General features: G+C 53.8%; 49 protein-coding genes (2 of these 49 only partly in view). 21 read left to right on the forward strand and 28 right to left on the reverse strand.

Annotation, left to right across the window (positions count from 1 at the left end):
- Window positions 1-622, forward strand: the end of a protein-coding gene (locus HY913_05430; protein MBI4962701.1) for a hypothetical protein. Its footprint begins 2399 nt before the window's first position; only the last 622 of its 3021 coding nucleotides appear in the window; the start codon falls outside the window, past its left edge; it ends in the stop codon at window positions 620-622.
- A 565-nt stretch (window positions 623-1187) separates the two neighbouring features.
- Here the strand turns inward: HY913_05430 and HY913_05435 are convergent.
- The 5 genes from HY913_05435 to HY913_05455 all read right to left on the reverse strand — a co-directional run bounded on the left by HY913_05435 (window position 1188) and on the right by HY913_05455 (window position 8002).
- Window positions 1188-2264 (reverse strand): SGNH/GDSL hydrolase family protein, encoded by a 1077-nt coding sequence (locus tag HY913_05435; protein MBI4962702.1) that lies wholly within the window; start codon window positions 2262-2264, stop codon window positions 1188-1190.
- Between the two features lie 279 nt (window positions 2265-2543).
- Window positions 2544-3704, reverse strand: a complete 1161-nt coding sequence (locus HY913_05440) for a UxaA family hydrolase (protein ID MBI4962703.1) — start codon at window positions 3702-3704, stop codon at window positions 2544-2546.
- Complete coding sequence (locus HY913_05445) at window positions 3701-3973, reverse strand: UxaA family hydrolase (GenBank protein MBI4962704.1); 273 nt, start codon at window positions 3971-3973, stop codon at window positions 3701-3703. The genes HY913_05440 and HY913_05445 overlap by 4 nt, the downstream gene beginning before the upstream one ends.
- A 341-nt stretch (window positions 3974-4314) precedes the next feature.
- On the reverse strand, window positions 4315-4467 hold the full coding sequence (locus HY913_05450; protein MBI4962705.1) for a hypothetical protein: 153 nt from the start codon (window positions 4465-4467) through the stop codon (window positions 4315-4317).
- A 31-nt stretch (window positions 4468-4498) separates the two neighbouring features.
- Window positions 4499-8002: an AAA family ATPase gene (locus tag HY913_05455; GenBank protein MBI4962706.1), complete on the reverse strand. Its 3504-nt coding sequence runs from the start codon at window positions 8000-8002 to the stop codon at window positions 4499-4501.
- 342 nt (window positions 8003-8344) lie between these two features.
- On the opposite strand from HY913_05455, the gene HY913_05460 reads away from it, so the two are divergent.
- The gene (locus tag HY913_05460; protein ID MBI4962707.1) at window positions 8345-8509 is read left to right on the forward strand and encodes a hypothetical protein; all 165 of its coding nucleotides are present in this window, start codon (window positions 8345-8347) and stop codon (window positions 8507-8509) included.
- A gap of 237 nt (window positions 8510-8746) precedes the next feature.
- Here HY913_05460 and HY913_05465 read toward each other — a convergent pair whose 3' ends face one another.
- On the reverse strand, window positions 8747-9658 hold the full coding sequence (locus HY913_05465) for a hypothetical protein (GenBank protein ID MBI4962708.1): 912 nt from the start codon (window positions 9656-9658) through the stop codon (window positions 8747-8749).
- A 440-nt stretch (window positions 9659-10098) separates the two neighbouring features.
- Here HY913_05465 and hoxE point away from each other — a divergent pair, with 440 nt between their 5' ends.
- From hoxE to HY913_05490, 5 genes are read left to right on the forward strand one after another with little or no spacing between them, the layout of a single operon-like run.
- Window positions 10099-10611, forward strand: a complete 513-nt coding sequence (gene hoxE, locus HY913_05470) for a bidirectional hydrogenase complex protein HoxE (GenBank protein ID MBI4962709.1) — start codon at window positions 10099-10101, stop codon at window positions 10609-10611.
- On the forward strand, window positions 10601-12247 hold the full coding sequence (nuoF, locus tag HY913_05475; GenBank protein MBI4962710.1) for an NADH-quinone oxidoreductase subunit NuoF: 1647 nt from the start codon (window positions 10601-10603) through the stop codon (window positions 12245-12247). The genes hoxE and nuoF overlap by 11 nt, the downstream gene beginning before the upstream one ends.
- A 2-nt stretch (window positions 12248-12249) precedes the next feature.
- Entirely contained in the window at window positions 12250-13008 is a 759-nt protein-coding gene (gene hoxU, locus HY913_05480) for a bidirectional hydrogenase complex protein HoxU (protein ID MBI4962711.1), read from the forward strand.
- A 50-nt stretch (window positions 13009-13058) separates the two neighbouring features.
- Complete coding sequence (locus HY913_05485) at window positions 13059-13616, forward strand: NADP oxidoreductase (GenBank protein MBI4962712.1); 558 nt, start codon at window positions 13059-13061, stop codon at window positions 13614-13616.
- 21 nt (window positions 13617-13637) lie between these two features.
- On the forward strand, window positions 13638-15056 hold the full coding sequence (locus HY913_05490; protein MBI4962713.1) for a Ni/Fe hydrogenase subunit alpha: 1419 nt from the start codon (window positions 13638-13640) through the stop codon (window positions 15054-15056).
- 405 nt (window positions 15057-15461) lie between these two features.
- On the opposite strand, the gene HY913_05495 is transcribed toward HY913_05490, so the two are convergent.
- From HY913_05495 to HY913_05540, 10 genes are all read right to left on the reverse strand, one after another.
- The gene (locus HY913_05495; GenBank protein MBI4962714.1) at window positions 15462-15665 is read right to left on the reverse strand and encodes a hypothetical protein; all 204 of its coding nucleotides are present in this window, start codon (window positions 15663-15665) and stop codon (window positions 15462-15464) included.
- Window positions 15666-15711: 46 nt separating this feature from the next.
- Window positions 15712-15960, reverse strand: a complete 249-nt coding sequence (locus HY913_05500) for a hypothetical protein (protein MBI4962715.1) — start codon at window positions 15958-15960, stop codon at window positions 15712-15714.
- Window positions 15957-16184 carry a hypothetical protein gene (locus HY913_05505; protein MBI4962716.1) on the reverse strand — a complete coding sequence of 76 codons (228 nt, stop codon included), beginning with the start codon at window positions 16182-16184 and terminating at the stop codon, window positions 15957-15959. Before HY913_05505 ends, HY913_05500 begins: the two co-directional genes overlap by 4 nt.
- 100 nt (window positions 16185-16284) lie before the next feature.
- Complete coding sequence (locus tag HY913_05510; protein ID MBI4962717.1) at window positions 16285-16506, reverse strand: addiction module protein; 222 nt, start codon at window positions 16504-16506, stop codon at window positions 16285-16287.
- 9 nt (window positions 16507-16515) lie between these two features.
- Window positions 16516-16839, reverse strand: a complete 324-nt coding sequence (locus HY913_05515; protein ID MBI4962718.1) for a HigA family addiction module antidote protein — start codon at window positions 16837-16839, stop codon at window positions 16516-16518.
- A 16-nt stretch (window positions 16840-16855) separates the two neighbouring features.
- Complete coding sequence (locus HY913_05520; GenBank protein ID MBI4962719.1) at window positions 16856-16969, reverse strand: type II toxin-antitoxin system RelE/ParE family toxin; 114 nt, start codon at window positions 16967-16969, stop codon at window positions 16856-16858.
- A 28-nt stretch (window positions 16970-16997) separates the two neighbouring features.
- Window positions 16998-17663: a hypothetical protein gene (locus HY913_05525; protein ID MBI4962720.1), complete on the reverse strand. Its 666-nt coding sequence runs from the start codon at window positions 17661-17663 to the stop codon at window positions 16998-17000.
- Window positions 17664-17947: 284 nt separating this feature from the next.
- Complete coding sequence (locus tag HY913_05530) at window positions 17948-19651, reverse strand: AIPR family protein (GenBank protein MBI4962721.1); 1704 nt, start codon at window positions 19649-19651, stop codon at window positions 17948-17950.
- A gap of 113 nt (window positions 19652-19764) precedes the next feature.
- Window positions 19765-19992 (reverse strand): DUF2283 domain-containing protein, encoded by a 228-nt coding sequence (locus tag HY913_05535; protein MBI4962722.1) that lies wholly within the window; start codon window positions 19990-19992, stop codon window positions 19765-19767.
- 2 nt (window positions 19993-19994) lie between these two features.
- Window positions 19995-23390: a PAS domain S-box protein gene (locus tag HY913_05540; GenBank protein ID MBI4962723.1), complete on the reverse strand. Its 3396-nt coding sequence runs from the start codon at window positions 23388-23390 to the stop codon at window positions 19995-19997.
- Window positions 23391-23750: 360 nt separating this feature from the next.
- Between HY913_05540 and HY913_05545 the strand changes: the two genes are divergently transcribed.
- The 10 genes from HY913_05545 to HY913_05590 all read left to right on the forward strand — a co-directional run bounded on the left by HY913_05545 (window position 23751) and on the right by HY913_05590 (window position 36303).
- On the forward strand, window positions 23751-24269 hold the full coding sequence (locus HY913_05545; GenBank protein ID MBI4962724.1) for a response regulator: 519 nt from the start codon (window positions 23751-23753) through the stop codon (window positions 24267-24269).
- A 315-nt stretch (window positions 24270-24584) separates the two neighbouring features.
- The gene (locus HY913_05550) at window positions 24585-26183 is read left to right on the forward strand and encodes a PAS domain S-box protein (GenBank protein MBI4962725.1); all 1599 of its coding nucleotides are present in this window, start codon (window positions 24585-24587) and stop codon (window positions 26181-26183) included.
- Complete coding sequence (locus HY913_05555) at window positions 26171-27544, forward strand: sigma-54-dependent Fis family transcriptional regulator (protein MBI4962726.1); 1374 nt, start codon at window positions 26171-26173, stop codon at window positions 27542-27544. Before HY913_05550 ends, HY913_05555 begins: the two co-directional genes overlap by 13 nt.
- Before the next feature lie 378 nt (window positions 27545-27922).
- Window positions 27923-29164, forward strand: a complete 1242-nt coding sequence (locus HY913_05560) for an ABC transporter substrate-binding protein (protein MBI4962727.1) — start codon at window positions 27923-27925, stop codon at window positions 29162-29164.
- A gap of 602 nt (window positions 29165-29766) precedes the next feature.
- Entirely contained in the window at window positions 29767-31044 is a 1278-nt protein-coding gene (locus tag HY913_05565) for an ABC transporter substrate-binding protein (protein MBI4962728.1), read from the forward strand.
- Between the two features lie 95 nt (window positions 31045-31139).
- Window positions 31140-32006 (forward strand): branched-chain amino acid ABC transporter permease, encoded by an 867-nt coding sequence (locus HY913_05570; protein MBI4962729.1) that lies wholly within the window; start codon window positions 31140-31142, stop codon window positions 32004-32006.
- A gap of 2 nt (window positions 32007-32008) precedes the next feature.
- Complete coding sequence (locus tag HY913_05575; protein ID MBI4962730.1) at window positions 32009-33031, forward strand: branched-chain amino acid ABC transporter permease; 1023 nt, start codon at window positions 32009-32011, stop codon at window positions 33029-33031.
- Window positions 33032-33110: 79 nt separating this feature from the next.
- The gene (locus tag HY913_05580; GenBank protein ID MBI4962731.1) at window positions 33111-33890 is read left to right on the forward strand and encodes an ATP-binding cassette domain-containing protein; all 780 of its coding nucleotides are present in this window, start codon (window positions 33111-33113) and stop codon (window positions 33888-33890) included.
- On the forward strand, window positions 33883-34629 hold the full coding sequence (locus HY913_05585) for an ATP-binding cassette domain-containing protein (protein ID MBI4962732.1): 747 nt from the start codon (window positions 33883-33885) through the stop codon (window positions 34627-34629). The genes HY913_05580 and HY913_05585 overlap by 8 nt, the downstream gene beginning before the upstream one ends.
- A 24-nt stretch (window positions 34630-34653) precedes the next feature.
- Window positions 34654-36303: an AMP-binding protein gene (locus tag HY913_05590; GenBank protein MBI4962733.1), complete on the forward strand. Its 1650-nt coding sequence runs from the start codon at window positions 34654-34656 to the stop codon at window positions 36301-36303.
- Window positions 36304-36312: 9 nt separating this feature from the next.
- Here HY913_05590 and HY913_05595 read toward each other — a convergent pair whose 3' ends face one another.
- Window positions 36313-37134, reverse strand: coding sequence for an amidohydrolase (locus HY913_05595; protein ID MBI4962734.1), 822 nt, complete (start codon window positions 37132-37134; stop codon window positions 36313-36315).
- Window positions 37135-37534: 400 nt separating this feature from the next.
- The gene (locus tag HY913_05600) at window positions 37535-38800 is read right to left on the reverse strand and encodes a cupin domain-containing protein (GenBank protein MBI4962735.1); all 1266 of its coding nucleotides are present in this window, start codon (window positions 38798-38800) and stop codon (window positions 37535-37537) included.
- 241 nt (window positions 38801-39041) lie between these two features.
- On the opposite strand from HY913_05600, the gene HY913_05605 reads away from it, so the two are divergent.
- Both HY913_05605 and HY913_05610 read left to right on the forward strand, forming a co-directional pair.
- Window positions 39042-39986: an SH3 domain-containing protein gene (locus HY913_05605; GenBank protein ID MBI4962736.1), complete on the forward strand. Its 945-nt coding sequence runs from the start codon at window positions 39042-39044 to the stop codon at window positions 39984-39986.
- A gap of 198 nt (window positions 39987-40184) precedes the next feature.
- On the forward strand, window positions 40185-40682 hold the full coding sequence (locus HY913_05610; protein MBI4962737.1) for a nitroreductase family protein: 498 nt from the start codon (window positions 40185-40187) through the stop codon (window positions 40680-40682).
- A gap of 29 nt (window positions 40683-40711) precedes the next feature.
- On the opposite strand, the gene HY913_05615 is transcribed toward HY913_05610, so the two are convergent.
- Both HY913_05615 and HY913_05620 read right to left on the reverse strand, forming a co-directional pair.
- Window positions 40712-42082: a hypothetical protein gene (locus tag HY913_05615; protein ID MBI4962738.1), complete on the reverse strand. Its 1371-nt coding sequence runs from the start codon at window positions 42080-42082 to the stop codon at window positions 40712-40714.
- A 114-nt stretch (window positions 42083-42196) separates the two neighbouring features.
- On the reverse strand, window positions 42197-42502 hold the full coding sequence (locus tag HY913_05620; GenBank protein ID MBI4962739.1) for a hypothetical protein: 306 nt from the start codon (window positions 42500-42502) through the stop codon (window positions 42197-42199).
- Between the two features lie 1074 nt (window positions 42503-43576).
- Between HY913_05620 and HY913_05625 the strand changes: the two genes are divergently transcribed.
- Together HY913_05625 and HY913_05630 are read left to right on the forward strand one after the other, a co-directional pair.
- The gene (locus HY913_05625; protein MBI4962740.1) at window positions 43577-45040 is read left to right on the forward strand and encodes a glycosyltransferase; all 1464 of its coding nucleotides are present in this window, start codon (window positions 43577-43579) and stop codon (window positions 45038-45040) included.
- A 103-nt stretch (window positions 45041-45143) separates the two neighbouring features.
- On the forward strand, window positions 45144-47678 hold the full coding sequence (locus HY913_05630; GenBank protein MBI4962741.1) for a tetratricopeptide repeat protein: 2535 nt from the start codon (window positions 45144-45146) through the stop codon (window positions 47676-47678).
- A gap of 168 nt (window positions 47679-47846) precedes the next feature.
- Here HY913_05630 and HY913_05635 read toward each other — a convergent pair whose 3' ends face one another.
- From HY913_05635 to HY913_05670, 8 genes are all read right to left on the reverse strand, one after another.
- Complete coding sequence (locus HY913_05635) at window positions 47847-48086, reverse strand: hypothetical protein (GenBank protein MBI4962742.1); 240 nt, start codon at window positions 48084-48086, stop codon at window positions 47847-47849.
- 786 nt (window positions 48087-48872) lie between these two features.
- Entirely contained in the window at window positions 48873-49151 is a 279-nt protein-coding gene (locus HY913_05640) for a hypothetical protein (GenBank protein MBI4962743.1), read from the reverse strand.
- 254 nt (window positions 49152-49405) lie between these two features.
- Window positions 49406-50236, reverse strand: a complete 831-nt coding sequence (locus HY913_05645; GenBank protein ID MBI4962744.1) for a hypothetical protein — start codon at window positions 50234-50236, stop codon at window positions 49406-49408.
- A gap of 113 nt (window positions 50237-50349) precedes the next feature.
- The gene (locus HY913_05650) at window positions 50350-50559 is read right to left on the reverse strand and encodes a hypothetical protein (GenBank protein MBI4962745.1); all 210 of its coding nucleotides are present in this window, start codon (window positions 50557-50559) and stop codon (window positions 50350-50352) included.
- Window positions 50560-50916: 357 nt separating this feature from the next.
- The gene (locus HY913_05655) at window positions 50917-52581 is read right to left on the reverse strand and encodes a hypothetical protein (GenBank protein MBI4962746.1); all 1665 of its coding nucleotides are present in this window, start codon (window positions 52579-52581) and stop codon (window positions 50917-50919) included.
- 39 nt (window positions 52582-52620) lie between these two features.
- Window positions 52621-53289: an ankyrin repeat domain-containing protein gene (locus tag HY913_05660; protein ID MBI4962747.1), complete on the reverse strand. Its 669-nt coding sequence runs from the start codon at window positions 53287-53289 to the stop codon at window positions 52621-52623.
- 537 nt (window positions 53290-53826) lie between these two features.
- Window positions 53827-56460 carry a sigma 54-interacting transcriptional regulator gene (locus tag HY913_05665; protein MBI4962748.1) on the reverse strand — a complete coding sequence of 878 codons (2634 nt, stop codon included), beginning with the start codon at window positions 56458-56460 and terminating at the stop codon, window positions 53827-53829.
- A gap of 364 nt (window positions 56461-56824) precedes the next feature.
- Window positions 56825-57671 carry the 3' portion of an alpha/beta fold hydrolase gene (locus tag HY913_05670; GenBank protein MBI4962749.1) on the reverse strand. 122 nt of this gene lie beyond the right edge of the window, so the window shows 847 of its 969 coding nt (coding positions 123-969); its start codon lies beyond the right edge, outside the window; its stop codon occupies window positions 56825-56827.

Raw genomic sequence — 57671 nt, forward strand, 5'->3', positions numbered from 1 at the left:
GGGACAGCAAGAGCAGGAACGCCTGAAGCTCCAGCAACAAGACCGTGAAAAACAAATCCAGCAACAACGTCTGAAGCAACAGGATCAGGAGAAGGTGCTTCAACAGCGGCGCTTGGACCAAGAGCAGCAGAAAAAACAAAGTGAAGAGTTGAAACGCCAACAGCAACTTCGGCTACAGCAAGACCGCTCGGGTCAGGAGCAGGAGCGCATCCGCCAGCAGCAGTTGAAGCTTCAAGAGGACAAGTCGCGGCAGCAGCAGTTCAAGCTGCAGCAAGATCAGTCTCGGCAGCAACAGTTGAAACTTCAGCAGGAACAATCTCGCCAACAACAGTTGAAGCTTCAGGAGGACAAGGCGCGCCAGCAGCAGCAGTTAAAGCTTCAGCAAGACCAGTCACGCCAACAGCAGTTGAAACTGCAACAACAGCAACAACAGCAACAGCAGCAGCTGCAACAGCAACAGATGAAGCAACAGCAAGAGCAGGCTCGGCAGCAACAATTGAAACTGCAGCAGGATCAGGCCCGTCAACAACAGTTGAGGCAGCAACAACAACAGCAGCAACTACAGCAGCAGCAGCGCCTCAAGCAACTCCAAGAGGAGGAAGCGAAGAAGCTAAAGAAGTAATATTACGCACTTTAATGTTATGGTAGCTCTCGAAAATGAACGCGGATTAACTTCTGGGTGCCACTGCTGGCTTGTCCAGCAGTGCGACGCCATTCGGGAACAGCTCTTGGGGAAAGCTATAGTAGCCCCTTCTGTCAAGCGATGCCTTCTGTATTGGGTGCCACGGACCTGGGCCTTACCAGGTCCGTGCTTCCCGCCGTTTCTATCGCCACGATAACTCGGAAGATTCCCTGTTTTGCCGTACCATCGGCTCGCTTTTCAATTTGGTGTTCAATTCTGGGGACAACCTCACTGTTTTTCAAAAACGCCGGCACGGACCTGGCGGAGCCCAGGTCCGTGACACCCGGGAGTAAATCCGTGATAACTTTCGAGAACTGCTACAGATAACCTCTGGCCCCCTTGGACCGAGGAACAGTCCCGGATTGAGGTAGGGGCACGGCACGCCGTGCCCTTTACTCATTTCATTTTGCCTGGGTAGGACGTGGTAACCCCGTGTGGAACGCGGTGGAACCGCATCGCTCGCGGCAAAAAAATCGGGCACCTTGATCGACTCTGTTCCCGTTGATCACTGCCTGCTGCGTGCTTGCAGCAGGTCATCGCAATTCAATCCCGTGACACGAGCAAGATGTTTGGCAATCAGGTCAGCTGCTAAAGCATTGCCGGCAATATTCCAATGGGTGTCTTGAGGCTTGTACACACGCTTCTGAAGCGTCGCCTGCTTAAATGCCTCCAATAGGTCCAGGTACTTAACGGATATTTTGTCGAATCCCGAAGCCAACAATCGGTTCGGGATCTCAAAGTCGTAATCTGAAGGATTACCATCCAGGGCTTTGACAACTTCGGCTTGAAGCCCTGCGTTAACTTGAAGCTCATCAGGAATTACCACAATCAAAAGATCGATTTTGCGATCATCGCAGACATCTTTGATTGCACGTACGCATCTCATAGCTTCAACGACCCCTGCGGTTAGTTCTTTGCTGTCTTTCCTGAAAAACACGCTACGTTTCTTCTCAATTTTAGTGAAGGCTTCCGGATTGAAAGAAGGGCAGTCATCGCAATACTGACTGCCGGGAACGTGGCGGGGATCGTTGGCGGAGCCTTTGTGAGCGGCATACAAGCTTCTTACGGCCCGGACTGTATAGGAATGCAGCCAGGGTCTGGTCGATTCCGCTATTTTCAGGTCATTGCCCAGGAATAGATTGATTACTACAAGGTTTGGCGACAGGTCCAGCCCTTCATTTTTGAGCAGAGCCAAATAGTGCTCTGGTTGCATGTCCGCGATTCCCATGTTTATGACTTCATAATCCCCGCACCTCTTAAGGTTTTGTCCCAACAGTGTGAGGTAATTATATCGATAAGGAACTACTCCGTAAGCAAAGGAATCCCCTATGCCGATAATTCTATAGACTCCCGGCGCCTTATTTTGAGCGAATTCAACGTCCTTATATCCTCGTGAGTTGAGCTGAAAATCATAGTCTTTGGAATATGGTTTTCCGCGCCACATATTGTACGCATAGTCCTTGTACGACAGGCCCGGTACAATCGAAGGCAATGTTCTGAGGGCAATTTCCAGGAGCGCAAAAGAAATGCATAAGACCACTATTGTTTGTTTCAGCAGTATTTTTGCTCTGCTCGGAATCATCTGCGCTCCATGCGTGCCTCGTATGCCCGTCCCCAGTCAAGCATACTCACGTGCGTTGACGCTTTAGAACCGTTTGTAGCGCCCCTGCCGCAGAGTCCGCAAGGTTCCAGGTCCCGCTTCATCGGCTGCAGCACTACCGACAAGACATGGCGGTCCATATAATTGACCATGTACAGGAGGGAGCAGACAATCAGAATAAAGTGCGCGTTCCATCCACCTGTTTTATAAATGCCCTCTTTCATTTTTGTTGGCTTTCAGCGGAATCGTCGGATTTTGAAATTAGAATGGCGGATAAACGGTCATGAAGGTGAAGACATCCATGCCATTTGTTTCTGCTTTGGTTTTTTCACCGTTGATCACCCGGATCATCAAATCAACCATCTCCGAGCGTAAGCCGTTGAGCGACTCGCCTTCCAGCATCCTCCCGGCGTTGATATCCATATCGTCCGACATGGCTTCATAGGTCCGGGAATTGCTGGACACCTTGATTACCGGCATAATCGGGAATCCGGCCGGTGTTCCTCTTCCGGTGGAAAAGAGCATGATCTGGGAACCGCTGGCGGCCAATCCAGCCATAGAGTCTCCATCATATCCGGGCCCATCCTGCAAAATAAGACCTCTTTCAGTGGGTGCCTCACCATAATCCACGATCTGATTGATTGCAGTGGATCCGCCTTTGAAAATACAACCCATGGATTTTTCCGCGATCGTGCTCATGCCTCCGTCCATATTTCCCGGAGAAATTACCAAACTGGCCATAGGGCCCATGACATCGTGCGTCAGTTTTTCCGCGTCCTCGACCATCTTCCCGATCCGTTCGGCGACTTGCTCGTTTTTTGCTCGCCGCTTCAGTATATGATCCGTCCCGATCATCTCGGTGTTTTCACCGAAAATGACCGTGGCGCCATTCCCCACCAACAGGTCTGACACAGCTCCTAAGGCCACGTTCGCGGTTACACCCGACATGGCATCGGAACCGCCGCATTCCATGGCGACCATTAGTTTCTCCCATGGCATCGGAACACGTTCTTGATTCCTGATCTCGTCCACGATTCGCCGGGCCGCGGCGGTTCCCTTCTGCGCTGTTTTCAGAGACCCACCGTCCTCCTGAACATTAAAAATCTCCACAGGCTTCCCCGCATCCTTTAAAAGCGGAGCCAGATTTTTCGTGTTGGAAACCTCGCAGCCCAAGCCAATGAGGACCACTCCTCCTACATTGGGATGGAGCACCATTCCGGAGAGGATTTGAAAAAGAATCCGAAGTTCTTTTGGCCCCCCCCGGCCGCATCCATGAGCGTGGGTAATCCCAACCGCATCGGGCACATCCCTGATAATGCGCTGGACCACTCCGTTGACACAGGAGACGGTGGGCATAATCAAGACATGGTTGCGGACTCCGAAGTCTCCGTTCTTTCTTAGATATCCTGTTATTTCACTCATTTCTTCCACCGCTCGCTTTCCAGGTTATGTGTATGTACCCATTGTCCCTTTTTGATTTCCTGAGTGCTGATCGCTATGATCTCGCCGTATTTAATGATCTCTTCGCCGGCAGCGATGTCTTGTAAAGCAACCTTGTGACTCGCCGGGATTTTCTCGAGAACGGTAAATGGCTCCAACCCTTTTGCCGCAGCTGTTTCTCCCTCCGAGAGCGTCATCAGCGCGACGGCCACGTTATCGCGGGAATTAATCACGATGATATTGTCTGTCATACGGCCTCCTTCTATAAATGAACGGTTCATTCAAGACCGACTGAATAAAAAGCAGCGCAAATCTTATGGCTTTGCACCGCGCTGATTCTGTAAATGCTTCGGAATGAAAGCGCTCACTGATGCATCCACGACTGCCTCTTCGGCCCTGTTCTGCGGCTTTTACATTCTTAAACCCGAAACAGCCACTAAGCGCGAACACGACAGCGAGTAGGATGTGGTGAGCGCAGCGAACCGCATCGTTCGCGGGAAAGAGTGGGGCGACGCGACCGATGCGGTTCTCCCGCGAACCGCGGGATCACCGCATCCTACGGGGTCGACATAGTCAGTTTCCTCCAGATCATCTAGTACCCTAGGATGACCGGAGAAGGCCCCGGAGTTACTAATAAGGCTGACAATATCAAGGTCGCAGTCATGATGAGAAACACCACCCCAAGAGCCGAGAGAACCACTTTCCAAGAGGGCCTTCGGCTCTTTTCCGCTTCTTGATTCGCCATGAATGATTTTTCCTCCGAATATCTTGAGCGGCTACTGTCTTGATGAATCCTCACGGAGTTCGTAGGGCGGGCCGTGCCCGCCATCCCGCGGTTTATATGCCTCAGTCTCTAGCGCCTCCAGCCATTTCCTGAGGCTTTTGTCCAAAATCTCCTGCGCTCGCTTCACATCAAGTCGATACTTCTCAGGTATGAAGGACAGGTCAATGACATAAATGCCGTCTCGCTTGCTCAGGAATGGACATACGTCCAACTGTTCGCGGTCGAGCAATGACAGATATTGATACACGTTGTTCAGGACCGCCTTGGAGGCCTTGATCTTCACCCCTTGCACTGTGTAGTTGTTGGCGAAAAGGATTAAACCTTTAAGAGACGCATCTTGATAAAATTTTTCCAGAAACGGTCTCTGTTGCACCAGGAAGAAGAACGGCGCGAGTACCGACAGACGCACCAGCCCCTGTAGGTTCCCCTCCAGCGAGTCATCAATCTTCGCGAGGACAGAGCCGAGATTCTCGCGGCTCGGATCAAACTCCCATAATTGGGCGTGTTCCTCAATGGTGGGGAAGCGGGAAAGGATTACCCGTCGCATCTCTTCCGATGCCAGTAGCACGGAGCCGCAACCCGCGACAGGGAGTTCCCGGACGTTATCCAGTTCAAGCTCATTAACGTCTTTGGCGTATATGATAAGAAAACAGGGGCTTGGCGCCTTGCGTGAGTCAGCCAGCGCTTCTGAAACCTCGCGCGCGTGAGGAACGAGGCAAGTTTCAAGGCGCTTCAGGTCTTCTTCGTAGATGAACGCCACGTCGGCAGCCTGTGCCATATGGTCGACAGCGACTACCTGCAACACGTGCCTGGAATGGTCAAAAACTTCATGAACGCCTTTCCATTCCTCGTAAGTGAGCGCCTGGATCTCGTGCTTCAGGGCATCGGACAAGCGTTCGATGCCTTCTTGCCCATAGAGGTTCTCTCTCGGGATGATCACCGTCTTGCACCCCGCGTCGCATGCGGTTTCCAGCTTGACGTCCAGGCCTCCGACCAAGGTGATTCTTCCCTGGGTGTCGATCTCGCCGGTCATGGCCACGTCTCTCCTGACCCGACGACGTGAAAGAACCGAAGCTAGAGCCAAAGCGATCGCGCCTCCCGCGGACGGGCCGTCCTTTGGCGTTGAACCGCCCATGAAGTGCAGATGAATAGGGCCCCTTTCCTGATCGCCCGAGAGCCCGAGCTTGTCGCCACAGTACTGGATAGCGGTTGCGGCAACTTTGCGGCTTTCGTCCATGATTCTTTGGATGTTTCCTGTAGCGTGAACCACACTGAGGTAAGCCTGACGCGGTTCGCCCGGAACGCCCGGCTGGATCTCCGTGGCCTGGATGGGAATCATCGAGCCGATACCAAGCTCCACATTGATGCCCAGGGCCATGGTTTCACCGACTCGGTCATCAGGGTTGATCAGCCTTGGAGGAAGTGGTTCTTCGAGGTACTGCTTCACTTTCTGCCTGGTGATGACCACGGAGGCGCTTTGCTTTGTCAGCAGTTCCTTTCTGAATATCCTCAGGAATAGGGTCCGTATTATTCGTTCCAGCTCCCGCACGCCGGCCTCACGGGTGTAGGTCTTGACCAGATACCTCAGAAGGTCCTCTTCCTGGTCCGGGTCCAGAGCGATCTGTTCCGCGTCGATCTGATATCTCTGCCGGACCCGTTCAATCAGGTGCTGTTGGGCTATGGCCACTTTCTCGTCCAGACTGTACCGATCCAGGATGACCACTTCGCATCTATTGATAACAGGCGGCGGAACGGTTTCCAGGGTGTTGGCGGTAAGGACGAAATGGCAATTGGACAGGTCTATGTCCACGGTTGTTTGTGTGTATTTATCGTGAAACAGATGATTCTGTTCGGGGTCCAGGATTTCCAGAAGGGTGGAGATGGCGAATTTTTCCGTCTTGTCGGCTTCATCCATTATGAACATGCCGTTCATGGCCGCCATTCTGATGAGTCCCTGAACGATCGCACCCGGTTTTGAGCCCTCATAAGTGAATCCGTGGCCTCGTAAATCAGCCTCGTCCTTCATCCCGCCGAGGGAGAGTTTGTGATATGGGATACGGAGATTCTCGGCGATGGAAATGGCAAAGCTTGTCTTGCCAACTCCCGGCGGACCGACGAACAAAAAGGAGCTTCCGTTTCGTCGCCATCCTGCCGGATTCTTTTCTGAAAAACTCTTGTACCTCCAGATGAGGTTGGTGAAGAAGTCGCAGATGGTCTCCTTGGGTCTACACAGTCCGTAGTGAGTATTGTTCAGGCCGGCCTCGAATTCCTCGGGCAATACGTCAATACTATGTATCCTTCCCCAGGGTATTGCCAGAAGCGTCTCGATAAGCTCATTGTATTTGTAACCGCTGACTCCGGCCGTGTTCAGCTTGTTCTTGTCGATCACTTCCATGACCTGAAGCGGAAAGGCAGGATTGTTGCGCACTTCTTCAATGCGGTCCTTGAGGGTCTTGGCCTCCGGTTGGACAGGCTTCGACGGCGCCGCTGGAAGGGCCTGCGTCGGACCGACCTTAGGCTGAAAATCTCTGGTTTCGTCGAGGAACTTGTTCAGCCGCTCTTCAAACAGGGCAAGAGTGCCGGCCTCGTCGTTGACGGCCCACCTTTCTTTAGGGAGGCCCAGATCGCGTAGCACCCCCTCAAGTCCCCAACGGTCGTTGAAACCGCCCAGGACAGCCTTGGCTTCATTGCGGTCGCAGGTTTTCAGCATCAGGAAGAGTCTTAGCAGCCTGTAAAGGATAGAAGCCCTTTTCGGCAATGAGTATGAGGCATCCGCGCTCCATTGATAGCAAACGCCCAAGACCTTGGTCTTGAGTTCAATGTCAAGAAGGCTGAACACGTCCTCCGCAAGGTTTTCGGGAAGATCCGCCAGGACCGGCGCGAATTGGTCCACAATCTGGTCCAAGATGTCCTGGGTGGGCTCGGCTTTTTCCGCGAAATCGAAAAGCGAGAGATACTGGGCCCCGGTGATACCATTCATCGGGTCGGACAAAGACTGGCGCAGCATACGATAAAATGTGGGGTCCGCCTCTCGCCTCTCCATGGCGAAGGCCGCATCGGACTGGATCACCTCGCGTTCGGCTCTTAACGGGTAGAGCAAGTGCTCGACCTGGTGGCGCAACATGAATTCGGCTAAAGCAAGTATCTTTCCTTCTTCCGGGGTTTCTCCGCCGAGCCGAGACTCTGGAGCACTGGGAATCGCAAAAGTGATGTAGTCAAAAACTCTTTCATGAACATGCAGTACCCATAGGTATTCCCTCATGGTGATCAGGCTCACGCAGCGCACTCGATTTTGATCGTCCTCCAAACGCTCTATTGTCACATGGTCCATAACCCGCGCGGCCACAATAGGATCGGTCCCTCTGCTTTTCTTGAAATAGGGCATGATCCGTCGGGACACGATGGCCCTCAGAATCTGGGTTACTCTGGCGACATCTTGATTGGTGGGTACAGGCAAGGTGTCGAGAACAGAATGATCGAATTGCACCGGGAACATGACTTGATCTCCTGTAAAAGCTTCCGATCAGATCTTACATTGTGGCCAGCGAGTCAAGCGCAAAATGTTCTTAGGAGTAATCATTCACTTACGTGCGGGAGCGTCTCCCATGCCCCGAAGGGGCAGCCCGACGGTAGCCACGGGCGTAAGAAAGTGTCTCAAAACCCTGAGATGGACGCATTTCCGGGTAGGGGCGCTTCGAGAAGCGCCCAGATTTCGGGCGGTTCACGAACCGCGCCGTACCGACCATGTGTTGAAATTGTCAGTTTTGAGACAGTTTCGTAAGCCCGTGGAGAATGGTCCATACAATCATTTGGATCACCGACCCTGGAGGGGTCGACCATGAAAGTGAGTTGGACTTCGGGATTGGTCGACCCCTCCAGGGTCGGTGATTCAGGGCTGTGTCAGTGCTTCCGGTCCACGGGTTACACCCGTGGCTACCATTGGTACGCCCCTTCAGGGCTCAAAATCCCTTCTACCCCCGCAAGACTGAATGGTTACTCTTAGAAGTCGTGACCGCAAGATGAACTTCGTCGATCAGTTTGATCAAGCACCATAGGAAACGCCGCTGAGCACTTTTATCGGAGTTCAACGCACGCATGCCCAAGGAATAACGGCGATCATCACGTTCATGTTCAACCAACTTTGGTCCTGTAACATGGCCGGTAAGGTGGTTCCATCGCTCCGGTAATTGGAGAGGCCTTCACCCCGAAGGCGACATGACTGCTCGCAATAGTCCCACGATCACGTTCCCGAGTCTGGGTCGGCGTCGGAGCGGAAAACCACCCGTGGGCAGGAAATGTGCTCGGGAACGGTACCCATCCTGGCCGCTGGTCCCATGACTAAGCCGACTTCACTGTCTTGCTCCTCAGTAACCTCCCAGTCGTCGGACAATACGTCCCGCATGGAAAACAAGTACGGACATCGTATGTCGGCTGTCTTAATTTCAAAAAAGATGAAGTTCTTTTCAGAGAGCCTCTCTTGCCCGTATCTGTAGATCAGCCAGACGGTAAACACTTGTGGGACGAGAAGGAACAGAGCCTCCAGTTCACCCATCCGATTCCTTGGGATTTTCGGCCTATAATTTGCATCATGTATAATCTCGTGTCTTTGTTCGAAACACAAATTTACGAGTTCACGCCAATGTGGAAAGAAACCGTCAAGACGAAAGCCCCGGACGACTGCGTCGAGGACGGCGACCAAAGGAATTTCATAAGACATAACGCTTTCAAGAAGACGACCTTCAAATAGCGGGGCAAAGGCTTCTTCAATGTCGTGTTCGTTCTGAAAATTGAAGTGTTGGCTCAAGTATTCCGAAACCTTGATATCGCCCCGGCATTGTCGTCCTAAATCATCCTTGGCCTTCGTCATGTCCAGACATTTTGCCCCAAATGTCTTGTCTAGCTCACACAAGCATATGAAGACATCCCTGAAAAAAGTCTCCCAGCAGGTCACCAAAGAAACCATATACCCGGCTGCCGCGATGGTGACCATTTTTTGCTTGACGGGTTTCATGCTCAGCACGTAGTGCATGAAAGACGCTTGCTCACAAAAATTCATCAGGAAGTTCTTGTCATAATCGAGAAATGACTTCCGCGTGGTCCTCAATCGTTCAAGCCGCTGCGCTAAAGACTGACTCAGTCTACGTTTTTTCATGGGCTTTGACGTCTCGTCTGGTGCTACTAGGCCAGGCTCATATAACTCATACGGTATGCCATTTGCTGGGCAATAACTGAACGCACAGAGTACCTTTTCACCATATCAGATGGTTGGGCAGAAGAACATACATTTTTTGAGTTGCCCTCCGAATAATCCTGGCTCAGGCAAACCAATTTAGTTCAGCGGATTATCTGGCGAGCTTCACCTGTACAACTGCCGGATCTCAAGAAAATAGCGGTTCTCGTAATCCTCCTGCTTTACAGTGTGTAAAAAAGCCTGACAATCAAATTTCCCACCCGATTCGTTCTGCAGTCTTTTCCCTTTCCCGTCTTGGTTTTTGCGGCCTGAGCCTATGGCACAGGTCTTGCTCCTCTGAGGAGTCGAGGTCGAAACCTTGGGACAAGTTCAACGGTTTCTTGAAACGAAGGGAAATCAAGATGGAAGAAAAGGCGAAGGAATCTTCCAAATCTGGTGGAGATCAGCGGTGGCGGCTGGTGAACAGGACCATGCGCCTTCATGGAAACGCACCTCACGCCTTAATCGAAACGCTCCATGCGGTTCAGGAGCATTTCGGTTTCATCGATCTGGACGCCCTGAAATACGTCGCGGAAGGACTGCACGTGCCTTTGAGCCGTGTTTACGGGGTCGCGACTTTTTATCACTATTTCGCTCTCAAACCCCCCGGAGACCACACGTGCGTGGTTTGCAAGGGCACCGCTTGCTACATCGGGGGAGCGTCCGCAATTTTGGACAACATCGAGCGGACCGTCGGCATAACTCCAGGGGAGACCACACCTGACGGAAGAGTGTCCCTCGTAACCGCCAGATGTCTTGGCTCGTGCGGCTTGGCGCCCGCGGTGGTCTTTGACGGCGAGGTAAAAGGCAGAATGACCCCGCCCGATGTCCTGGAGAGAATAGGGAGGTGGACGGACCATGACACTGAGTCTTGAAGATCTCCAGGGTATAGCGAAAATCGAGAAAGACAGACAGGAAGGATTTAAGCACAAAATCCACATCTGCGTTGCGGCAGGGTGCCTGTCTTGTCAGAGCGATCTGCTCAAGGCGGCATTCGAGAAGGAAGTCAATATCCGCGGGCTGGAGAACTGGGTCGATGTGAAGGGCGTCGGATGCCTGGGACTATGCGCGGCAGGACCTTTGATTGCCGTGGAACCGCAAGGCACGTACTACCGGTCAGTGCAGGTCACAGACGTTTCCGAGATCCTGGATTCGTTGGGAGGAGCGCCTGTAAGCAGATTGGATGGTTCCTCGCAGTTGCCGTTCTTCAAGCGCCAGGAAAAGATAGTCCTGGAAAACTGCGGCAAAATCGACCCGGAGCGCATCGAGGATTACATTGCCGCAGGCGGTTATGAAGGTCTTTATCTCGCCTCGAGGTCTGCCGCTCCCTCCGAAATAATTGAAGAGGTCGTAGCAAGCGGATTGCGTGGCCGAGGTGGTGCGGGCTTCCCCACCGGCTTGAAGTGGACCGCGGTTTCCAAGGCCAACAGCAGCACCAAGTTCATCGTCTGCAACGCGGATGAGGGGGACCCGGGCGCATTCATGGATCGCAGTGTCCTTGAAAGCGACCCGCACCGGGTCATCGAAGGGATGGCCATTGCCGGAGCGGCTGTAGGTGCAAGCCACGGGTTCATCTACGTCCGAGCGGAGTACCCGCTCGCGGTGAAACGGCTTCGGACAGCCATCGCACAGGCGGAACGCCTCGGCGTGCTGGGGAACAACATCTTCAACACCCCATTCAATTTTGATGTCAAGGTCCGCCTCGGCGCAGGCGCATTCGTATGCGGAGAAGAAACCGCTCTAATCGCCTCGATCGAGGGCCGGCGAGGCACTCCTCGACCACGCCCGCCTTTCCCTGCTGAATTCGGCCTCTGGGGCTATCCGACTCTCATCAACAACGTGGAGACACTTGCGAATATCCCGCCGATAATCCGCAAGGGCGGCAAATGGTTCGCCAGCATCGGCACTGAGAAGAGCAAGGGTACCAAGGTCTTTGCGCTTGCCGGTCGAGTGAACAATACAGGTCTCATCGAAGTACCTATGGGGACCTCCCTGCGCGAGATTGTCTTTGACATCGGCGGAGGCATTCCCGAGGGGCGAAACTTCAAGGCCGTCCAGACCGGTGGTCCTTCAGGCGGATGCATCCCGCACCAACACCTCGACATGCCGGTGGACTATGAGTCCCTGGCTCAGGTGGGCTCGATCATGGGTTCCGGCGGAATGATCGTCATGGACGACTCGTCTTGCATGGTGGATGTGGCAAAGTTTTTCATGGAATTCTGTATGTCCGAATCCTGCGGCAAATGTGTGCCGTGCAGGGTCGGGACTACTCAAATACACAATTTGCTTTCCAAGATCACCGGTGGTGACGGCAAGCCTGCGGACGTCCGAATGCTCGAAGAACTGTGCGATCTGGTGAAAAGCACCAGTTTGTGCGGACTGGGCCAGACCGCCCCCAATCCGGTGATGAGCACGCTCCGCTATTTCCGTGACGAATACATGGCTCACATCAAAGAAAAATCCTGTCCGGCCGGAGCATGCGGCATGGGCGGCTCCAAGGAGGCGAAATGAAAATGCCCGAGTTCACGAAAAGCGATAAAGCGCGCGCCGACGTCAATCCCGTCCGCATGTTGATGTTCAAAATAGACGGCCGTGATGTTACCGCCCGTGAAGATGAGACCATCCTCACGGTGGCCCGTCAGAACGGCATTAACATACCCACGCTGTGTCACCTCGAGGGCTTGTCCGAACGAGGGGCCTGCCGCTTGTGCATTGTGGAGGTCAAGGGCGCTCCCAGACTAATGCCGGCTTGTGTGACTCTCCCAAGGCAGGACATGGAGGTCATCACCAATTCCGAGCGAGTTGTGGGGTACCGCAAGAAGATTCTGGAACTGATCTTCACGGAGCGGAACCATGTTTGCTCCGTCTGTGTCTCAAACGGCCATTGCGAACTGCAAGCACTGGCCCTGGAACTGGGAATGACCCACGTGCACTACGACTATATTTATCCCCGGTATTCCGTCGATCATACGCATGAACGGTTTTCAGTGGACCACAACCGCTGCATCCTGTGCCAGCGCTGCGTACGCGTCTGCGACGAAGTTGAGGGAGCTGCGACATGGGAAGCGATGGGCCGCGGCATTGACTCACGCGTGATCACGGACCTGAATCAGCCTTGGGGGACATCCCAGACTTGCACCGGGTGCGGCAAGTGCGTCCACGTCTGCCCAACGGGCGCACTCTCGGAAAAGGGCAAATCCGTGGCGGAAATGACCAAACGCAAACAGTTCTTGCCATATCTCCAAATGATGAGGAGGGAGGAACTGAGATGAGCGCAACGGAAACGGAACAAATGGCTACAGTGGAAGAAGCCTCGCCCCCCATGGAACCGCAACCCGAGCCTTCCAAAAAGAAGGTCCGTATAGCCACCACCTGGCTGGACGGCTGCTCCGGCTGCCACATGTCTTTCCTGGATATAGACCAGAAGATTGCCGATGTGGCCCCGATGTTCGATCTGGTCTACGGGCCGCTCGTAGACTTCAAAGAGTTTCCCGAAGGAGTGGACGTGACGCTTGTGGAAGGAGCGGTCAGCAGCGAAGACGACGAGAAGAAGATACGGCTCATTCGCAACAGGTCATACCTTGTAGTTTCTTTCGGTGATTGCGCGGTCACAGCCAACGTGCCCGGCATGCGCAATCAGTTCAAGATCGACGATATTCTTAAACGAGGCTACGTGGAAAACGCTTCGCACAATCCGGGGAGTCCCCATGTTGGGGTTCCAAAGCTGCTCAAGGGTGCCAGGCCGGTCCATGAATTCGTCAACGTGGACGTATTCTTGCCCGGCTGTCCGCCTCCGTCCGAAGCAATTCTCTTGGCCTTGAGCGAGCTTCTGGAGGGGCGTATTCCAGACCTTACCGGAAAGACCCGTTTTGGAGCATAAGGCAGTGTGGGAGGTGTTTTCATGGCTCAGCACATAGAAATAGAGCCCATTACCCGAATAGAAGGGCATGGGAAAATAACCATAAGTCTCGATGATAGGGGCGAGGTCACCGACGCCCAGTTCCACGTCACTCAGTTCAGGGGCTTCGAAAAGTTCTGTGAAGGCCGCCCTTTTTATGAAATGCCATCGCTGGTGGAGAGGATTTGCGGCATCTGTCCCATAAGCCACTCCATAGCCTCAGCCAAGGCATGTGACGCGATTCTGGGCGTTCGAATCCCGGAACCCGCCGTTAAACTGCGGCGCCTGCTAAACTGCGGAGAGTACATCCAATCCCACGCATTGAGCTTTTTCCACCTGTCCGCGCCCGACTTGCTGTTGGGGATGGATTCAGACCCGGCCAAGCGCAACGTCCTGGGGTTGCTGGAGGCCAATCGGGATATCGCGTTGGACGGCGTCAGGCTTCGCCAAATAGGGCAGCAGATCATCGAGTTGTTTGCAGGCAAGCGCATCCATCCCGCGTGGGTTGTGCCTGGAGGGGTGAACAAGCCCCTGAGCGAGGACAACCGGAACATGATGATGGATCTGCTCCCCGAAGCGTATGAGATTACCAGCCGGACATTGACGTGGTTCAAGGCCGCACTGGAGAACTACCGGGAGGAGATTCGCACCTTTGCCAACTTTCCCACGAACTTCATGGGTCTGGTCAATCAGGAAGGAAACTTGGAACATCTTGACGGAACGCTTCGGTTCATGGATGCCAAGGGAAGGTTCCTGGCCGACGGAGTGGATCCGGCAAAGTATCAGGACTATATTGGCGAGGCCGTGGAGGATTTCTCTTACTTGAAGTCTCCCTACTACAAACCGCTCGGCTATCCGGACGGCATATACAGAGTCGGACCCGCGGCTCGCTTGAATGTCTGTAACGGTTGCGGACTGACCAAATCGGACCAGGAATGGGCCGAGTTCACCAGGCTTGAGAGAGGCCCGGTGATGAGTTCCTTTTACAATCATTACGCGAGGCTCATCGAAATCCTTTACTCCATCGAAACCATGGAGAAGCTTCTAAACGATCCGGACATCCTGAGCACGCACGTACGTGCGCATGCTCAACCGAACCACTATGAAGGGGTGGGAGTTGTCGAGGCCCCGCGAGGCACTTTGATTCATCACTACAAGGTTGACGAAGAGGGCCTCATAACATGGGCCAATATGATTGTGGCCACAGGAAACAACAACCTGGCGATGAACCGAGGAGTCTTGCAAGTGGCTAAGCGTTTCGTCCATGGGGACAAGATCTCGGAAGGCGCCCTCAATAGAGTGGAGGCTGTAATCAGGGCGTTCGATCCCTGCTTGAGCTGCTCCACACACGCTTTGGGCCGTATGCCGCTGAAAATTCAGCTACTGGGACCCGACGGCGCGATTCTGCATGAAGCCAGGTGATAAACACGGATTCGACCCCGAGGATTTAACATGACCCCGCGGTCATGGCCATAGCCGGGGCACGGCCCACTCTACGATTGGGAAAATTCCTCTTGGTAGGGCGGGCCGTGCCCCATAGGCGTTAACTTTAGTGCTTGATCTCTTTCGTCCCGGAGGGACGAAACGAAAGTAGCCCGGCGATTCATCGCCGGGAAAGCGACCCAAACCGATTTGTCGTCCCGGAGGGACGATTGACGGGTCAGATCCCGCGCATGGAAGTTCAGCCGTCCCTCCGGGACTGAAAAACCCTTTCATTTCCCCATTAACCGGCGATAAATCGCCGGCCTACTATCAGGAGTTCCTCCGGAACACTGGAGAGGATGACTCCTAAGTTAGCGCATATGGGGCTGTGCCCGCCGGCGTATTTCAATCCGACATCCCATTGCGGATCTCGGACACTGCCTGCTCAAAGGGGATTGGTTCCGAAGGATGGCTTCTGGCTTCATCATAGGCATGGATGTCGTCAAGTTCTTCAAGCAATTCGAGAAGCTGTTTCCATTCTGATATAGGTACGACCACAGCCTTGCGATTGCCTTTCTCGTCGACCACGTATTCTTCGTGTAGCTCGATCATGGCGTCACCCCAGAGATACCATGGACGATTTCCTTACTTAAGATCAATCGCCAGTGTTGGCTTGCCGGCCGGCACGCTCACTTGTGCCAACAGATCTCTTCGCCAGTCTGATTAGCGAACGAAGGGCCTCATTGACAGCCTCTTCAGTCGGGAACGCGTCTGCGACATCAGGACTGAGCAACACCAAATTAGTCCCGGCCCGATGAGACTCCAAAAACTTGCCTCTCACGCCTTGGCCAAGGTCCTCACGTCGATACTGGGGACGCAACTCGTCACTCTTGCTCTTCTTCATACTATTTGTTCCAGTTGTCCTCGATCGGGCGTCCCCTCGCGGATCTCCGACACTGCCTTCTCGAAGGGGACTGGATTGGAAGGCTGGTTTTTGGCTTCATCGTACGCACGGATATCGTCAAGGTCTTCAAGCAATTCGAGAACCTGTTGCCATTCTGAAATAGGTACGACCACGGCCTTGCGATTGCCTTGTTCGTCAACCAGATATTCTTCGTTTAGCTCGATCATGGTTTCCCTCCGCAACTGCTATGGACGATCTCCCCACTTAAGGTATAGCGCAGAGCCCTATCTGTGCGCAATCCCTCCCTTCCTGCACCAGATAAGCTTAGCGGCCATAGCGACTTCGCAGCCGTTTCTTGAGTTCTTCCCATGTAAGTCCAGAGGCCGGGTTCTTCATCAGATTGGCTTTTCTTCGGGCCAACTCTTCTTTCTGCCAGTCATGGACCGGCACCTCTTCGGGAGTGGTCGCAAGGTCATCCCACAAGTCTTCCACAAGCTGGAGCTTTTCTGACGGCGTCAGGTCAAAAACTGAGGTGTGGGGCTTCAAATGCTTGACTCACACAGCCGTCACAGAAATACCGCTTTTGGTCCGAGGCTTAACTGCTTTCTTGATCTTCGCCTCGCTCTCGTCCTTAGCTTTTTCAAGGTCATACCTTGACTGCATGTTCAACCAAAGCTGAGCAGTGGTACCAAAATACCGGCCCAGACGAAGCGCTGTGTCAGCCGTAATTGCGCTCTTGCCCTTGATGATCCGGTTTATTCGCGTGACGTTCACTCCAAGAGCCTGGGCCAACTGGCGCTGATTTAGCCCCAACGGCTCCATGAACTCTTCAAACAAGATTTCGCCGGGATGAATCGGTGGTAGTTTCGCTTCTTTCATAACTCACATTTCCTCTTCAATGATAGTCAACCAGTTCCAGATCATAAACGTGCCCGTCTCTCCAAGCAAAGCAGAGCCGCCAGTTGCCGCTGACTCGCAGACTGTGCTGACCCCGCCGGCCGCCTTTCAACGCTTTTCAATTCAGCCAATTCTGGCGACTACGGCACGCGGCTAGGAATGTTGAGTCTATGACAGAAATCTTGCATGAATACAGCAGCTTGGTCAACTGACCACATGGCACAACCAGCACCGAGGCACACATGCGGAAACCAAAGGCTGCCTGACGGAACAAGAGGATTGGGGTTGAAGCGCTTTTCCACGCGATCCCGTATCTTCTTGTGTCCAAGCAATTCATCATCCCACTCTGGGCGATAATGGATTAGCGCATTGCGGATTCTGACCAATCCGTCTGTTCCTTGGAACGGTTCGGCCCCCTCATCAAAACGTAGAGCGCTGCATGCCGCAAGCGCGATCTGGCACTTCTTCAAAATCGAATACCGATCGATGACGTCGCCCCAAAGTTCAGCGAGAATTCCAATTTGTTGATCGGTCAGACTACTCAGGGGCGTCCTATCTCCATCAACCGCTTCGAGATAGAATTCGTTGATCGAAGCTTCCAGAAAAGCGACTGAGAATACTACGGCACCTGTGACGTAAGCGCGGTGTTCGGATCTTTCTGCCTCAATGACCGAAGCCTTCAACTCGATTTGGCCAGCCAAGCCTGCGAAATGTCTTGCTGCCAGCAGGTGCTGGCGGTAGAAGGAATGCTTCACTCTTGCCGTACCTGTAAGTGATGCTGATGCTGTTAGTCTCGCAGTACTCATAGTAGATCACCCTCGATGTAAGTGGCCAAGTCGCATCTGAATGATTTCAAATAGCTTCGCATCTTGAAAGTTCCGGGACAGCACACTTGATTCGCAGTGGCGTGTTCGAATGCCAGAGGCGATACGTACGGTGTCCCGGAATTGCAGTTCCGCAACGCCATACCTGATTCTCGGATTTGTGAGAGTTGGGCGTGGTGCCCACGGAATTGGCGTCATGAACTCGCTGATAATACAACCAGATACGCGCCGGAAGGCTGCGGGTTGCCCTCCCAGCCTTCGTCGACCTATCGAGCCGCCTTTAATGCCTGCAAGAATTGCTGGCGGTGCTTTTCAAGCAGGATCTTCTTCAGGTCACCGCCCTTGGCTACTTGATCCGTCCCTCCCAATGCCATATACTCCTGCCACACCTCAACGGCTACTGGACCAACAGTCTCCGGTGTAACTGTCGAAACGTCCATGGTGGCGACTTTTTCAACACTCGGACCCGGGAGACCCGATTGGCGCAGCACCCAAAGTGCGGCAACGTAGAAAAGTACGTTGCTGAGATGTTTTCGATAGTCTTCGTTGCCGCTTTGCTTCAGAATGTCCTCAACGGTCTGGACAACAACAGGACATTTCCAGTAGACGTCAAGAGGGTAATCTGAATTGAATATACGTTTGTAAGCTTCCTCGCTCTTTATCAGACTTGACGGACGGGCACGGGCATTTGCAGGATCCGCCAGGGCACAAGCCATTACGGATTGAGCCACAAACGGGATCCCAAATATTTTCTTAATTGGCTTTCCAACATTCTTGTAATAGTTTTTCCGGCGGTCGTAAAAGTATCCCCTGCTGTACAGATAGTCCTCAATGTCTCGGTGTATCTTGTCGGTTGCCCTCAGAGACGCGGCCGGGATAGGCGTTTGACTGTTCGTTGCTTTAATGATGCGATCACGGCTTTCCTCACCTTGGGGTTTCAGAACTCTGACGAGTAAGTTTCTGGGTTCTTTAGACAAATCCTTGCCGTGCAAAGCGTTGTAAATCTCCCTGGATGACTGTAGCCCATTGACAATCTCAGCATCCTCGATGGTAAGTGTCTTGCCGCTCAAGCTTGCGTTGGCACAAATTATTGAGACCCCATTGTTGAGCCACCAAAAATCTTCTGGCCCCGTAGTGCCCAGTGTTCTGTGGATCTCCACATTGACTTCGGTCTTGCCCTGGTAGTCTCTGACATTGCCCTCGAAGAGATGCGAGCGGAGATGGCCGTCCTCGTCCGTAATGAATTCAAGATAGTCCCGCAGAGTGACAAGGCATACGAAACCCTCCTGGCCTGTCGAAATCGGGTTCTCTGCCAAACGGAGGCTGGTCGCACTCGACGGACTACGTCGAGCACTGGCAAGAAGATCTGAGGCGGTTAGAAACCTGAAGGTAAACGAGACAGGACTGAAGAAGCTTCGGATCACTTCCTCCAAGGCCGTTACTTTGCGGTCCACATTAGGGTGTATTTCAGTACCCTTTGTCGAATAAGCGTACTCGAAGCTAACCGATGGAAATTTCGATGCTAGTGCTAAGAAGGTATCCCGGAAATGCGACATTCTGTCAATAAGTTGCGCATTATATACGCAGGCTAAGGCCCGCATTTCTTTGGTAAGATCGAAGAGATCTCTGGCGCTACTTATCATCTTGTCCACTGCTGACTCGGAAAAGCCTGGTGAAGTCTTGGACTGTATCAGAACCAAGCGAAGCGGCACATTTTTCTTGAGGGCCGCGACATCTGTATCCTCATCAAACGGAACGTCATTCACGAAGAAGTAGACCGAGTCTATTCCACCATCGCCGCCGCCATCTACTATACCGGATGCCAACTCTTCATAGGACAGGTCATCATCCTTAAGTACTTGTTCGGCAGAGAATATCTCGAAGTACTCGTCTTCACTCAGCCCTTGCCCTATTTCAGAAAGACGCTGGTCAAGCAGTTGATTGAGAAGAACCAAATCGTTACTTGACATGTTTGTGCTCCTTTGGGTTTCCAGCTATGTTTAAAGGGTTTCCAGACGAAACCGCTTCTTGGGTGTCCTTCCAGACATTACGAGTCCAGAAAGATCAGCCAAGTGAAGCATTCTTAGACAGTCTCTTGCCGTAACAGCTCCTTATCCAGCTCCAGCGTGTAGGACAGGATGGTCCTTAAATCAATCTTTTCCGATGCATTGAGAATTTCTATGCCGACTATTCTGTCCTCAGCGGTAGTGTCCAAGTTAACCCCTTCCGCAATCTCAATGACTCCTTCCGGAGATTCATCTCCCAATTTCAAGTACAGAGCGTCCACTTCATTGTCGTAGTATACTTTCATGGCTATTGCTCGTTCATAGAATGACGTTTGGCCAATCCACCTCGAAACAGCACTGAAAACACCGTTCCGCCGGCCTGTTTGCAGTCTTCAGGGCCATTTACGTATCGGCATGAGGACAGGCTACCGGAGCAATGGTCCTTGTCTGTGGGGAGGTGCCGGCACCGGCGGCTGTCGAAGGATATGTCGAAATGGCCGTCCTCGGAGAGGATCTTCAGGCGCATAAGCTCCAGGCCTTTTCCACCCGCGTCAAAGTCGAAGGGGTTCCTGGTGGCGTACTGTTCTTCGTCTTGGGTCGTATGGAAGGCCCTAAATAGGAATTCCCGATCGCTCGGCGCAATTCCCACGCCGCTGTCCTCAACTTGTAGAAGGACTCCAGCAGGCGCCTGGCTCAAGGAGACGACTACTTCGCCTCCGTCCGGGGTGTTCTCAACGGAGTTTTTTACAAGAGTGTCGAGCACTTTCTGGAGCAAATCCGGGTCGATCGAGTCCGAGTTCACCGTTTCCAACCGCGATATCAGCGCAACCGAGCGGTGAGCAATCTTGCTCCTGATATCGTCGAGGATCTGGTGTACGGTGGCAGTTACCGGGAAAGGTCTTGGCCTGTATTCTCGCGGCTCCACGATTTCCTGGACGATCTCCTGTATTTCATTGAGCCTTTGCAGGCTGCGCCTGATCCGTTGCAGATTCGATTCGTTGCCCGCCCGCGACAGATTAGGATCGGCTAGGTTTTTCACCGACGCCTTCATTATCGCGAGCGGAGTTTTCAGCTCATGCGACAGGTGGTGGACAGCCCTTCTCCTTGATCGTTCTATGGATTTGACAGCGGTGATGTCGCGGGCCACGTGGACCGATCCGAAGACCTTTCCCTGTTCATCACGAAGCGGCGAAACGCGAAGGTCAAATACCCCTCCCAGGATCTCGTCGGAGATTTCCGCTGAGTGCTCAAGTCCGTCGGCCAGGATCTCCGGGTCCAGACAGAGGGCTGCGGGGGTTTTTTGATACGGCATTTTGTCGCGGCAACTCATTCCGACCACATCCTCAGGCGCTACGCCGAGTCGGTCAGCCAGCGCTTTGTTGGCCCTGGCTACGTTGTGTTGACTGTCCAGGATCACGACCAGATCCGACACGGCGTTAAATGTGCGTTCCCACTCGTTTTTCGCCCGAACGATCTCCTGCTGGGCCTTGGCTTGGGCTGTTATGTCCAGGAACGCGGCCAGGATTCTTCCGTCCGCAAGGACCACCGCGCGAAAATCAACGATCTTTTCAGCACCATCCTTAGCTCGGACGGAGAAGGTCCTGGGAATGGCCTCGGCGCCTGCGTCATCGCGAACTTCGATGCCCGCTTTCTCCGCCCTCCATATTGACGCGGCAGCTACCCGACGGCTCTTGTTGGGGTATGCCCTCAGAAACCATGTATCCGTGTCCGGGACGTCCTCCAGCGTGTAACCGAAAATCTCGGTAAACTTGGGGTTCAAATACTCGGCAGTCTCATCCGCACGGATCACCACAAGCCCGAAGGGCGCCACTTCCGCCAGGGTCCTGAAGCGCTCTTCGCTTTCTCTGAGGGCCTGTTCGGCTCGCTTCCTGTCGGTAATGTTTCGCAGAATGGCCAGTATTCCCGAGGCATTTCCGTCATGATCGTGGTACCGGGATGCGCTTATGCTGATGTCGAGTGTGCGTCCGTCCTTTGTGAATCTTTTTGTTTCAAAAGCGCTGCAAGAATCTCCGTTACGGATGATGTCGTAGATAATGGTCATGGAAGCTTCGCGTTCGCTCTCCGGCATGAAGGGAATGCGCTTCCCTTCCACATCTTCAATAGTCCATCCGAAAATGGCGGTAAACGACGGGCTGACGTATTGCGCTCTTCCTTCCATGTCATAAATGACAATGGCATCGGCCGAGGAATTCAGCACCGACCGATACAGCTCTTCGCGCCGTGTGGATTCTTCGTATAGCAGGCGGTACATGACTTCACTTTCCCGAAGCCGTGCTTCGGCCTGCTTTCTATCGGTGATGTCCCGCAATATGACTAATGTTCCGGCGGGGATCCCCTCGTGATCGCGATAACGGGACGCGCTGATGCTCATGTCCAGCATTCGGCTGTCTTTGGTGAATCGCCTGGTTTCAAAGCCGACGGTAGGCGTGCCGTCTCGAACGAGGCCTTGAATGATGGTCATCGTGGCTTCTCGTTCGGAATCGGGCATAAACGGAATGCGTCGTCCCTCGACATCTTCCAGGGACCATCCGAATATGCGGGTGAACGACCGGTTCACATATTTGGCTCTGCCTTCCAGGTCGTAGATGACTATGGCGTCAGCAGAGGAGTTGAGCAGAGACACGTAAAGCTCTTCGCCTCTCTTGGAGGCTTCATACAGGCTCCTGTACCGATCTTCACTTTCCCGAAGGCGTTCCTCGGAACTCTTACGATTGATCTCCAAGGCAGCGAGATTGCCCAGCAGAGATAGCGTGTCAAGGTCCGACGGGGAAAAAGGCGTCTTTGTACGGTTAAATACATAGAGCACGCCCAAATTGTTGGCTCCGATATTTACCGGCACAGCTATGCCGGACAGCAGTCCTTCAGCCCGTACAACATCGTGGAACACCGGGCCTATTTCCTGGAAATAGTCTTCAACAACACGCAATTTTCCCGTGAGAGCCACCTTTCCGCCCATTCCGACGCCGATGGGTATGCGTAGTTGCTTGAAGTCCTCAGTGACTACTCCGGATGTGGCGTGCATGCGCAGATGTCCGGCCTTTTCGTCATGCAAGGCCATGAACGATTTGTCAGCTCCGAGAAGCTCTCTGCTTTTTTCGACGACGAGCAGAAGGTTCTCATCGAGGCTGCGCTCCGCAGTCATTGCCACAGCGAGGTCATACAGGGCCTGAAATTTGTTTAATTCGGTCTCAAGGTCTTGCCCGGCCTGTATGCGACCGGTGATGTCGAGTAATGTTCCGATTACAGCCGGCTTCTCGTGGAAATCGGTTCGAGAACCGTGAACCTCGACTTGAATGATCCTTCCGTCCTTCTTAAGGCCTCTAAACTGTAAATGCGCCGCTTCCAACGCACCGCTAAGCCTGAGCCGAAGGTTCTGGTCCATCATGGGCCAGTCTTCCGGAAAGACGAGGTCCTTGGGGCCGAGAACGTTGAGAAGTTCGTTAACCTGGTAACCAAATATGTTTGCCAACGTGGGATTGACATAACGGAAGAGGTCGTCCTGAATGAGGTATACGCCGACGACCGACCCTTCCGTGAGTTTTCTGAACAAAGTCCCGGAGTATCCCGCGAAGCCGGGCACCTCCGCGTGCCGAATTTCATGGGCCTCAAGCTGAGCGACGGCTTTACGCAATTCGCGGACTTCATGGAGGAGTTGTTCTTTGGTCTTGTCCTGGTCGTTCATTTGGGAGCCTCTTGAACGCCGACCGGCTGCAGGGGTAGACTGGAAGAGGAAGTTCAAGCTCTATCACCCCTTTGTAACTTTACGCAAAAGCCTCCTGAAAGTCAAAAAATGCGACAGCCCGCTAATTCAAAGAGGCCATATGACAAGAAATGTGTTACAGTCCGATATCATTCCCGGCAAGAATCGGAGTAGGGCGTCTGTCCTGGCGCGTTAAGCCTTGGGTCTCTTACAGGGTCCGTGCGCGCCAAAGAGCACCCTGAGCATGTGTTCATCATACTGTAAAACAGCTCTGGCGAAGCGGCTTGACACGAAGCCTATGCTTAGCTATAAGCTTGTAATCTAAAGATCAGGGGGTTCGCTATGGGGAAAAGCGTCTTGGCAGGCAAGCGAATGCTGGCCGTGGATGACGAGCCTGACATTCTGGATATCCTCCGCGAGGAACTCGATAAGCACGGCGTCGCGCTCGACACAGCCACCACCTATGAAGAAGGCCTGCAGCGAATGCACTCTTACACCTACGATCTTGCCCTCCTGGACATCATGGGGGTGCGAGGCTTCGATCTGCTGGCATTCGCGACCTCGAAAGAACTGCCCGTGGTGATGCTTACAGCTCATGCATTGAACCCCGAGTCCCTCAAACGGTCTATTGAACTGGGCGCCAGAGCCTACGTGCCCAAAGATGAGATAGACAACATAACGCCTTTTCTCGAAGACGTTCTGACCCTTAGCTATCGTTCCGCGTGGAAATCTCTGTTTTCCAAGCTAGGACACTTCTTCGGAGCAAGATTCGGCCCTGAGTGGAGAAAGTCCGAGGAAGAATTCTGGGATAAGTTCGAAAAAGACCTGGAAGTTAGCGAATCAACCATTATTGAATCATAATGCAATCCCGCTGCTCCGCGCATGGCTCCCAACGGGTGGTCATGCAACTTTCTTGATGAAGCGGCTTCACTGCAATGGTGGGCGAGAACCGGCAATCTGAGGTCCTCAAGCTAGTCGCGCGGGCGGGTCCTCATAATGATCCGTCGCGGAATCGTGGCTCATATGGAAGACAACGGCCTGGGAGGTTGCCGACAACTCCCGGTCGCTCGTCAAAGAGATTTTCTGTCACCTGCTCGTTCCGAACTAAAAGAAGCTCGAGAACCTTTCTCGTCCCAAGCATGGCCCGGTCTATTCGGGGCTTGAACAAAGATCGTCATGCCTAACCCAAAGCCTATTCTGAGAGCAGGGTCAGAAAACGAAGAACAGACACATCCGCGTATCGCGAGTTGTGCTCCAGCACCCAAGTCTCTCCTCCGATGGCTCCAGAAGGAGAGAGTCCAGATAATCGAAGAGTGGGTCGACACACTTCATAAACTGTCTCCCTCGTACGCGAGACGCCCGCGGGAAGAGCTTCTCGGCACCGTGACCGACGCCCTGGAGGCGGATTTAGAGTTCCTTTCTTTCAACCGGCTCACCCGCATGGAACGCTTCATCGACTTAATCACGGCAAAACGTTTATCAGCCGGGTTTCCATTGTCCGATGTTCAGAGGGCATTTGAGTTGTTCAGGTCAATTGTAACGAGAAGGCTCTTGGCTGAAGGACGGCTCAAGTTGTTGGCGCAGTCGATAGAAGGTATCAATGCCTGTCTCTCTCACACGATCCATCGTTTTTCCGATCACTTTCAGCACATGCACGAGCGTGCAATCAGACAACACGCGGAGGATCTCGAACAGGAAATAGGCGTTCGCACAGCCGAACTTGCCGCGAGTGAGCGGAGATATAAGACGCTGGTGGAAGAGATCAACGATGGGTATTTCGTCATACAGAACGATCGCATAGTGTTTGCGAATAAGGCCTTTTGTCGCATGCACGGCACCACTCAAGGCAGAGTGGTGGGTCAGCCGTTTTTGCGATTTGTAGCTCCTGAATGGCGCGAACGGATAAGCACCGAGTATCTGGACCCGCGAGCCGGCAAAGCCGCGACAAGTACTATCGAATACATTCGTCTGGGTTGTGATCCTGAAAGAGGGGCTACTGAGATTAAGGCGAAGACCGTGGACATGGGTCAAGGACTGGCAACCATTGGGGTGTGCAGGGACATCAGCGAACGGGTAGATATGGAACGGAAGGTCCGTGAAAATGAGCGATTGGCCTATGTCGGCCACCTGGCCGCGTCACTGTCCCATGAGATAAGAAATCCGCTCTCTTCCATCAACATGAATCTACAGATTTTGAGCGGCACCTTACATCTGGACGGTTTTGATCAGCGACGTCTGGACATCACTGTTCGAGAGGTGTCCCGGCTGGAAAACATCCTTCGACAATTGCTCGATCTATCTCGGCCTGTGAGCATAGAATTGGGTGTCGTTGATGTGCACGAACTCGTGCAGGGTTGCGTGGACCTTGTGGAGCCTAAGATTTCGGAAAAACGCTTGAAAATAGTTCAGCGCTATGCGCGGCTTCTTCCCCCATGCACATTGGATGCAAAGAAGCTGCAGCAGGCTTTGCTGAATTTGATGCTCAATGCAATTGAAGTCACCGGCGAGGGCAGTGGCATACTCGTTTTCGCAAAACGTATTCGTGTTGGCGGAAATAAATATCTGGAAATCGGTGTCAGAGACAGCGGCCCCGGAATTGACCCTTCCGCGATCCCGCGTTTATTTGATCCATTTTACACTACAAAGGCTCAGGGAAGCGGCCTTGGACTTAGCAATGTGAAGAGAATCGTGGAAGCTCATCAAGGTAGTGTTGAGGTTCGCAACCACAACGGATCTGGAGCCACTTTTGTCATGAGGTTGCCATGGGGAGCATGAACAGAGTGCTTGTCATAGATGATGACGCCTCTATTCGCGAATCACTGGAAATGTACCTGCAAGACAAAGGTCTGGCGGTCCGGACGGCTGACACGGGGAATGGCGGCTTCAAGGCTTGCTTAGACTATAATCCTCAAGTTGTCATTTTGGATATTCGCTTACCGGATATTTCCGGTCTTGAGATACTTCGACGCATCGTCGAAATCCGCCCCGATGCGAAAGTAATAATGATAACGGCTTTCCATGATATGGAAAGCTCAATAGAAGCAATGCGATACGGCGCTTATGATTACATTCAGAAACCGCTGAGCGTTCGTGAGTTGGATCGTTCGATAACGAGGAGTCTGCACATTTCCAAGGCCTCCCGCTTGTCTCCGCATCTCGTAGGTGACGACCAGGACCGACTGTTGCGCAAACGTATTGTCGGTAACACGAGAGCGATGCGTTCCATATTCAAATTTATCGGGCTGCTCTCCTGCAACCGCGCCGCAGTGCTGATCGAGGGAGAAACAGGGACCGGCAAGGAACTCCTGGCCAGAGTGCTTCATGAATCTTCGTTGTGGAAGGACAAGCCTTTTGTGACCATCGACTGCACCACCCTGGTGGAGACTTTGTTTGAATCGGAACTCTTCGGACACAAGAAAGGGGCCTTTACGGGGGCTGTCGAATCCAAGAAGGGGAGGATAGAGCTAGCGAGTACAGGAACTATCTTCTTCGACGAAGTGGGCGAGATCCCACTGCCTTTGCAGGCCAAGTTCCTGCGTTTTCTCGAATACGGCGATTTCACCAGAGTAGGAGGAAATCAAACCCGTCAAATCGAAGCACGCATCATTGCCGCAACCAACAGGAATTTGAAAGACCTGGTGCAGCAGGGACGGTTTCGCCAGGACCTTTTTTTCAGGCTGAAAGTTATCACTATCCAGGTGCCGCCACTCCGCGAGAGAATGGATGATCTGCCGGAACTGGTTCGATTTTTCATGGCAAAAATTAACCAGGACTTGCGAACCAAGGTTGCCAAGGTGGAAAAACAGGCCATAGACATTCTCAAAGCTCACTCGTGGCCGGGCAATGTGAGAGAACTCAAGAATGTGCTGACCAAAGCGGTGCTGGAATCCAGAGGAACAGTCCTGCTGGCGGATGCTGTTGAGATGGCCCTTGAAGGATCGTCAGTGGAAGTACTTGATAATTCCGGACTGCGCACCTTGGAACAGGTGCAAAGTGATTATGTTCGCATGGCTTTTGCCAGATGCGGTGGAAATGTCACCGTCACGGCGAAGGCATTGGGGATTTCGAGGCCGACGCTGCGAAGATGGCTCAACCAATGCGGGATCAATTCCGATGTCGACCGACTTCGTGTCTAAACTGGAAAGAATCTTTCCACTTACTGCAAACAAATTTGTCACTTATTTACGCCTAAGTGCTCCATCGTTATTGGGCGAATTGTCTTCTGAGTGAGGTCACGTCTCACCATGCTGCACCGGCTATGAGATTGGCACAACACTTGCTCTTTCGCTGTCCTGTGGGGAAGGTATTGGGGAGTAGTACGGCCTCCGGTCATCTGCTCCGGTTACACCGGCACGCAGCGAAGGCCACCGGTCGCTGTCAAACGAATGACGGAATGACGATCATGTGTCGCACAGCGACGAGTACGAATGTGCGGTTCAAACTTCCCCCGATGCTCAGAAAAGGACTTGCACCAGTGTAAGAGATCTCAGGCAAGTAAGCATGAAGGGACAACGATGAAAGCACTAACGCGAATTGGGGTTTGTTTAGTGTTTGTGACCATGTTGCTCTCCTTGACCTGTGTTTGCGCTGCGACTTGGGCTTCAGAACCCTTCAAAATAGGCCACTGTGTTTCGTTGTCCGGGGTTTATGCTGCTCTGGGCGGGGATCTAAGGGATGGCCTGAACCTTTACATGGAGCAAGTTGGTCACAAGGCCGGTGGTCGTGATATAGAGGTTTTGGTAAAAAATATCGGCAGTAACCAGGTGAGCCTGGCGTTGGACACTGCTCACGAACTCATAGACAAGCACAAGATAGACGTTTTGTCCGGAGTAGTAGATTCCGGATGCGCGTACGCGGTTGCTAAACTTACCGCAGAGCGTCAGATACCCTTTGTCATATCCAATGCCGGAGCCGACGATCTGACGCAGAGAAGGGCGAGCCCTTTCATTATTCGCGTTTCCTTCGGAAGCAGCGCGGGTTCCCATCCCCTGGGGGAGTGGGCATATAACCAGGGCTTTCGTAACGCCGCGGCCGTGGGCGCCGACAACGCGGCGGGTTACGAGCAAGTTGGAGGTATGTGCAGAACTTTCACAAAACTGGGCGGGAAAATAGTTCAAGAGATTTGGACTCGTCTGGGCACTCAGGATTTCCAGCCGTTCCTTGCCCAAATCAATCGCGACGCCGAGGTGTTGCTGGTATTTCTTGCCGGCGGTGATGCACAGAGATTTGTTAAACAATATGCCGAATCCGGACTGAAGCAAAAGATTGCCGTTGTCAGTAAGGGGTTTCTGGTGGATGAGAATATATTGTCCAAACAGGGTCCGGCGGCTGAGGGTATCGTTTCCGAGTCACACTGGTGTTTCCTCCTTGATACCCCGGAAAACACTCAATTCAAAGCAGCTTACGCGAAGAAGTACGGACACCCTCCCACTCTGTATTCGGAACAAGGGTATGTTACCGGAATGGCAATAGTGGAAGCACTGAAGAAAACTGAAGGCCAACTGAGCGGCAGGGATTTGGTCCAAGCCATGCGGTCCTTGGAACTGAAAGCCCCTCGCGGAATCATACGATTCGATGAATATGGTGCGCCCGTCCAGAACTACTACATTCGTAGGGTAGGAATCACGGATGGTCGGTGGCAAAATGTAATCGAAAAGACGTATCCGTCTCTCAGCCAGTTCTGGACCTGGAGCCCTGAAGAATTTATGGCCATGCCGAGCTACGCGGACATGAAGGGTAAGTGGGCTAGCAAGTGAACCGCAGAGCGAAAGAGGCTCTTATCATGGCTGTCACACCCTGCATTTTCATGCGACTGTTTCATTTCATGTAGTCATCGATGTCGACCACGGAAGGGAGACGCGTTGCAAGTCCTGGAAATACAACACCGTAATCATTCAGTTACGCGGGGGAATTTGCCATTCTCTGTCATTGCGAGGAGTGAAACGACGAAGCAATCTCAGCGCTTGAAAGCAGAGATTGCTTGGCTTCGCTCGCAATGACAATCTCTCGCCGCTAATAACTGAACGCTTAGACAACGCCGAAGATTGTCCTTGACTGAGGGAATAATTGAGGGGTACGCTCAAGAATGGACCAAAAATCCGTTTACCCCGAAATTTCCATGCCACCCCTTACGTCAGGCACACCGTCGGAGGCGAATCGAGGCTTAGTTTGGGTTCGAAAAACCATCGGATGAGTGGTCAGGGACACTGCGCCGGCTGCCGTGGTGGCCGCATAATCCCAGTTCTGAGGCAACGACCGAGGTCGGCGTTTGTATAAGCGGTCTCTTGGGTATTGAGATTTGTCTGGAGAGTTCTTAACCAACATCGCGAAACAAAAGCGAGCAAAGGGGAGTTATCAGATGCGTACCAAAGCAAGGCTACTCTACTGTGTGCTTGTCGTCCTGGCGTTCCTGGTTGTCCCTCTCACAGTTGCGGCGGCGGAACAGCCCATCCTCCTCGGCTGTCCTCTTGCCACTGCATTCCTTTACGGCTGGGACTCTGAGCGGGCTATCAAACTTGCAGTTGACGAGATCAACGCCGCCGGCGGGGTCAAAGTGGGAGACAAAAAACAGCCCTTCGCTGTAGAGGTGATCGACACTAGGGACCTTGAGGCGGCCGTCCCGGTGAGCGAGGCCCTCCTCGCAGTTGAGAAGCTCATTTTGGAGAAAAAGGTGAACTTCCTCGTCGGGGGCCCGGTGCGCTCTGAGGCAGCGCTTGCTGTCATGCCGCTGCTCGTCAAACACAAGATGATCTCCATCCTTACCACCGGAGCGCTCACACCCAAATACAACGAAATAATCGCCGCTAACCCGGACAAGTTTAAGTACTGCTTCCGCATCTCCGGTGAGGCGAAATGGATGGTCATGGGCGAACTGGTTCCGTGCCTCGAAGAAATCGGCAAGAAGTTCAACCTCAATAGGCTCATGATCATGGTTCAAGATGTCGCCCACGCACGTGCCGGGGGTGACATTCTGAAAAAAGTCATGTCAGGCAAAGGGTGGCAGGTGCTTGGAGACCCGGTCGTCTACCCGACGGGGACAACCGATTATTCCATGGGGCTACTCGAGGCCAAGAAACAGAATGCACAGGTCATCATTATCTGGATGGACATGCCTGAGTCAGCGATACTGCTCAAGCAGTGGCATGACATGAAGATTCCTGCACTGCCGTTCGGAACAATCATAGCAGCGGCAGAGCAGCCCGGCTTTTGGAAGGCAACTGAGGGCAAGGGAGAGTTCTGCCTGGCCAACGTGGTCAATGCGGGAAATGCTCCGAGCAACGCCACTCCCTGGACCCAGAAGTTCGTCGACGCTTACAAGGCAAAATATGGCCTTGAGCCGGAAGGATACGGGACCTCGTCAAGCTACATGTCGGTCTACGTCTTGAAAGACGCGATCGAACGGGCTGGGACCCTCGACCCGGACAAAGTTGCCGACGCCATCTTGAAGACCGATATAATGGGTGTTTACGGGCGCATCCGATTCGACCCAAAGACCCACCAGGTTATACCGAGCGTCGACCCGAACGAAGGAGCCGTTGGGACGATCTTCCAGTGGCAGGCTGGGAAGAGAGTTGTGGTTTTTCCTCCGAAGATAGCAGTGGGTGAGATCCTCCTCCCGCCCTGGATGAAAAAGTAACTTAACCGCGTAACCGCCTTTTGTATGATTTCGTTAACGGAGGGAGGGGTCCGCCTCCCTCTGTCCGCCCCTTTTGTCGGATTGAGGCCAGTTTCATGGACATACTCATCTATGGCATCATTAACAGCGTTGCACTGGTTCTAATGGCCCTCGGGTTCACGCTCGTGTATGGGGTGAGCCGTCTGCCAAACTTCGCGCACGGTGCTCTATACGTGCTCACGGGATACATAACGTGGCTGCTCCTGAACCGGGTGGGGCTGAACTATCCGCTCTCCATGGTGATTGCACTGGCTATCACCGGCCTGATAGGCGCGGGGATGTACCACTTCATCTTGGTGCGGGTTCGGGGCATGGCAATTTCGGAGATCATCGCGTCGTATGCAATCGGCCTGGCAATCCTTGAGGGGTTGCGCTGGGGCGGGCTCAAGGGTGGGACGTTCACACTACCTCCGTTCGTGGAAGGGAGTGTGCTGTTGTTTGGTGTGTCGGTCGACTACCAACGGATCATAGTGGTGGTGGCTGGAGTGGCGCTGGTTGGCCTCCTATTGCTTTTTGTGAGCGGGACAAAACTGGGGCTTGCTCTCAAAGGAATGGCTCAGGATGAGCAGGCCGCGATGACCCTCGGGATCGACTCAGACCGGATGGCTGTTGTGGCAATGGCCGTAGGGTCTGTGCTGGCCGGAGCCGCCGCGCTCGTACTGCTACCGTTGGCGAGCATCATTGTGGAAACGGGGTACAATGTGCTTGTCATGGCCGTGGCAGTATGCATCGTGGGAGGGCTCGGCAGCTGGAACGGGGCAATATTGGCGGCGTTCCTCATCGGGTTTGCGCAGATCCTGACAGTGGTGTTTCTCGGGGCGCACTATCAGATCGCAGTTGCACTCATAGCGATCATTTTCACACTGATCATAAGGCCCAGCGGGCTGTTCGGGCGACAGAAGGAACTTGAGGAGAGGGTGTGAGCATGGCCGACGAAACGCAGGACCGCCGCAAGGAGCGGCTGGATAGAGGGATCAAAGTGCGAACGGACGGCGTGTATGCGATATCCTCGTGGGTGGAAATCACGTACCTCATCCTCCCGAGGCTGGCGCTAATCGTAGGGCTTCTTGTTTTGCCGCTCGTCCTGACGCGCTTTCCGTACTGGCAGCGGGTCGTCTCGATCATTGGCATATATGCGCTTCTGGCTATCGGGTTCGATTTCCTGGCCAATTACGTGGGTTTGGTTTCGCTGGGTGGAGGCCTCTACATCGGGGTGGGCGCGTACATCGCGGCGCTTCTGAATTCGCACTTCGGGTTGCCGATTTACGTCACCGTGCCGGTGGCGACGGTTCTTGGAGGCGCCCTGTGCGCTGCGATTCTGTGGCCCTGTCTACCGCTTCGAGGGGTCTATTTCGCGATCGTGAGCCTGATGTATCCTCTCCTGGCCGGCAGGGTCATCGAAGCGTTGAATATATTCGGCGGCACGGACGGGATCATAGGATTGGACGGATTTTCCAGCGGGTGGGTCGAGCAGTACCTCCTGATCGCGTGTGTCCTTGTGGTCCTATTCTTGCTCCGTCGGATGGTGACCGAAGACGTAGGGCTGGTCTTCCGAGGAGTGAAGGACAACGATCAGGCGGTGAAAGCGTCGGCGATCAACATCACCACGTACAAGGCGCTGGGGGTATTTATCGCTGCGGCTCTGGGGTGTCTGGGTGGCGCATTTCTGGCCCACATATACATGTGGGCGGGGATTTCGCAGTTCGCTCTCGATTTCTCGATCATTCCCATTGCGGCCACAGTTGTGGGAGGTGGCGGCACGCTGGTGGGGGCTGTGATTGGGTGCGTGATCCTTGTGCCCATAAGCGAAGCGCTACGCGATTTCGGCACGCTGCGCATCGCTGTGTACGCTCTGATCCTCACCGGTTTTATCGTGTTCAAGAGCGAAGGGATCATGACCTACATCACGCGGAAATACGAACAGACAGAGCGTTGGGTGGAGATTTGAGGTAACCGTTTACCGAGACAGTTTCAACTCCTGAGAATCACGATTAAGATTTGAGAGGCACATTGAAGGTGGTTCAATTATGAGCGGGGAAACACTCCTACGCGTCGAGAACGTGAGTAAGGCCTTCGGCGGTGTGCTGGCACTGTCGGCAGTGGACCTGGACGTACACCGGGGCGACATCGTCGGCATCATCGGCCCGAACGGTTCTGGCAAGACCACGCTTGTCAACGCCATTACCGGATTCATCAAGGTGGACCACGGACGGGTCTCGTTCAAGGGCCAGGAGATCACCAACTGGAAGCCCCACAAGATAGCTGACCTGGGACTCACCCGTACGTTCCAGGTGATGCGGCCTTATTATAGCCTCCCCGCGTTCAAGAACCTTATTGTGCCACTTTTTTCGCGCAGGGCCCGCCGCACGGGCGGCTGGCGCGGCGGTGGCAAGATGGGCAGCCGAGACACAGTCGCTGTTGACATTCTTGAGGAAATCGGCTTTGAACGCGATTCGTACGTCCCCTACAAGGTGGCGTCGTCGCTGCCCACCGGGTACTTGAAACGCCTGGAACTTGCACGCTGCCTGGCCCTGCGGCCAGAGGTGGTGATCTGCGACGAGGTTTTCTCCGGACTGAGCATGAGCGAGATGGCCAGCATGGTTCCGCTTATCGAGAAGCTCCAAATGGAGGGCATCACGCTCATCATGGTGGAACACCGCCTCAGGGAATTGTTTCGCCTGGCCAACCGGGTGGTGGTCCTCAACTTTGGCTGCAAGATCGCGGAGGGGACTGCCGAGGAGGTGATGGCCTACAAAGAGGTAAAAGAGGCCTACTTCGGATCGGAGGAGGTTCTCGCCTATGTTTGAAGCCAGAGGTCTAATGGTGTTCTATGAGAACATGCTGGCACTCAACAACGTCAGCCTCGGCTGCGGCGACAACAATATCGTCGGAGTGTTCGGGGCAAACAGCGCTGGTAAGTCCACGCTCATGTACGCGCTCTCAGGCCTGATTTTGGACACTCAGAAAAAAGAAGAGATGGCCGGTGGGGAACGGATCACCGTGCGAGGTGAAGTCCTCTTTCAAGGCCGCTCCATGAGGTCCATGAAGCCGTCGGATCGCGCGCGGCACGGGATCATCTTGTGCCCGGAGCGCCGCCGAATTTTCGTGGAAAGCACGGTCCTGGAGAACCTCAAGATTGGGGGGTACCTGGCGACTGCCCGCCAAACCGCGGACACCATCGAGTACGTCTTCACCATCTTTCCCGCGCTCAAGCGTCTGACTAAGCGGCTTGGCGGTTTTCTCAGCGGCGGAGAGCAGCAGATGCTGGCCATCGGCCGGGCCCTCATGGCGCAACCAAAGCTGCTGCTCCTCGATGAGCCGCTGCTAGGCCTCAGCCCTGTGGTACAGTATCTCCTGTCGAAAGCTATAAAGGAAATCCGCGACCAACGGAACATTTCCATCATCGTTTCGGAGCAGTACGCCAGGCCGATCATGCCGATAATAGAATACGGCTACATCCTGGAAAACGGCTCAGCGGTGGTGGAAGGAACCAACCAGGAACTAATGGATAACCCGGACGTGAAAGCGGCCTACTTCGGGTCGTGATTCTACGTCACGGTGGAGGCGTCATTGGATCCGGAATATACGTTCACCCGCTTTGAGCGAGCATGCGAGAAATTCCCCGAAAATACCGCGGTGGTGTTCCTGGGCGACCGGTTCAGCTACCGGCAACTGAAAGAAATGGTGGACCGTTTCGCCACAGGCTTGGCCGCGTTGGGGGTCGGTAAGGGAGATCGCGTCCTCATCTATCTGTCCAACTCAGTCCAGTACATTATCGCGTTCTTGGCGGCCCAAAAGATTGGAGCCGCGGTTGTGCTCGTGTCGCCGATTTATACGTCTCACGAACTCGAGTACATGATTAACGACTCAGGCGCGAAAACTGTCATTTGCCACGACACCAATTACGGTTACGTCAAGGAGATTTTTGGGCGCGTAGCGATCGACCACGTGATTGTGACCAATCTCCTGGACCTGATCTCTTGGCCGAAGCGGTGGCTGGCCTTCCTGCTCGACAAGGTCCCACATGGGAAGGTGCGCGGCGGCCCTGAGACCGTTCAGTTCCGCAAACTCCTCGATCAGCCGCCAAATCCGCCTCACGTTGAGATCGATCCGGCCAAGGACCTGTCATACATACTCTATACCGGCGGCACCACCGGATTTCCCAAAGGGGTGCCAGGCAACCACTGGGGTCATACCTCTTACGTGAATGACATCAGCGATCATGTCTTTGCGGGGCACGTTCTCGAGGGTCAAGACGTTTACATTGCAATTAATCCGCTTTTCCACATCATGGCGCTCGGGCTCTTCCTCGCTGTGGGGCTTAACCTCGGCAACACCACGATCCTCATGCCGGTCCCCCAGGTAGATGCCATCTTAATGGCGATCCAGCGTTATCGGGCCCGGTGGATGCTGGGAGTCCCGACCCTGTACCGGATGATTCTGGAAAATGACCGGCAGGCCACGTACGATATCAGTTCACTGCGCTACTGCTACTGTGGCGGAGACGTGCTGCCCCGGGAGGTTCTTGCCCGTTGGAAAGAACGTACCGGAGTAACCATCTTCCAGGTGTACGGCTCCACAGAAGCCGGGCATGTGACTTACTCCCGCCTCGATGCAGGCGATCCGCCGCCGATGTCCATCGGGGTACCGCTGCCCTCTCGTCAGGTTAAGATTGTCGATCCCGACACCCTTGAGCCTGTCCCTGCCGGAGAGCCCGGTGAACTAGTCGTCACCTCCGAATACTCGATGAAAGAGTACCTCAACAAGCCTGGAGAAACCACCGCGTCGTTTATTCCCCTTAAAGACGGGATTTATTACCGCACCGGCGACTACGTGCGTTCGGGAGAGCATGGGCAGATCTACTACGTGGAAAGACGCGCTGATATTCTAAAACACAAGGGCTACCGGGTCTCCGCGTCCGAAGTCGAGTCGGTCCTCCAGGACCATCCTGTGGTGGTGGGAGCATGCGTGGTGGGCGTTCCCGACCCCAAGGTGGGTGAACGTATCAAGGCCATAGTGGTACTCAAGGACGATGCAAAGGGAGTCGGCGCTGCGGAGCTGATCAACTTCTGCTCCGAGCGACTCGCTTCTTACAAGGTACCTTCGTACATCGAATTCCGGGACATGCTTCCCAAATCCAAAGTGGGCAAACTCCTGCGCCGGGAGATCCGGGACGAAGAACGACGCAAGATGGAAAAGGACAAGGCTCCCGCGGTCTGACGACAACGATTATCCGACGCCCAGCAATCGGGCCGCATTGTCCCAAAGGATCGCTTTGACGGTCGATTCGCTTAGAGGCAATGCCTGTATTTGCCTGACTTGTTCAGCTATGGACATGACATTCGGCCAGTCACTTCCGAAGACAAACCGCTCTTGAAACTGCTCCATCTTGGTGAAGATTGTCGGCAACTGCCTCGGCGGTATTCCCGATATGTCAATATGAACATTTTTATGCCGACGGAGCATCCATTCAGCTTCCTTGTACCAGAACGGCCTTCCTCCATGGCACATTACAATTCGAAGGTCAGCGAATTCATCTGCAATGTCGTCCAGTAACAGGGGATTCGCGTATCGGATTCGAGTACCCGGGAAAACCGAAGTTCCTGTATGAAACATTATGGGGATGTTCAAGTCCCTGGCGGCTTCATACGCAGGCAGTATTCTTGGGTCGTCCGGGTAGTATCGGCCGTACGACGGCAGCAGTTTGAGGCCTCGACATCCCAGTTCTTTGACCGCATGCTCCGTTTGGTCCGCGGCGTTCACTTTGGAGTCAATGTCTATGGACCCGAAGGGGATTAGTCTATCGGAACCGTCGCAGAAATCCGCCGTGAATTCACTAGGGGTCACGCCCGTAACGTGAGGCGAATATTCCGAAAGTATCACCGCGTTATCCACTTGTTCGGCAGCCAAGAAATCGCTAAAAACTGCGGGTGTCAGAGCGTCCAGCAGTTCAAGCCGTGCCGCATCCTGTGTTTGCGAATAATATTCGATGAAGCGGGGCGTAAGATGTTCACGACGACCAACATGAATATGAATGTCTAGGACTTTCAACAGTACTTATCTCCCTTCCGTAAGTGGTGGTTCCAGTTTGGCCATGGCGTTCAAGCCGGATGGATTTGAGGACTTCCACGGCTTGGCAAGCATACTACGATGCGAGCGTTCGAGGGGCAAAAGAAATTGTTAAGTGCAATGAAGAAGGTTATGCAAAATGTGCTGTGATGGCGAGGGCATGGACACGGAACGGACCTGCCGCGACCTCAAGTTCTGCAGGACGCGCAAGCGCTGGCTGATCTGAGGCCAATGAGCGATCAAAAATATAATATTAATGTGGGCCGGCAGAGACGCCGGCCCCTACCACAATTTGGTGGCGATCCCGCGGGACGCGCGCCATGCTTACCTGCATAACAGCGCATTGGCATTGCGCCAATCTGCGGCCGGCTCGGGTATCTCCTCACCGGCCTTTCCCACCGGTAGTGATGAATTCCTGTTTTTTAGGCAGCTGGTCGATAACTGCCTTGGGCAAATTGAAGTTGGTCTCCAGGAGATAAGCCGGATTAGTGGTAAGCACCGTACTGAGGCTTATTTCCTGGTACTCGCCACTATTGAAAACGATGAGGACTTCCGCCGGCGCATCACCCACGTTTTCCAGAGCGTGACCGTATCCCATAGGCGCGAAACCTATGTCACCCGCGCTAAGTTCCACTACCTCGGCCAAACCGTGGGACGCGAAGACCGTGAGGCGGATCTTGCCGGAAAGCATGTATTGCCATTCATCCGCGTTCGGGTGCCAGTGAAGTTCGCGGAGAGCGCCCGCGTCGAGATTGAGCAGCGCTCCGGTCATGGTCTTCGAAATGGGGAACTCCTTGGCCGAAGCCAGACGAACCTCGCCGTCAGGGTATTTCCTGAACGGTTTTTGCGAACGGAGCGAATACTTGTGAGTGAGCGGAGGAGCCAGCATCGTTCCCCGCCCGGAGAGAGGAACCACCGGCAATGGCGGCGGCACAGGACCTTGTGCTATGTAAACCTCCTTCTTGGGGAGGTCTGTGAGGGCCGCGACCGGGACGTTGAGATTCTTAGCCACGATTTCTTTGGGCGTTTGGGCCAGCCAGTCCGAGAAGCTGAACGTGGCGAACTCCGAAAAATAGCCGTTGTCAAAGACGAGCAAGAACTTGGCCTCTCCCGGCCCCAGACCAAGGCCCTGAATCGAGTGTGCATGGCCGCGCGGAAAGTACCAGATGTCTCCAGGCCCGAAGTCTGCGATTTCTATGCGGCCCTGCGGATCGACGATAGTCACGCGAACGTTACCTTCGATCACATACGCCCATTCAGCCGCATTGGCATGCCAATGAAGTTCCCGAAGGCCGCCTGGTTTAAGGGTCATGAGCACGCCCGCGATGTTCTTTGACACTGGAAACTCCACGGCTGTGGCCTCTCGCGCAGAGCCTCCCGGCAGCACCCGAGCCGGTTGTTGAATAAGCGGGAAACGGAAGTCGGGCAATGCTGTCGTCTCCTTCCCGCCTGCGCCCGGGGTCTGAGCCGGAGTTGCTTCTCCCGCGGACGAAAACAACAAAGGAGTCGCCAACGCCCCTCCCGCAACCAACGTCAATCCCGTGAGAAAACTTCGCCGGTTGACCGAGTGTTTCACATGCTCCGATGCAGTCTCGTCGTTCCGAGCATTTGATTTTCTTTTCCTCTTGGTCTCTGTGCCTTTATTCATAATTGCATCCCTTCTTCGCTTGTAGCGGTAATTTCGTCACTTCGAGTCGCTGGAAACCACTAATTTAGTTGCCTCCGAGGGCCATTTTGAGAAATTGGATGCGTTCATACGGGGAAGGGATTCATTACCAGGCCCTCGGCATGTATCAAGCCGATATCATGAACGAAGGTCGTTATCAGCCTTGCTTATTCCTCCAAAGGGCTTAATTTTAAAAAATATTGCGCTTAAACGGAGGTGCACTATGAATTTTGCAGCCAAAATCTCATTAGTGCTCGTCGTAACCGTGCCCCTCCTGCTGTTGGGGTATTCGGTCTTCTCGGCTCCTGTTTTTGCAGCCGAGCCTACCGCGCCAGGCGCAGGGGTAGGGCAATCCCAAACGGCCGGCACTAAATCGCTCGATTCCGAGGTGCTTGCCTCGGTCGGCGCTGGAGATATAAATCGTTTGCAAGCGCTCCTGAATCAAGGAGCCAATGTCAATGCGAAGGACGCTAACGGAATTTCGGCCCTTGCCGCCGCCGCATACTTGGGGAATACGGAAGTGGTCAGGGTTCTGCTCAGCTATGGAGCGATAGACAGCGATGGGAGTGCTCTTGGCTTTGCTCAGGCAGGTGGCCACACTCGGGTTTACGAGCTTCTTGCCCAATCGGTACAAACCCGGATGAGCGCTCGGCCCCAAGCCGGTGCAGTGCCTGGGAAAGGCATGGCTGGTGGCCGTTCTATGGACGCTGTGGTGACCTCGGTAGATCGCCCGGACAATTGTCTGAGAATCAGGAGCGGTCCGAACAAGTCTCACCAGTTGGTCGGCTGCGCGGCCCTGGGCGAGAAAATGATGGTTACCGGCATGGTTCGGAACGGCTGGGTTCAGGTCCAGTCACCCGTTCAAGGATGGGTGTTTGGCCGCCAGATTAAGGCTGAAGGTTTGTTCCCGGCCAAAGCTGCAACACGCGGCTCACGTGCTTCCGAGGAATCCGACGATTCGGAGTTTTATGAATGGCCGGAGTCCGAAGAATACGTAGTGAGAGAGCCTGAAATGTACTATTACGAGGGGCCGGATTCGGGTTATTATGTCCAGCCGAGCCCTGGGGTCGTGGTTCCCCCGAGACGGCCATTTAGGCCGGGGGTCGGCGTGGAAGTCGGACCTCTCAGATTCGGAATTGCTCCGGCATTGCCAAGGCCGCTGCCGTAGTCACCGAAGTTTGACCCTCATTCGGCTTTGAGGCCTGTGTTTGAAGTGGTTGGCTACATTTCTTGGAGCGCTGCATGCTATGCTGTGGCGCTCCAATCGTTTGTCTTATGCAAATCGCGCCGCGTGGGCACATTTCCGTGAATCCATGCTAGATTTGGAACGCCATGAATTCTTGAAAGGGGGCAGATGATGGACGCAATGGAAGCCATTCTGACCCGGCGCAGTATCCGGAGTTACACATCCGAGCCTGTGTCCGACGAGGCGGTCGATCAGCTCTTGAAGGCAGCGATGAGTGCGCCCACCGCGGCAAGCCAGCCGTGGCACTTCATCGTCATTCGGGATAGGAGCATACTGGAAAGCATTCCTTCCTTCCATGCCCATGCCGTGATGCTGCGAAGCGCACAGGTGGGCATCGCTGTTTGCGGTGACACCACATGGGGAGAACTGAGAGATCGATGGCCTTTGGATTGTGCGGCTGCAACTGAGAATATGCTTATTTCGGCTAATGCAATGGGTTTGGGGGCCGTGTGGGTCGGGATCTATCCGGTAGCTGAAAGAATTGAAGGGCTACGAAGATTGCTGGGAATCCCGGAACATGTAGTTCCTCTATGCGTGGTTTCCTTGGGCTATGCGCGAGAGAAAAAGGGGCCTGCGAATCGCTTCAGGGAGGATCGAATACATCGTGATCGCTGGTAAGCCGGCAATTGGATACAACGGCGTTCGCCTCAAGAGGGCCTCGCGGAACTAATCTCTCTGAACTCTATGGCAAATTCCGTTCCGCCCGAGCGACGGATCTGAAGGTCCCCCTGAAGCTGCTTCACCAAAGTGTTGACAAGGCGTAAGCCCAGGGTTTGCGCACTCTGAAAATCGAGGTCCGGGGAAAGCCCGACGCCGTTGTCCGAAACGATTAGCTGAAAAGTATTGTCGCTTGAGCCCAACAGGATTCTCACCGTCCCGCTTCTGCCGTCAGGAAACGCGTGCTTCAGGCAATTCGACACAAGCTCGTTGGTTATGAGGCCACAAGGAATAGCAGTATCGACCGACATGGATACAGGCGCGACTTCAGTCGTGAATTGTACCTGGCCGCGGCCGATCCCGAACGAGGAGGGGAGGAGGTTCACAAGGCTTTTTATGTACCCGTTCAAGTCGATCTTGGCCAGATCCTTCGACCGGTACAAAAGTTCATGGATCAGGACCATTGCTTCGAGGCGGTTTTGACTCTCCAAGAACATCAACTTGTAGTGTTCATCGCGAATATGTCTGGACTGAAGCCTCAGTAAGCTCGATATAACCTGAAGGTTGTTCTTGACTCGGTGATGGATTTCGCGAAGGAGCACCACTTTCTCATCTAAAGAGGCCTTCAGAGATTCCTCGGCTTTTTGACGCTCGCCGATCTCCTCCTTGAGACATCTATTGAGTTCGTCACTCGTGGTGTTCTGTAAGATCAGCGAATCGACCAGATCGCTGTTTTCAAAGCCCAGTCGCAACGAATCTGCATGAAGTTGATGCACACTCTTGCCGGTCATCACCAGCACCAGTGCAAACAGAGGAATTACAGTTCCCATAACAACGTGAACATCGTCCCCTTCGTACAGGAATCTCCCGGACAGGGGACACAACTCTGCGAGAACGGTGAGCACGCAAGTGGGCAAACTGGGGGAATAAACTACAGCGGCGGCTGATGCGATCCCGGTCAGAAACAGGGCGATGAGAAATTGATGCACCAGAGAATCTTTAGGGTAAAGGAAGATACCGGCCAAGCCCCAAATCAGTCCCGATGCCACTGTAGTGATGCCAAACCATTTGCCCCATACTGCGGCCGCGTCGCCGACGGGGCGGGCCTTACGGAACCCGGCTATGAGGCCGTAACGCGGTAGTTGGGCCACCGTGTAACAGCCCAACCATGTCAACAAATGCGACCACGGGACAGCTTGCCGGAGAGCAGCAGTCAGGACCACTGCGCTCAAAATCGCGCCGACCAGACCCGGTAAGGACTGGGAATATAGCTGTGAGATTTGTGCAGCACGGATCCTGCTTTCGACGATCGTTGGGCGCCGGTTCTTGTCTCTGTCGCCGAACAGTTTGCGCAATTCCATGGAGCCCCCCTGACGAGTCAGCTCATGACTGACAAATGGTCTCACCAATATCAATTCGCTTTTCCAGCAGTACGCGCGGCCCGCGCCCCCGAAGACAAGGCAAAGCGACCCCGACTAGCCGTGCCATTTCTTGCGGAACCGGAACACCCACTTGGAAAGATAGCCCACTACCAGCAGAAAGATGACAATAGCGGCCAGCAAGATCATATTGTGCGTCCAATCCGAGATCCTGTTTCCCAGAAGTTCCTGCACTTCCACAATTAAGAGAGACCAGGGGCCAATGACTATGAAAAATGCTATCAATCTATCCAGGAATGCTATGGGTTCTTCCTCCGGCTCGGATGCCCCGTGCTCCGTCGGATCGCCGCCGATTCCCGGACTATCTTCCGGGGGAGGGGCCCCGGATTCGGTCTGAGCCATTCTTGAGTCCTTTCAATTTGACGGTGGAAAACAGGCTGAAAAAGTTACAGTTCCACCACATTTAACGGGTGAATACTACACTCCATGGGAGCGCAGGTCAATGGCGGTCCTGCGGCCGTCGGAGAGGTGGCGATATACCATTTTACCTGAGACAAGACAGAGAAAAGTTAAGCTACCACGGCTGTGCACGGTTATAAAGCGAGCGTCAAGAATAGTGTGCGACTACGAAATGCGTCCTTTGGAAATTGGTACGTCGCGGCCTCCGGAAACTGTCTCAAAACCCTCAAGTGCAGGAGGCTCGTGTACGGCGCACTTCGAGAAGGCTGTCTCAGAAGTCGGAGAAAGGTTCAGATCGTGCTACGAATTGAACCCCAGCGGCCCATGGTGGGTAGCCCGGAGGCTACTGCCTCCGGGTGCCGCAGGCACAAGAGGTCTGGACCTGTGATACTGCAATGGATTCATTGATGAATATAGCAGGTTCAAATATTTGTTCGGCCACCAGACCTCCTGTCGCTTCGCGACCCGGACGTAGTAACGTCCGGGCTACCCGCCGCGTAGGACCATTCCCACGTATCCATTAGTTTTGAGACAGTTCCTCCGTGCCGGCACATTTTTCGGACACAAGTCAGTTGGTTCGGTCGGTTCTATTAGAGCGGGCGCTATACAAAAGGTGAGGAATTGTGGCACCTGGTACAACCACCCACCAAGGTAGGTAAGCATTCGGTCTTGCGGGGGTAGAAAGGATTCTGAGCCCTGAAGGGGCGTACCAGTGGTAGCCACGGGTGTAACCCGTGGACCGGAAGCACTGCCACAGCCCTGGATCTCCGGCCCTGGAGGGGGCGACCAATCCCGAAGTCCAACTCACATTCATGGTCGACCCCTCCAGGGCCGGAGATCCAAATGATTGTGTGGGCCATTCTCCACGGGCTTACGCGCGTGGCTACCGTCGGGCTGCCCCTTCGGGGCATGGGTGACGCTCTCGCACGTAAGTGAATGATTCCCAAAAGTAGATCTTCAAAACTGGATTTTCTAACCTGAGGCTGATATGCTATACAGTGGAGTTAATTGATTATAATGGAATTGATCCTACGTCGAGGCTTGCCGTTTATGGACATAGAAAAGGCCGCGTATACTGAGAGCCGGCGGCTCCACTGGGACTCGGTCTGGAACAAAATGGGGACCGACAGAAAGTGGGGCGGATTCTACCACACGAGAGTGGAACAGATTTTTCAAGGCCTGGTTCTGCCCGGGCAACGCGTAATTGAAATCGGATGCTCATACGGGGATTTACTGGCAGCGCTCAAACCCTCGGTGGGCGTGGGGGTGGATTTTTCGCAGGGAATGATCAGAGCCGCTGCCGCGCGTTACCCCGAGCTGCACTTCGTCCTTGCAGACGGACATGAATTGCCTGTGAAAGGGCCTTTTGACGTTATTATCCTCTCCGACCTGGTGAACGACCTCTGGGATGTTCAGGAAGCATTCGGGCAGCTCCGAGCAATCTCGCACAGACATACCAGAGTGATTGTCAACAGCTACAGCCGCCTTTGGGAGCTGCCGCTTGCCGCTACGGAATCGCTGAAACTTGCGAGGCCCACATTAAATCAAAACTGGCTGACGGTGGACGACATCACGCAACTGCTTAAGCTGGCGGATTTCCAAGTGGTCAGGCATTGGAGCGAGATACTGTGTCCGATCGACATCCCCGTGGTCCAGCCCTTCTGCAATAGGTTCCTGGTGAAAATATGGCCGTTCAGATTCCTGGCCCTGACGAATTTCGTGATCGCTCGGCCCAATGGACTGGCGGAAAGTGATATCGAACAGCCGCTGGTCTCGGTGATAGTGCCTGCAAGGAATGAGGCCGGCAATATCGCGGAGATCTTTGAGAGAGTGCCCGAAATGGGGCGCGGCACTGAACTGGTGTTCGTGGAAGGACATTCCAAGGACGATACCTTTGCCACGATTGAAAAGACTATAGCCACGTATCCGCATCGTCGATGCAAGCTCTTCAGGCAGACAGGCGAGGGCAAGGGAGACGCTGTGAGGCTGGGGTTCACCGAGGCGGCCGGTGACATTCTGATGATTCTCGATGCCGATCTTACGGTTCCGCCCGAAGATCTGCCCCGTTTTTATGATGCCCTGGTTTCCTCGAAGGGCGAATTTGTCAATGGCGTGCGTCTTGTTTATCCGATGCAAGATGAGGCCATGCGCTTTTTCAATCTGGTAGGGAACAAGCTTTTCAGTCTCGGCTTTTCATGGCTGTTGGGACAGCCGATAAAGGACACATTGTGCGGGACCAAAGTCCTGTGGGCGGAACATTACAAAATGATAGCCGAGAATCGTTCCTATTTCGGGACCCTTGATCCATTCGGAGATTTTGACCTTATTCTCGGGGCGGTGAAATTGAACCTGGCTATTCTCGACCTTCCCGTTCGTTATCGTAACCGCCGTTATGGCGACACCAACATCCGGCGCTGGATGCACGGACTGCTTCTCTTGAGGATGGCGGCAATTGCCGCTTTGAGAATTAAATTTGTGTGACGGCAAGCGAAAGAGCCGAATCTGCCGCGAGCAACCCCAACCTTATGCCCGCTTCCGGCAGTGCGTGAGAATTTAGCAGATCAGCCGAAAGGAGAGAGCGTAATTGAGCAATCCAGAGGAACAAAGAAATATGGGATCAGTGGACGGCGCGGATAGCTTCCTGGTCAGCCGTAGTCCCTGGGTAACGGTATCTGTACTCCTCCTGATTTTCTTGATGTTTGCGGCCATCGGGTTTGGCTTGCATCTCCCGGGCTTTCATTCACCCATGGTTTACGACAGTTCCTATTTTATCCAAGGCAAGGCCTCGTTGTTTGCCCAGCATGAGGTCCTCAAGCTGATAAGCATAGTGCCCGCGCGGCCGCTGTTCCTGACGACTTTGTATCTTAATCACCTCGTGACGGGTATGGAACCTTTCTATTTTCGCGTGGGAAACATACTGCTCTTGGCCGGAGCGGGATTGGCCTTGGTGCTGCTGGCAGCGACTATTTTCGGAATCCAAGGACTTAGAGTGCCCGGGACGAGGCAGGAAAAGCTGGCCGTCAGCATTCTGTTAGGCTTGCTGTTCGTGGTCCATCCTCTGCAAAGCTATGTGGTTTTGTATGTTTGGCAGCGGGAAGCCATTATGGCCTGCTTCTTCTATTTTGCAGGACTGGCGGTATATTTGGCCGCTCGCTCAGGACGCTTCCGGCATGAAATCGCTGCCTACGCCTGTGCCGCACTTCTTTTCCTGGCCGGAATGCTGAGCAAAGAAAATGTCGTGACCTTTCCCGCAATGTTGATCCTCGCGGAACTAGTACTGTTCGGCCAGGGCCTCAGAGGTCTGATCAAAAGGGCTCTGCCCATTGCAGCCATCGTGGTCCCTGTTGCGGTGAGTTATCTACTGGTTACACATTATCTCCACGCGTCGACTAGCGAAATTGGAAAAGGGGTTTTCGCGAGAATTGCCGAGCATTACACTTACGCCGGGACCTCTCCGGTCCACGTGGCACTGACGGAAGCTCGGACCCTGTTTTCTTATCTGGCAATGATCCTGGTTCCGTACGACCTGGAATTCATGAGACCGGAGATTGTTTCCAAGTCAATTCTCACTCCCCCTACTACGCTCCTGGCGTGCCTGGGCTGGATCTCTCTTTTGGGGATGAGTATTGTGCTGGCCCGCAAGAAGCCCTTGATTGCTTTCGGCATACTATTTTACGTCGTTGCTCTGTTGCCGGAATCTCTGCTCATTCCGCAGTACCTCTTTTTCAGTTACAGGGCTATTTTGCCCATGTTTGGCGTCTTGCTGGTTTTGGGTGGGGCAATGTTGGCTCTCAACGCCTGGGCCGCCGCGAGGCTGCCGGAAAGGCCTTTGAAAGTGGCCATGGCAGGAGGTTCTTCGGTGGTGCTGGTCCTGTTCGCTGTGGTGACCTATTCCCAGGCCAAGAGCTGGAGCCCGGACTCGTTCTGGAACAATCCGTCATCTAGACTGCCGTCGTATTCGGAAGAGTTGGAAATGGTTCCCTACCTGGACATAGCGATGAATAACATGGCTACATTGGTAGGGGCCAAGAAATACAAAGAGGCCCTCGAACTCTTTTCGAAAGCCGCAGCCATACCAAGTCCTGTTGAAAAGACCGAAGAAGTGAACCTGGCAGCTGAGCGATTCGCTAAGGCCTTCGCTAGCCAACCCATGAGAGCGGCAGCGGGCTTGATCGGCTTGGGCGTTGCTTTGTCGGGCACGGGCAAGTTTTCGGACGCGATGGAACCATACAAAATGGCCCTGGAAATCGAGCCCCACCATCCGGACGTTCGCTTGAGCCTAGGGTCGATTCGAGAATACATGGGGGATTTACAGGGGGCCATAGAAGAATACAAGAAGGCCATCGAGGTTGACCCGTGGGCTGCAACATCTTATCAGACCCTGGGGCTTGCATTGAAAAAGACGGGGAATTTGCGAGCGGCCGCAGAGGAATTTTGGAAAGCCCTCCAACTCGATCCGCGGTTGGCATCGGCTTATGTGAATCTGGGCGCCGTGTACTATGAGGCCGGGTATTCGTCGGAGGCCGGCGAACAATTCAAGAAGGCGCTCGAGATCGAACCCAATTCAGCAGACCTCCATCACAAATTGGGCCGTCTAATGGCGGAATCAGGTAACTTGACGGAAGCTTTGAAGAACTACAGCAAGGCTGTGGAACTCAACCCTTCGCTGGCAGCCGCTCACGGGGATCTCGCTCTTGCGCACGAATACTCAGGAAACCTTGAGGAAGCGCTGAAGGAATACAGAGCCGCCGTACGACTGGAACCCAATTTCGCGATGCTTCACAACCTGCTGGGACTCGCGCTAAAGAAATCCGGCAAGTTGCAGGAAGCGATCGTTCATTATCGTCGGGCCATCGAAATCGAGCCGGGCCTTGTCAACGCCCATAACAATCTTGGTGTTGCCCTTGAAAAGACCGGAGACTTGAAACAGGCCATAGAACAATACAGGAGAGTTCTCGAAATTGATTCGAACTCAGCTATTGCGTGCAACAATCTGGGGGTGGCACTCAAGAAATCCGGCGATGTGGCCGGCGCGATCGAGCAATACAAGAAAGCGATTACCATGGATCCCCAATTTGCCGCAGCACATAATAATATGAGCCGGGCTTTGAAACAGTAGGCAATTCGGCTCGGCGTGGAAGCCAACGTCCAAAAGAGGCGGTACCTATTGAATTTACGCGCAACGTTCCCTGTTCAAAGTGACAAAACCGGCTCCAGTAACTCTGCTCAGCGTTAGGTGCCCGAAGAACGGGTCGGCATCCCAAAGGAGCGTCCTCGCAAGCATCTCCTAGCCCGCATCCGAGGGCACAAGTTGACAGGCCCTCCGTATGTCAGTAGGGAGCGGCAGGTACACCGTTCCAGTTTGCCCGGGCTGCATTTTATCCCGAGTTGTCTGGTCCATTCTTTGGTAGTCCTGCATGCATTTCCAGATCCTAGGCCCTTCCACGCGGTTCATGTCGACGGCTGTCGCGCCGGTGCCCCAAACTCCGAGAGCCACTACCATCAACAATACTGTGAATATCCTCATCGTCTGCCTCCTTGTCTTCCCACTTGATGAAGGCGGTGGGTGACACTTCTTGTATTAAGAATGGGTCCAACAAACCCCTTGGGCAACCCATGTCAAGAATTGAAGCATTTTTCTTGACACGTTCGAGGCAGGCATTTATAAAGTACAATAGTATGATTAATGGTCAATTTGAGGCCTTTTGTTAGGCATTGGTTATTTCATTCGGTCATTCCTTAGCGATTGACAACCAGAAGGGGCGCTTGGAAACATTCTTTTAGCGTACCCCGGAAGAAATCACGAATTAGTTTTATTGAACCGTTGCCGCGGACTTGAAATGTTTGTTCATTGCCCATGAAGACAGCCAAAGAAGAGCATTATTGTTTTGTCGTCCGGTAAGGAGACCGGGGGGGCATGTACATCCAGCCGTAATGGCTTTTAAATTGGGAAATAGTATGACCTGGAACCATAACCCTGTTAACTGCCTGTTAACAAATTGATTCTCGGTTTCGAGAAAAACAGCAACACCCTTAGGAGGGCTGGCAAATGACTACCACGACGCGCCGGAGGGCTTTTGGAATCTGGCTCGGAATTGCTTTGCTGAGCTTTGTTGGTTTTTCACCTTCATGGGCGACTGATCCCGCCGGCGTAGTAATGGCGGTTCAAGGGACCGGCCTAATTCAGCATGCCGGTCAGGGATTTCAACCGGCCCAACAAGGGGAACCGGTGAATGTCGGCGACTCCCTGGCCACCGACCCCGGGGACAGCAAGCTCTGGATGAAAGGCGCCGCCCCTAACGAAAGTGACATTTCAATGGGCCGCGTTTCGGCCCTCGTAGTTGCAGGCTTTGAAGCGCAGCCCGATTCGTATACGTTTGCCGCCCAAGTCCCTCAGGGCATCATACGCTTTATTAAGACCTTGAATGCCCCGAATCAATTCACTGTCTTCTCGCCCACTGCGATCGTGCAGGTGATGCCTACGGGACAGCGGACCGATTACATAGTCGAAGCGGTCGATGCCAACCGGACCGTTATTACCTGCATCTGGGGTGAAATTCGTGTCACCCATATTGATCCTCAATACGCTCAAGATCGCCTCTTGAGATCGTGTCAAATGGTTATTGTCGAGCGGGACAAGGTGCCCTCGCGGGTGATGGGAGTTTCCCCCGACATCATGAGGCAGTTGATTGACCGTACCACGATCCCGAATACTCTGCCGAGAGACGTTCCCTCTTGCCAGGCCCCGTCTTTTCCGGTTTCTCCTCCGCCATACGACTATGATGTTTCTGTGGACATAGAAGACTTCTTCTATCCGGAACCATTCTTCCCTTGGATTCCGCCTTACTATCCGCCGTTTGTCCCAACGTGGCCGACCTGGCCGACGGTCCCGACGACGCCAACCACACCCACAACGCCGACAACGCCGACGACCCCTACGACACCAACCACCCCAACGTTTCCCACGCCCTTGACGTTGGCCACTCCCATTACTATTCCGACCCTATTTACTTTCCCCACGCTGGTTACGTTGCCGACGGTCCCGACCCTTTTCACCGTGCTTACATTTCCGACCGTCTTTACGTTGCCGACCATATTCACGTTGCCTACGTTCCCGACGTTTATCACGGTGCCAACGTTCCCGACGATACTGACTTTGGCAACGCTTCCGACGTTCCCCACCTTCTTTACAATTCCGACCATTCCGACGTTGTTTACGTTTCCTACGTTGACAACACTGCTGACGGCGGTGCCGACGACCCCAACCACCCCGACGTTGGCGACGTTCCCGACGCTGTTCCCCACTTTTATTCCACCGATAACCTTGTTCCCGACGTTGCCTTCTATCGTGCCGCCGACGACGGTACCGACGCTCGTGGGCACGTTGGCGACCCTGGTGCCGACGTTCCCGACGGTGGTAACCTTGCCGACATTCGTCCCGACGTTTCCGACGGTGGTAACGCTGCCCACGTTTACGCCCACGTTACCCACGTTCATAACCACGTTACCCACATTTACGCCTACATTACCGACGTCGCTGCCGACGATACCGACGATCATGCCGCCAACGCCTCCACCCACGCTGCCGACGTCGCTGCCGACGATACCGACCTTGACGCCGCCGGTGACATTGACACCAACGCTGATGCCTATCCAGACTCGGGTGCCTACATTCACACCTCCGGTTACGATGGCACCAACGTTGCCTCTGCTCCAGACCAGGGTTCCTACATTCACGCCTCAGGTGACCAGACTTCCGACGTTTGCCGCACCCAAGACGGTGCAGACTTTCAAGCCCCCGTCGACAGGGGTAAAGAAAGAACTCCAGATTCAGCCGAGGCAGCAACTGCAACTGCAGCAACAACCAAAGCAACAACTGCAACTGCAACAACAGCAGCAGCAGCAGATGTTGCAACAGCAGCAACAGATGCTACAGCAACAGTTGAAGCAAGAACCAAAGGGGCAGCCTCGCTTCCCGAGGTAAAATAAACATCCTCCAAATCCGGTATCTCCGGGGCCACGCGCCCCGGAGAACGCCGGCACAATGAACGATTCGGTGCAACGGCAACAGGTATGCCACCCTCATTTCCGGCGTCGCGGAATGGGAGGCATACCTGATTTGGTTTCAGGGATCCATAGTGCTTGCCAAAAGTGATGGCTCATTCACCACCCGTCACCCCGGCGAAAGCCGGGGTCCAGTCCCGCGCGGAACGCGGGATTGAAAAGACTGGATTCCGGCTTTCGCCGGAATGACGGTATCGAATCGGACAAAACCTTTGGCAACGGGCTTAAAGGCCGGAATAATTTCAGGATGGCAATTACCGGAAATTACTTTTCGGAAGCTCTACTTCAACTACTCAATAGTGATAAACATATTCCAAGTTCTTTTTGAGAAAGCTTAGTCTGTCATATTTCTTCAGGTACTCATCCGCCAGACTGTTCACATCTTTTGCGGGTGCTGCGTGCGCGGAAAGATGGGAGCCGGTTTGTGGCTCTCCGATGTAAATCACCTCACCTGTTGGTTCTCGAAACTGCGCTATCCACTTTATGGACGGGTCTTGCAAGAGCCCGATCCAGTAGTTCTTGTAGGGATTGCGGTCTGTTAGGGGAGATGAATCCAGCACAAACCACGGGTTTACCAGATTTCTTTTTTGGCCGGCCAGGTCCCTGACGGAACACTGGCCAACTGCCAGACACTCGGCTTTTACTGCGTCATATTCCACCGGGAAATCCGCGCCGACAACAATACTCACATTTCTACGTCTCGTGTACTGTGTTACCGCTGCGGCATCGAAACCGGCCACTACAGGCGTCCTCGCCTCGGTAAGAAGGTCCGGCCTTTGCTCGATCAAATAACAGGCGGCTGCCAGGACGCGTTGTTTCTTATCGCCTACAAATGCGAACTGCTTGTCGGTCACAAAGTATGCTTGGGAGATCGCCAGCGCCACTACGCAAGGAATCAACAATTGATACCGCATCCTGGCTAAAACCAGACCGGAGAGAAGCGCGGAAGGCATCGCCAAGACATACAGGTAAGTTGCCGAACCGGCCGAGACGAACAAAGCCGGAGTAGCGCCGAGAATCCACAAGCACATGGAATCGAAAAACGCTCTGCGAACCCGGTCTGTGAGCCACAAACTCCTGAGACGGGTCAGATACAACCCTGCTCCGATTCCCGCCAGCAGCATCTGCGGCCCCCAAGGCAAGACCACGTTGTCCCAAATCTTTTGCAGGGAATTCACATTTATGTATTCCAGGAACGACCAGAACGGGTAAATCGCACGGGAAAAACCCAGCGTAGGCTTTCCAACCTTGAGATATAGGAAGATCTGCCAGAAGATAAGCAGGCCGACCACAAGAGCGGGCAACAGATTAAAAGGATTCCTTAATGTCCTGCCGAATTGTCCGCTCATAAGAATAAAGAATATCAGGCAGGGCACAAACGAAGGCCAATCCAGACTGCTCAACAAATACAACGAGAAGGATGCGGGTGCGGCCACCTTAGAAAGAGTGGATTGAGGGTCCATCATGAAGGCCGCGAGGAAGTAAAAGGTGGAGAAATGCAGTAAACATGACAAAGTATCGAAGTACCAAGGCAGTCTGATGGTGTATGCCAGCCAGGGGCCCAGGACGAAGACAGCCGCGGAGCAATAGGCGAACCGCGTGGAGATCATTTTTTTTGCCATAAGAAAGCAGAGTACCGCGGCAAAGAAGGCAAGCACCGTATTCGGCAATTGCATGGTCGAGGGGTCCAGAGGCAATGAATCACCGACAAAAAAGCAGTAGAGGTTCAATAGAACGAACTGGATGAGGCCCTCATGATGGCGAAATGCCATTGTGACAAAACTGGACACGGGATCGGGTTTGCCCGCCATATCGGCCATGAACACCCCGGTGTCCCTTATGGCAACGGCATCGTAAAAATAATGGGCTACGGGCAGCCCAATCTGTCCCCACAGAAACAGTAACAAGGCAAGCGACAAGAAAAACGCGTACTTTGGAAGCGCATGACTCCCCGTCATATTGAAAATCTCCCGACTATATATTGTTGGCCCGTGTCGTTACTTTTTTCGGCCGATTAACAATTTCACCACTTCAAGATGGCCGTTGGCCGAAGCGCATCTCAAACTGGTCACTCCGTTTTTGGTCTGGGCACTTGCATGTGACCCTGCTGCCAAAAGCAATTTGACCACATCGACATGACCTTTACACGCGGCTTTAATCAAGGCCGTCTCATCTGTTGCGTCCACCACGTTGGGATTTACGCCTTTTTCAAGCAGGGATTCCACTACGCCGATGTGCCCGCCGAAGCTGGCGCACATGAGCGGGGTAATGCCGTTGCGATCCACCGCGTTCACGTCGGCTCCCTTTCCCAGAAGCAGATTTACTAGGTCTATCCGCCCTTTGCATGCCGCCTTGAGCAATGCCGTTTCCTGGGTCTCGTCTATTTCATTCACCTTCGCTCCTTGGTTGAGGAGGAATTCAACGATCTCTCGATGGCCGTAGACCGTTGCACACATCAGCGCCGTCACTCCCTGTTTTTGCTTGGCGTTTATGTCCGTCCCCTGTTCCAAGAAAAGCTTCACTACATCCAAATGCCCGTGGCACGCAGCTTCTACGAATGAATCCGGGTCGTCCGCGCGTGCAGTGTCTTCCGTAAGCGTGAAGATAACTCCCAAGGCGACAAGCATCAATAGGGGCGCAACAACATATAGTCTCGACCCTCTCATTTGGCACCTCCTTAAAACAATTACCTTGTAAGAAATGGTATTCAGTGGAAGATGAATAATCAACCCTACTAAGGTCCCGGTTCGGATGATGGTTTGGATCGTTCAATAATTATGACACTCTGTTCCGCCTTTCCAACAATATAGGAATTGCCAAATTCACTGTCCGATGATGTGGTCCAGTCGAGTCCGTTGCCGGCAACCATCGGCGGGCACGGCCCGCCCTACGATTCGAGGGGACGCGTTTCCCGTAGGGCGGGCTGTGCCCGCCGTAATGTTGTTGTTGGCACAGGTGGTGTCAAATAGATTGATTTGAACAATGTGCCGGATGTGATTCGGACAAAAATGGTGACACCCGGTAACTGTTCGGAATTGTTCACTTGGCGACCCCCACATCCCTCCTCGCCTTATCTTTCCCCACCGGGGGAGCGTGCGGCAACCTTTTGCTCTGACGGCATTGGAAAAAGGGGGGGGCATTCCACGCCGAAATCATTGTTTCATCGAAGCCGAGGGTTCTAAAGCGTATTATTTCGACCATATTTATGCTGCATAAAAGAAGGAGCTAATGGCTCTCAAAAGCATCAAGGTCAAGATCACCGCCAATGCAGCATGGGGAAGCAATCCCGCCAACGCGCGAGCCACCTTTTCGTCCTGCCTTCGTCCAATCTGATAAATGACGACAATGGTCCAGGCCAATCCCGCCCAGATAAGAAGTCGCTGCATCAGGTGCGTGAGATCCGCAGGTACTGTTATTATCAGATGACGGAGAATTTCGAAATCGAAATTGTGACTGACCAAAATGGGCAACTGCACCCCGAGATTCACAAAATAATACAGGTGAAACGCCATAAAAGAAGTCAATGTCAGAGGCAGCAGGGCCAGACCGAATCTGGAGTAGTTCTCCTGGAAAGCGTCTCCGTACACCCGGCTGGAGATCGCCGCCGCACAGATCAGCATAAGGTTTACCAGCAGCAAAAGCGCGACGAAGACTATTGTAAATCCTGCGATCTTTGGCAAAGGCAGCAATCCCGTCAAATGGATATACAAATCCGTCTTGCTTGACATCTCGCTGAGGAGTCCACCGATCAGCCCTATTACCAGGAATGCCGTTCCTGTAGTGGGAGGACGTAATTCCCAGATTTCCCGAGCCGGCACACGAAGGTTCAGATTGATCGCTCCGTGGGGACAGTTTTTGACGCACGATGAACAAAGGCTGCAAAGTCGATTGCTGTGAAGCCTTGGGCCCGCATGCCCGAAGGGGCAACCTTCGAGAGTGTCCGTACCCAAATAGCACTCGTTCGACCCGCACTGGGAGATGCACACGTTCCTGTCCGCTCGAAGCTCCACAAGGGCCGTTTTGGCCAGCACGCCTATCATCCCGCCGAGACCGCACAGGTAAAGGCACCACGATTGTCGCTCGTAGAGGACCGAGGTTATGATCGCGGAGCCGAGCATCACCAGCAGCAATATGCCCAGGCCCGCGGGAGACTCTCTGATGTCGGTGGCTGTCTCCATCCAGATTATGAAAAGAACGGCCCCAGCGATGAGAAAGTCACTGTGATTCTTGAGAAAGACCGGGAACGGCCTGTCGAACGATATAATCTTTTTGGCCAGGTTACCGACGGTCCCGATCGGGCAGAGAGAGCACCAGAAGCGAGCCCAAACGAACGCTCCGACTATTAGTATCGGCCACCCGACAGCCCAACTGAAAAGCGCGGCCGGGTTCTTCAAGGGATCGGACGGTCCCAGGAATAGGAACGCGAGCACTATAAACAAAAAAGGAGTCGCTGCACTCTGGAGAATGGCGGGGAAAAGCGGGCTCATTAGCGCCTGTTTTATTGTACGGAACCTGAGCAGGTTGAACTTGCCTTTGCCCTCAACTCTTTTCAGATGGAATTGGATGTCTTCGGGCCTGAGCAATCCGTCATTCGAAACCAGTATGGCCCGTTTCATGGTCGTGGCGAGTTCCAGGTCGTTTCCGGGCCACGCATAATTAACCAGGGTCTTGAGGGTTTCTTCGGGGAGTTTCACCTCGTCCCGGCGTAGTTCGTGGCTGTACTTGCTCACGTAACGTTTGACAAGAACCGGAATTTCTTTTCGCCGGGTTCGCAGGGGAGGAATTATGATGGAGTGCTCCAACAGCCCATAAAGCAGCGGATGGCGTTCAAGCGCGATCTCTGACGAGGGAAGCCGGGTCGTGCATATCAGCCTCACCTTTGCCTTTTGCTGCCTGACCGCGCCCTGTCTGCGAAAAGCCTCGGTAACCGCGGCTTCGAGAAGCCGGATTTGCATCATCGGCGTAAGCTGATCCGCGCCTCGGACAAGAAGGGTGCCGCCATCGGTCAACTCGAAGTATCCAGGGGTCTCTTTGGTTCCTCCGTCTCGAGCTGGCTCTTCTGAGCCAAAAAACAGGCGGTGCTGACTCTCGGTGAGGTCTTGATTCTGCTCCGGGGTTTCAGCCAGCCAACCCTCGTCTGCGCCTTCCGCTCTGTCGCCTAGAAGGTCCACCTGTAAAAAGACTTCTTTGCACTGATGGCTCTTTCTGAATATGGAGTGAGCCACACCTTCTTTACCCACCCCGTTTTCGCCGCAGATAAGAACCGGGCTGTCTGCCTTTGCCAACTCCTCCACGCGTGCCGCGACACGTCGGCGCACGTAATCCCCCATGAAGTATTCGGGGTAAACGTGATCTCGGCGGCTGATCAGTGACTGAAGCGCCCGTCTCTTCAGCTTGCTCTTAAAGATGCTTCGGTCCAGACGCATCACTTTGCGCGCCAGGTTTTTAACCAAGTTAATTGTAAAGTCAGGATCTTCCCGCAGTGCCGTCTCGAAGTCCTCTGCCGAGATCTCCAGCAAACGGCAGGTTTCACCTGCCACCAGTTCCGCGTCCGAGGCCCATGGAAGACCGGTGAAGAAACTTACCTCGCCGAAGATTTCCCCAGGCCCTATGACATCCACGGAGATGCGTTCATCATTGTCATCCCGGAGCACCAGGCTGGCTTCGCCTGAAAGGACATAGCGAATTTCATCGTCGCTATTCCCCTGGCCCTTTATAACTTCACCGGCCGCGTATTCCCGAAAAATGCTCTTTTGCTCGGCCAAACGACGCAGGGGCGCCGGGAGCCGTTCCAACCAAATTGAGGGCAGGTGTTGAGGATGAGAAGGTTGCAGCATGATACTTTATACCGCGTACCGGACGTATATGACAGGGAAACCGGAGCTTTTTTGGGTACCAGCGTTGCCATTAACCACGCGGGGTAGAGACTTAGCCCAAAATTTCTCATTGCAAAAGCGCAGCCCGAAGCAATCTCCTCAAGTGGGGCAGGCGTCTCGCCTGTCAGTTTGAATGACCGGCAAGATGCCGGTCCCACCGAAGATCAGATTGCTTCGTTCACTTCGCGCCTCGCCATGACACTGACTCGCGTGCTGCCCAGCCCAGTGATTTGGAAGCTATTTGCGGAACACTAGGGCGAAATGGCATTTCAACTCGACCTTGCAGTCCAAACTGACCCTGCAACAAGCTATTACCTTCGCACCACTATCCATGGCCGTTCAGGAAAGATACCACTCTGGATTCCGTCCAGTATTCTCCGCTTCGATTGAATGTCACAAAACCGACGTGACCGCCGTGATCAGGGACCTCCAGGAAGAGAAGAGGGCTCGCTTGGGCCTCGTCTGTCGGAAAGCACTGCTTGGACAAGAACGGATCATCCGCGGCATTGATCAAAAGCGTGGGAACGGAAACGGCCGCGAAAAACGGCTTGCTCGACGCTTTTTCCCAATAGTCCTCGGCATTCTGAAAGCCATGCGCGGGCGCGGTGTATCGGTCGTCGAATTCCTTGAAGCTCTTCACTGTTTCGTACCCGTCATCGCTGATGAGTCCGGGCATGGCAGCCATTTTCATTCGGATCTTCTTGCGGAGCATCCTCAGGAAGCGTTTCATATATAGGCGATTGCTCGGCTCGGCTAATTTGACCGACCCGGAAGTCAGGTCGCAGGGCACGGAAATCGCTGCGGCCCTTCGGATGATAGCCGGCACGCCGGCACCGCGCTCACCCAAGTACTTCAAGACAACGTTCCCTCCAAGGCTGAATCCCACCAGCGCAATCTCCGAATATTTTCCCTGGGCCGATACATGAGAAATGACGGTCGCCAAATCTCCTGTGTCGCCGCTGTGGTAAAAACGCAGGGTCTTGTTGCACTCCCCGCTGCACCCTCTGAAGTTCATGGCAACAGCGTCCCAGCCATTTTTGTTGAGTGCCTTCACCATGCCAAGCACGTAGGAGCGTGTTGAATCCCCCTCGAGCCCGTGCAAAACTATCACGGCCTTTTCCGAGCCCACGGTCGAGGTGTCAAGATCAAGGAAATCACCATCCGGAGTGTCA

This window comes from Desulfomonile tiedjei, assembly GCA_016212925.1.
GTDB lineage: Bacteria > Desulfobacterota > Desulfomonilia > Desulfomonilales > Desulfomonilaceae > JACRDF01.

What these genes read in the sequence shown, in the direction of transcription:
- HY913_05635 (MBI4962742.1), bottom strand. Translation starts at nt 48,086, where the DNA reads ATGAGGATATTCACAGTATTGTTGATGGTAGTGGCTCTCGGAGTTTGG.
- HY913_05570 (MBI4962729.1), top strand. Translation starts at nt 31,140, where the DNA reads ATGGACATACTCATCTATGGCATCATTAACAGCGTTGCACTGGTTCTA.
- HY913_05440 (MBI4962703.1), bottom strand. Translation starts at nt 3,704, where the DNA reads ATGAGTGAAATAACAGGATATCTAAGAAAGAACGGAGACTTCGGAGTC.
- HY913_05515 (MBI4962718.1), bottom strand. Translation starts at nt 16,839, where the DNA reads ATGAAAGAAGCGAAACTACCACCGATTCATCCCGGCGAAATCTTGTTT.
- HY913_05550 (MBI4962725.1), top strand. Translation starts at nt 24,585, where the DNA reads ATGCCTAACCCAAAGCCTATTCTGAGAGCAGGGTCAGAAAACGAAGAA.
- HY913_05565 (MBI4962728.1), top strand. Translation starts at nt 29,767, where the DNA reads ATGCGTACCAAAGCAAGGCTACTCTACTGTGTGCTTGTCGTCCTGGCG.
- HY913_05540 (MBI4962723.1), bottom strand. Translation starts at nt 23,390, where the DNA reads ATGAACGACCAGGACAAGACCAAAGAACAACTCCTCCATGAAGTCCGC.
- HY913_05620 (MBI4962739.1), bottom strand. Translation starts at nt 42,502, where the DNA reads ATGGCTCAGACCGAATCCGGGGCCCCTCCCCCGGAAGATAGTCCGGGA.
- HY913_05460 (MBI4962707.1), top strand. Translation starts at nt 8,345, where the DNA reads ATGAAAGTGAGTTGGACTTCGGGATTGGTCGACCCCTCCAGGGTCGGT.
- HY913_05490 (MBI4962713.1), top strand. Translation starts at nt 13,638, where the DNA reads ATGGCTCAGCACATAGAAATAGAGCCCATTACCCGAATAGAAGGGCAT.
- HY913_05435 (MBI4962702.1), bottom strand. Translation starts at nt 2,264, where the DNA reads ATGATTCCGAGCAGAGCAAAAATACTGCTGAAACAAACAATAGTGGTC.
- HY913_05665 (MBI4962748.1), bottom strand. Translation starts at nt 56,460, where the DNA reads ATGCTGCAACCTTCTCATCCTCAACACCTGCCCTCAATTTGGTTGGAA.
- HY913_05525 (MBI4962720.1), bottom strand. Translation starts at nt 17,663, where the DNA reads ATGAGTACTGCGAGACTAACAGCATCAGCATCACTTACAGGTACGGCA.
- HY913_05450 (MBI4962705.1), bottom strand. Translation starts at nt 4,467, where the DNA reads ATGGCGAATCAAGAAGCGGAAAAGAGCCGAAGGCCCTCTTGGAAAGTG.
- HY913_05555 (MBI4962726.1), top strand. Translation starts at nt 26,171, where the DNA reads ATGGGGAGCATGAACAGAGTGCTTGTCATAGATGATGACGCCTCTATT.
- hoxE (MBI4962709.1), top strand. Translation starts at nt 10,099, where the DNA reads ATGGAAGAAAAGGCGAAGGAATCTTCCAAATCTGGTGGAGATCAGCGG.
- HY913_05575 (MBI4962730.1), top strand. Translation starts at nt 32,009, where the DNA reads ATGGCCGACGAAACGCAGGACCGCCGCAAGGAGCGGCTGGATAGAGGG.
- HY913_05445 (MBI4962704.1), bottom strand. Translation starts at nt 3,973, where the DNA reads ATGACAGACAATATCATCGTGATTAATTCCCGCGATAACGTGGCCGTC.
- HY913_05580 (MBI4962731.1), top strand. Translation starts at nt 33,111, where the DNA reads ATGAGCGGGGAAACACTCCTACGCGTCGAGAACGTGAGTAAGGCCTTC.
- hoxU (MBI4962711.1), top strand. Translation starts at nt 12,250, where the DNA reads ATGCCCGAGTTCACGAAAAGCGATAAAGCGCGCGCCGACGTCAATCCC.
- HY913_05655 (MBI4962746.1), bottom strand. Translation starts at nt 52,581, where the DNA reads ATGACGGGGAGTCATGCGCTTCCAAAGTACGCGTTTTTCTTGTCGCTT.
- HY913_05485 (MBI4962712.1), top strand. Translation starts at nt 13,059, where the DNA reads ATGGAACCGCAACCCGAGCCTTCCAAAAAGAAGGTCCGTATAGCCACC.
- HY913_05610 (MBI4962737.1), top strand. Translation starts at nt 40,185, where the DNA reads ATGGAAGCCATTCTGACCCGGCGCAGTATCCGGAGTTACACATCCGAG.
- HY913_05500 (MBI4962715.1), bottom strand. Translation starts at nt 15,960, where the DNA reads ATGAAGAAGAGCAAGAGTGACGAGTTGCGTCCCCAGTATCGACGTGAG.
- HY913_05660 (MBI4962747.1), bottom strand. Translation starts at nt 53,289, where the DNA reads ATGAGAGGGTCGAGACTATATGTTGTTGCGCCCCTATTGATGCTTGTC.
- HY913_05605 (MBI4962736.1), top strand. Translation starts at nt 39,042, where the DNA reads ATGAATTTTGCAGCCAAAATCTCATTAGTGCTCGTCGTAACCGTGCCC.
- HY913_05465 (MBI4962708.1), bottom strand. Translation starts at nt 9,658, where the DNA reads ATGAAAAAACGTAGACTGAGTCAGTCTTTAGCGCAGCGGCTTGAACGA.
- HY913_05530 (MBI4962721.1), bottom strand. Translation starts at nt 19,651, where the DNA reads ATGTCAAGTAACGATTTGGTTCTTCTCAATCAACTGCTTGACCAGCGT.
- HY913_05535 (MBI4962722.1), bottom strand. Translation starts at nt 19,992, where the DNA reads ATGAAAGTATACTACGACAATGAAGTGGACGCTCTGTACTTGAAATTG.
- HY913_05560 (MBI4962727.1), top strand. Translation starts at nt 27,923, where the DNA reads ATGAAAGCACTAACGCGAATTGGGGTTTGTTTAGTGTTTGTGACCATG.
- HY913_05585 (MBI4962732.1), top strand. Translation starts at nt 33,883, where the DNA reads ATGTTTGAAGCCAGAGGTCTAATGGTGTTCTATGAGAACATGCTGGCA.
- HY913_05625 (MBI4962740.1), top strand. Translation starts at nt 43,577, where the DNA reads ATGGAATTGATCCTACGTCGAGGCTTGCCGTTTATGGACATAGAAAAG.
- HY913_05615 (MBI4962738.1), bottom strand. Translation starts at nt 42,082, where the DNA reads ATGGAATTGCGCAAACTGTTCGGCGACAGAGACAAGAACCGGCGCCCA.
- HY913_05545 (MBI4962724.1), top strand. Translation starts at nt 23,751, where the DNA reads ATGGGGAAAAGCGTCTTGGCAGGCAAGCGAATGCTGGCCGTGGATGAC.
- HY913_05455 (MBI4962706.1), bottom strand. Translation starts at nt 8,002, where the DNA reads ATGTTCCCGGTGCAATTCGATCATTCTGTTCTCGACACCTTGCCTGTA.
- HY913_05600 (MBI4962735.1), bottom strand. Translation starts at nt 38,800, where the DNA reads ATGAATAAAGGCACAGAGACCAAGAGGAAAAGAAAATCAAATGCTCGG.